Origin of the sequence: Streptomyces sp. NPDC058701, from assembly GCF_042715295.1 — a bacterium.
Classification (GTDB): Bacteria; Actinomycetota; Actinomycetes; order Streptomycetales; family Streptomycetaceae; genus Streptomyces.
The window spans coordinates 118401-175847 of record NZ_JBHXSY010000002.1 but is presented as its reverse complement, the minus strand read 5'-3'; the positions used below and the strand labels follow the sequence as shown (position 1 = coordinate 175847).

Below are 57447 nucleotides of genomic sequence, written 5' to 3'. Positions count from 1 at the left end.
CCGCGAAATACCGATCTCCAGCGAGTAACCTCGCCCTTGAGAAGACGATCACGAGGAGGACACACCCCATGCTTTCCCGCCTCTTCGCCCCCAAGGCGAAGGCCTCCGCCCACTGCGACCTGCCGTGCGGCGTGTACGACCCTGCCCAGGCCCGCATCGAGGCCGAGTCCGTCAAGGCCGTGCAGGAGAAGTACCAGGCCAACGACGACGCCGACTTCCGCGCGCGCGCCATCACCATCAAGGAGCAGCGCGCCGAGCTCGCCAAGCACCACGTCTCGGTGCTGTGGAGCGACTACTTCAAGCCGCCGCACTTCGAGAAGTACCCGCAGCTGCACGTCCTGGTCAACGACACCCTGAAGGCCCTCTCGGCCGCCAAGGCGTCGAACGACCCGGCCACCGGCCAGAAGGCGCTCGACCTCATCGCCGAGATCGACCGCATCTTCTGGGAGACCAAGGCCGCCTGACCGGCGCCCGGTCCCCTGCTCGCGCGGCCCCACCGGCCGCCCGCGACGACGAGAACGGCCCGACTGCTCCAGGCAGCCGGGCCGTTCTCGTGCGCCGGGGACCGCCCCGCGCGCCCGCTCACTCGTCGGGGTCGTCCTCGTCGTCGTCCAGCCGGGCCAGCCACGTGGCCAGGCGTTCCACCGGGACCTCGAAATCCGGGTTCAGGTCGACGAAGGTCCGCAGCTGCTCGGCGAGCCACTCGAAGGTGACCTCCTCCTCGCCGCGCCGCTTCTCCAGCTCCTCGATGCCGCGATCGGTGAAGTACAAGTCTGGCTCCGTGCCGTGGTGGGGGTGTTTTCCGCCAGGATAATCCGCGATGCGGCGACACCTCCCGCCGCATCGGCCCCCGGCGCTAGCCTGGACGTCTCTGGACGTCTCACGGGACGGGGGCGCGGATGACCGACGGGCGCACGGCCGGCTCCGCGCGCGCCTTCGAGCTCCTCGAACCCCTCGTCCAGGCGGCGACCGTACGCGTCCACGCCCCGCCGGGCGGGTATGAACCCCCCGGCAGTCCGTCCGGACCCACCTGGGGCAGCGGGTTCTTCATCGCCCCCGGCTGGGTTCTGACGTGCGCGCACGTGGTCGGCGAGGGGGGTGCTGCGGTGCGTCTGACGGGGCGCGAGGTCGGCATCACGTTCTCCTCCGGCGGCCCCGCCCGCCCCGGAGCGGCGACCGGGACCGTCGCCGGACGCGTGGAGTGCGTCCTGCCCGAGCGGCTCGACGAGCGGCGGCCCGGCCGGCGCGCCCTGTGGGACCTCCCCGACCTCGCGCTGATCCGGGTCCTGGCCCCCGTCTCGCACGCCTGCGTCTGGCTGACCGACCGCTCCCGGCCCCGCTTCGACGAGGTCGCGTACTTCGGCTGCACCGAGGACCTCGGCACCCCCGAGATCACCGGACGCACCACCCGGCTGCGCGGCACCGCGGGCAACGGCGCCGCCATCCGGCTCGGCGACGACGACGAGATCGACCCCGGCATGTCCGGCGGCCCCGTCGTGGACCTCGGCCGCGGCGAGGTCGTCGGCGTCGTCAAGGCCAGACGGCACACGGGCGGCGGCGGGCTCGCCGTGTCCGTCGTCCAGCTGCGCACCCTGCCGATGCCCCCGCGGGGCCGGACCGGGCTCTACCGGCGCGTCATGCAGGCACACGACCTGCACCACTACGACCAGCACGTCAGCGACCTCGACACCCGCCGGACCTGGACCGACGTCCACGACGAGCTGCCCGCCCCCGACGGCGGCGGCCCGCAGGGACGCGGCCGGCTCACCCCCGGCGAACGCACCACCCTGTGCGGGCTCCTCGCCGAACTGCCCCCGCCGGGCTCCTCCGAGGTCGTACGGGCGCTGGCCGAGGCGGCGCGCGGCGAGGAACCGGACCCGCAGCCGCCCGCCCCCCTGAGCTGGCGCGACGGGCTGGGCCTGCTCCACGACCCGCCGGGCGGTGCCGGGGAGGCCGCCGCGATGCTGCGGTACGCGACGGACGTGAGCGTGGCCGACTACCGCGAGCCGCCCGCGCCCGGCGCGGACGAGGAACTGTGGGACTGGGTGCGCGGCACCGCCGAACGGCTGTGGCGCCCGCTGCGCCGGGAGCTCGGCGAGCGCCACGAGCGCGGGCTGGCCGAGCGGGAGCAGCGCCGGCGGACCCGCGCCGAGCGCGGCACCCACGGCCCCGCCCGGCGCCCCGGCGGGGTCCCCACCGGGGCGTCGGTGCTGCTGGAGGCCTGGGCGCACGGCTGGGAGGACGTCTACGACTGGCGGGTGTCGGTGCTCGCCGGCCCGGCGCACCCCGGCCGGCTCACCCCGGTGGACTCGGGCGTACGGGCCACCCTGGCGGGCCTGCCGGAGGCGCTGCGGGCGCCGCTCGCCGAGGCCTTCCGGCGGTGCGACACCCACGAGGCGGCGGCCCTGCTCGAAGTGGCCGTCGAACCCGCCCTGTTCGGCCTGGCGGTGGACGAGTGGACGCTGGTCGGCGGCGCCCCGCTGGGGGTGCAGCGGCCGGTGGTGCTGCGCCACCCCGGCGGCCCCGCGCCCGCGCCCGCGCGCGCCGCCGAACGGTGGGCGCGGGTGCAGCCGGGCCCGCTGCTGGACGAGCGCATCGACTGCGCGCGGGGCCGCCCGCGCGCGGCCGATCCGGACCGGATCGCGGCGCAGCCGGACAACACCGTGGCCGTGCACTGCCGGGCCGCCGCGGAGGAACCCACGCTGGGCTCGCTGCACGCCGTACGGGAGTCCGGGTACGGGGTGGTCGCGGGCCGGAGGCCCCCTCCCGAGCCGGGGGTCTCCTGCGCGCCGTTCCACCGCGGGCTGCGGGAGGAACTGGCCGTGGCGGGCGGGGCGCAGGCCCTGCCGCTGCGCCTGCAGGCCCTGCGGGGGCGGGCGTACGGGGCGGACCCGGACGCGTACTGGGCGGCGGGAGCCGTCCTCGTATGGGACGACCCGGCCCGCGCCCTGCCCGAGGACGAGCCGCTCCAGGGGGACCTGTGACCGGCAGGAGGGAGCAGCTGCCATGAACGACGAATGGCTCATCTACCGCGGCGTCGGGGAACCCCACGACGGGATCGACGCCCTGCCCGACCCGCCGCCCTGGCGGGACTTCGACGGCGGGCCGGCCGCCGCGGCCGGCGGACCCGCGGCGGCGGCCGACGGGAACGTGGCCCGGCGGCTCGGCGCGCACCGGCAGGCCGCCGAGCTGCACCGGCCCGAGCCGGAGGAACTGGAGGCGATCAACGCCGCGCTCTACCTGAGGCGGCCGCTGCTCGTCACGGGCTTCCCGGGTACGGGGAAGTCCACCCTCGCGCACGCCGTGGCGCACGAGTTGAAGCTGGGACGGGTGCTGCGCTGGCCTGTGGTCTCGCGGACCGTGCTGCAGGACGGGCTGTACCGGTACGACGCGATCGCCCGGCTCCAGGACGTGCAGCTCGCGGCGGGCGGCCGGTTGGGCGGCGCCCCGGGAGGCGGGGATGCGGGCGGCGGGGGCGGCGGGCACGGCCGCGGGGCGGGCGGCGGGGTGCCCGGCATCGGGAAGTACATCCGGCTCGGGCCCCTCGGGACGGCGCTGCTGCCCACCGAACGGCCGCGGGTGCTGCTGATCGACGAGCTCGACAAGAGCGACATCGACCTGCCCAACGACCTGCTGAACGTGCTGGAGGAGGGGGAGTTCACGCTCCCCGAGCTGGAACGGGTGGCCGACACCGAGCCCGAGGTGCGGGTCCTCACGGACGACGGCACCAAGGCGGTGGTCCGCGACGGGCGGGTCCGCTGCCGGGCCTTCCCCTTCATCATCCTGACCAGCAACGGGGAACGGGACTTCCCCGCCGCCCTGTTGCGGCGCTGCATCCAGCTCAAGCTGGGGCAGCCGGGGGAGAAGCGGCTCGCCACGCTGGTCCGCGCGCACCTCGGCGAGGAGGCGGCGCGGCTCGGGGCGGACCTGATCCGGGAGTTCCTCACCCGCTCCCAGTCGGAGCTGGTCGCCGCCGACCAACTGCTCAACGCGATCTACCTGACCCACCACGCCGCCCCGCCGACGCGCGAGGACCTGGCGGACCTGCTGATCCAGCGGCTCGACCGCCCGAGGTGACGGGCCGTGTTCCCCGCCGAGCCGGCCGCCGAACCACCCGCTGAGTCCACTGCCGGGCAACCCGCCGGGCCGGGTGCCGACGGGCCCACGGCCGGGCCGGGTGCCGGGCCCGCCGCAGCCGAGCCCGGCATCCGGGTGCTGGCCGGGCTGTTGCGTGCCGCTGGGCTCGATCCGTCCGCCGAGGAGCTGGCCGACGCGCTCTGGCTCGCCGGCCGGACCCGGGAGGCCGCCGGAGCGCCGCCCGGTGGGGAACAGCCGGGGACGGCGCCGGCCGCGGGCCGCGCGGTGGGCGGGGCCGGCGCGGTGGGGGACGCCGGTCCGGTGGGCGGGCCGGACGGGTCGGCGCCGGGCGAGGAGGACCCCGTACCGGAGGAGGCGGAGGCCGAGGAGCCGGTGACGCTGTACGTGCCCGCGGTGCGTGGGGCCGCCGGAGCGGAACCGGAGGAAGCGGCCCCGGCCGGGGAGGCGGTGCCCGTACGGGTCCCCGGGGCGGCGGCGCTGCCCCGGATCCTGGACGTGCAGCGGGCCCTGCGCGCCCTCCAGCGGCACCGGCCGACCGCGCCGCCCGGCCGGATGGTGCTCGACGAGCCCGCCACCGCCGAGGCCGGCGCCCGGGCCCTCGGGCTGGTCGTCCCGGTGCTCCGGGCGGAGGACCGGCGCGAGGCGACCGTACGGCTGGTGATGGACGCGTCGCCGTCGATGGCGGTGTGGCAGGAGATGTTCGAGGAACTGCGGACGGTGTGCGAACGGCTCGGCGCCTTCCGGGACGTACAGGTGCACCACCTGCACCGGCTGCCGGACGGCACGCCCGCCCTCGGGCGCGACCCCGTGCCCGGCGGCGGCATGCGCTCGGGCGACCAGCTGCGCGACCCGACCGGCCGGGCCCTGACCATGGTGGTCTCCGACTGCACCGGGCCGCTGTGGCGGGAGGGTTCGGCGCAGCGGCTGCTGTACCGGTGGGCCGAGTGCACCCCGTGCGTGGTCGTGCAGCCGCTGCCGCAGCGGCTGTGGGGCCGCAGCTGGCTGCCGACCGAGCGGGGCACGCTCGCCCGGGCCGGGGGAGCGGGCCGGAAGCTGGTGTTCCGGCCGGACCGGCCCCCGCTGCCGGGGCGGCCCACGGGAGGCCTGCCCGTGCCGGTGCTGCCGCCGGGCGCCACGGCGCTCGGGGCGTGGGCCCGGCTGGTCGCCGGGCTGGGCACCGGGCCGGTGCCGGCCGAGGTCGGCCGGGTGCTGGCCGACCACCGGGCGGCGGCCGCGCCGCAGCCCCGGGCGGTGCGGCCGCCGCGCGAGCTGGTGGGGCGGTTCCGCTCGACGGCCGCACCGCGGGCCGTACAGCTGGCGGTGTACCTGTCGGCCGCGCCGCTGACGCTGCCCGTCATGCGGCTGGTGCAGCGCACCATGCTGCCGGACTCGGAGCCGTCCGACCTGGCGGAGGTGCTGCTGAGCGGGCTGCTGCGGCGCAGCGGACCGCCGCCGGTGCAGTGGTACGAGTTCGTGCCAGGGGTGCAGGACGTGCTGCTGGGGCCGCTGGGGCGGGACGAGGCGGCGCTGGTGCTCAAGCACTGCTCGGAGTACGTGCTCGCGCACTTCGGGCGGGGCGTACGGAACTTCCCCGCGCTGGCCGTCTCCCAGCTGACGGGGGCGCCGCCGCCGGTGCCCGGCCCCGGGCCGAGGGAGGCCGCCGACCGGGTGCCCGCGGGGCGGCTCCCACAGGCCTTCGCGCAGGTCTCGGCGAAGGTCGTACGGCGCTACCTGCCGGGGCCGCCGGGGACGGGCGGCCCCGGGAGCCCGCCCGACGACCCTGCGGTCCCCGCTGCGGCGGGGCGCGCCCGGGCGGTGCGGGCCGCGCGGGACCGGCTCGCGGACGGGGGCGGTGAAGCGCGGGCGCTGTACGAGGCGGTGGCGGTGCTCCGGCGCGCCGTGGCGGTCCCGGAGGGGCCCGGAGACCCGCCGGAGGAGGCGGAGACCGAGCTGGCGGGGGCGCTGCTGCGGCTCTGGGCCGACCAGCGGGACCCCGAATTCCTCGCCGAGGCGGAGCGGGCCGTGACCGGGCTGCGGACGGCCCCGGCGCGGGCGGTGCTGGGCCGGGTGCTGTACGAACGGGCCCTGGCGGGCGCGCGGCCCGACGCGGAGCTGCTGGCCGCGGCGGAACGGGAGTGGGCGGCGGCGGGTGCGGTGCCGGGCGCGGACCGGCGCCTGCGGCGGGACTGCGCCGTCCGGCGGGCGGAGGCCCTGATCCGGCTGAGCGGGGTCCGCGACGACCCGGTGCCCCTGTGGGAGGCCCGCGCCGCCCTTGAGCCCCTGACGGGCCCGCCGCCACCCCTGGCCGCGGACCTGGCGCCGGGCGGGATGCGGGGCGCGGCGCCGGACGGGGGCGGGCGCCCCGCGGGCGGTGGCGCCGGTACGGGCCGGGCGGTCCGGGGGACGGGCGGCGCGCCGGTTGCAGGCGCGGGCGGTGGCCGCCCTGGCCGGGGCGCCGGCGGCGGGGACGGGGGGCCGGCCCCCGGCCTCCCGGGCGGGAGTTCCGGCGGCGCCCGACCCGCCCCGGCTCCGGGCTCCGCCGACGGCCCGGACCACGGCGGGGCGGGCGATGGCGGCCCGGAGCGCGGAGGCCCGGACCACGGCGGGCCGGACCACGGAGGCCCGGACCGGGACTCCGGAGTGGGTTCCGACGGGGCTGCGGGGCAGGAGGCCGGGGTGGGAACCGGGGCCGGGGCGGGGCCCGACCCTGCTCCGCCCTCCGGTGACGACCCGGCGGGGGTGGACCGGCACCCCGCGCTGCAACTGGCCCTGGGGCGGGTCCTGCTGGCCCTGCTGCCCCGGACGCCGGATGCCGCCGAGCGCGGTGCCCTGGCCGAGGAGGCGGCCGCCCGGCTGGCCTCGGCGCTGGACACCCCGCCGCGCGGCGGGGTGTCCCGGAGCCCGCGGACCGCCCGGGTGCGGGTGGAGCTGGCCGGGGCGCTGCGGTACCTGCCCGCGCGGCTGGAGCAGGCCGCCGCCCAGCTCGGCGCCGGCCTCGCGGAGGCCGGCGGGGACGCCGAGTTGCGGGTGGCGGCCCTGGTGTGCCTGGGCCGCGTACACCGGGCCCGGTACGCCAGGGACGCCGACCCGGCGGCCCTGGAGGACGCGGCGGAGGCGTACGGCCGCGCCCGTCGGCTGGTCCCCCGGGACGCCGAGGCCTTCGCGGAGCTGCTGCCCGAGTGGGGCGACGTCCTCCTGGACCGGGCGCGGGCGGCCGACGGGCGGCGGTTCACCGGTACCGCCGTACGCGTGCTGCGGGAGAGCCGGGCGGCGGTCGCGCAGTCCGACCCGGGGTCGGCGCACCGGCTGGTGCGGCTGGCCACCGGGCTGCGGCTGCGGCACGCGTACGAGGGGGACCCGGTGGACCTGCGGGAGGCGGAGTACCTGCTGGAGCTGGCCGTGCGGCAGAGCCGCGGCCCGCTGGAGCAGGCCCGCGCCTGGCGGGACCACGGAGACGTGCAGCAGGAGATCCACGGTCACACCCGCGCCGCCGAACGCCTCGACCGGGCCGCGGACTCCTACCGGCGGGCCTGGCGGGCCGCCCTGGAGGCCGACCGTGCGGAGCGTGCGGACACCGCCGTGCGGCTGGCGGCGCGCGTACAGGAGCTGCGCGGGGCGGTGCTGGAGCGCCTGGCGCGGCCCCGGGCGGCCCTCGACGCGTACCGGGCCGCCCTGGACCTGTGGCAGCGCCTGGAGGACGCCGCCACCGGCGACGGAACCGAGGCCGAGGCCGACGACACCACCCGGCCGGAAGCGGTCCGCGCGCGGGTCCGCGCCCTGGAGGCCGGTCCGTGACCGACCCGGGCGCGCACCGCCCCGCGGGCGGGTACGGGCACTGCCCCCGGCGGAGCCGCTTCCCGCCCGCCCGGGCGCGTGCGCCGGGGTCCCGTGACGGGACGTTCCGCTCCGGGCCGGTACCGACGGGAGCCCACGTGACGGGACCTCGCGGGCGGCCGGGCCTGACACCGACGGCGCTGACCGGGCCGCGCCCCGCCGTACGGCCGGGTGCGTGCGCCGGAGGCGGGCCGGAGTCGGAGCGGCCCCGCGTTCGATCCCTCCGGCCCGGACCGCGGCCAGGACCGGGCACGCCGGCCGGCGCCCGCACGGGCGGGGTCCCGCACGGGCCGGCCCCCACCCCGGCCGGGTCCGGAACGCGAACGGGGCGCGGGTGGGTGCGCCGGGCGGCGGGGCCGGCCGGCGCCGCCCCGTCGGCCCCGGTCTCCCTTCGGGGCGGGCCCGGAGGGGAGACCGCCGGCGGGGTGGAGCCGTCGTGCGACCAGGGGCGTCCGTTTCCGTGGGCCGGGGGGAGGGGAAAAGGCAGTGGACCGCCGTACGTACCCGGCAGCAGGGGGAAAACCGGCCCATGGTGACTCAACATCAGGACGCTCCCGCCGCCCGCGCGTGCCCCGGCCGGCTCCCGGACCTCTCGGGGCTCGATCTGGCCGCACTGCGGGGCATCGACCACCCGGTGCTCGCCGCGGTCATCGAGGGCATGGTGGAGCGCGTCACCCACCCGGCCGAGGTCCTCAACGCCTTCGACTCGGGGGTCGTGTGACCGCTCGCGCCGCGCACACCGTCCCGTGCCGCCGCCACCCCGGACGCCCCCGCTTCCCCCCGGCCGCCACCCGGGCCACCGCCCCCAGCCCCCGCATGCGTCCCGTCACCGTCCGCCACCGCGACCGCAGTTGACCACTTTCCGCCGTTAGCCGGGACCGTCCGGAGGGCAGGGATGGACCGTGCACAGCGGGAGGTACAGGCGATGAGTCACACGATCACGAGCGACGGCCTGCCGCACCCCCACCGGAACCAAGCCCTCCACGCCCTCCAGGCCCAGCACGCGCGCCACACCCGCCACGCCCCCTGGCCCTACGCCCGGCTCGACGTCCCGGCCCTCCGCGCCGCGGGCCACCGCCCGCACCCGATCCGCCAGTTCGTGCTCAAGACCCGCAGTCGCTGCAACCTCGCCTGTACCTACTGCTACGTCTACGAGATGGCCGACCAGGGCTGGCGCGGCCAGCCCGCCGTCATGGCCCCGGCCACCGCGGCCCGCGCCGCCGAGCGGATCGCCGAGCACGCTGCCGCCCACGGCCTGACCCACGTCGACCTCGTCCTGCACGGCGGCGAACCGCTGCTCACCTCGCCCGCCCGGCTGGCCGAGCCCGTCGACGCCGTACGGGCCGCCGTGGCCCGCAGCTCCCCGTGCACCCTGGTCACCGCCACCGTCCAGACCAACGGCACGCTCCTCACCCGCGGCCGGCTCGCCGCCCTGGCCGCCGCGGGCATCCGGGTCGGCGTCAGCCTCGACGGGGGGCTGCCCGCCCACAACACCCGGCGCGTGGACCGCGGGGGCCGGCCCGGCTTCGCCGCCGCGACCCGCGGACTGCGGCTGCTGTCCCGGCACCCCGACAGCTACGCCGGGGTGCTCTGCGTCGTCGACCTCGGCCAGGACCCCGTGGAGACGTACGAGTCGCTGCTGGGCTACGCCCCGCCCTCCCTCGGACTGCTCCTGCCGCTCGCCCACCACAGCTCCCCGCCGCCGGGCCGGCGCCCCGGCCACACCCCGTACGCCGACTGGCTGCTCGCCGTCTTCGAGCGCTGGTGGCACGCCGGGACGCGGCGGACCCGGGTCAGGGTCTTCGAGGAGATCATCGCGCTCCTCCTCGGCCTGCCCGCCGCCACCGAGACCCTCGGGCTCGCACCCGCCACCACCGCCGTCATCGAGACCGACGGCTCCATCGAACAGGCCGACTCGCTGAAATCCGCCTACGAGGGCGCCGCCGCCACCGGGATGACCCTCGCCGCGCACAGTTTCGACCAGCTCCTCGACCACCCCGGGCTCGCAGCCCGCCAGCTCGGACGGGAGGCGCTGGCCGCCGGATGCCGGTCCTGCGAGCTGGTGGAGGTGTGCGGCGGCGGGCACTACCCGCACCGCTACCTGGCGGGGGAGGGCTTCCGGCAGCCGTCGGTGTACTGCGCCGACCTGAAGGTCCTGATCCGGCACGTCGCCGCCGCCCTCGACACGGCGACCGCGCGTGCGGCCGCCGCCCCCGGTGCCGCGACCGCGCGCCCGGGGCCGTTCCCCCCGCCGACGGCCCTTCCCGCCCGGCCGGCCGCCGGCGCCCCCCGGGAGGCGGCCGCGTCGTGAACGAGTCCCACGACCCCGGCGAGCCCCGGCGCCCCGCCGACCGCAGCGCGCCCCGACACCCCCGTGACCACAGCGGTCCCCGTGACCACAGCGGCCCCGGCGATCCCCGCGACCCCGCCGAACCCCGTGACAGCCGTGACACCCGTGACAGCCGTGACACCCGTGACACCCGTGATACCTGTGACCCCCGCACTGCCCGCGGCGCCCGCGACGGGGCCGGTTTCCGGGCGCCGTTCGACCCCTTCGAGGTGTCCTCCCCCGTCCTGCGCGCCCTCGCCTCGACCGAGCCCTCCGCGGAGGGCACCCGCCTGATCCGCGACATCCGCCGCTCCAAGCGCCTCGTCCTGCTGCGCGCCGTCCTCGACGCCGCCCCCGGCGGGCGGGCCGGCGAGGCCGCGGACCACTGGGCCCTGCTGGAGGAGGCCGAGCGCAAGGACCCCGGCGCCGTGCGCGACGTCGTGCACTACCCCGCCACCGGGGTGTGGGCCGAGGAGACCCTGCGCCGCCTGCACGACCCGTACGGTCCCGCCGCCGACCTCGGCCACCTCGGCGCCCTCGCCGCCGCGGCGGCCCTGCGCGCCGGGGTCACCTTCGCGACCACCCTGCGGCCCGTGCACGGCCGGCTCGTCCTGCCCACCCTCGGCCTGCTGCGGCCGCCCCGCCCCGGCCCGCTGGCCCTCACCGAGGGCTCCTGGGACCCCGCGGACCCCGCCACCCTGCCCCTGCACACCCTGCCCGGCGGCGGCACCGCCCTCGACGACCTCGACCCGTACCGGGCGCCCGGCCCCGGGCACCCGGTCCCCGTGCGCGCCGCCCGCCGCCTCACCCCCAAGGGGCACAAGCGCTGGGACACCCAGTGGTCCGGCGCCCTCACCCTGCTCCACCGGTACGACACCCTCCGCGCGGGGGAGACCGTCGCGCTGCTGCGCTCCGTCGTACCGCTGGCCGGCGGCTCCCGCTCCAGCGGCGCCACCCTCCCCGCGGCCGCGGGATCCGTACTGGCGCGGGCGCAGGCGCCGCCCGCGCTGGCCGCCACCCTGGTCCACGAGGTGCAGCACGGGAAGCTCACCGCCCTGGCCGACGTGCTGACCCTGCACACCGCCGACCGCACGCCCCGTCACTGGGCCCCCTGGCGGGCCGACCCGAGACCCCTGGAGGGGCTCCTGCACGGGGCGTACGCCCACCTGGCCCTGGCCGGCTACTGGCAGCGCGCCGCGCTCTACGGTGCCCGCGGGGCGTGGGCCCAGCACGCCCGTGTCCGGGCGCAGGTGGCGGCCGTCCTGCCCGTACTCCACGCCCATCCGCAACTGACCTCCGTGGGGCGGGAGTTCATCGAGGCGATGGCCGACGCCGAGCTGGCCATGGACGAACTGCCGCCGCCCGGGGACCAGCACGCCACCGCACGCCGGACCGTCGAGCGCGAGCGCCTGGCCTGGTGCGCGGAACACCCCGAACTCGCGCCGTTCGCACGAGGCTGACGGATCGTCCGCTGCGGTACCTTTTCAACCCCGTCCACTGCCCGGATTCCAGGGAGACGGCCGTATGACCACCGGTAGTCGGCAGGATCGCGACGCGGCAGCGCAGCAGCGGCAACACCCGCACCAGAATCCCCACCAGAACCCGCACCAGCACGCCCACCCGGGCCAGCAGCCGAACGCGCTCCCGGGCCAGCCGCAGCGCTTCGTCATCAGCTTCGCGGGCTTCAACCGCCCCTGGGCCGTGTGGATCGCCCACCGCCTGGAGGAGCACGGGCACCGCGTCGCCCTCCAGCGCTGGGACCCGCAGAACAGCCCCGGCCTCGCCCCCGCGCTCGACGACCTCGCCCGCTCCGGCAGCCGGGTCCTCCTCGTCCTCAGCGAACGCTACTTCTCCGCCGGCACCCACGCCGACGAGGAGTGGAACACCGCCCTGCGGACCGTCACCGACCGCCACCCCGAGCGGTTCGCCGCCGTCTGCCTCACCGACGCCCCGCTGCCCAGCGCCGTCGCCGTCCTGGAGAAGACCGACCTGTGGGGCCTCGACGCGTACGAGGCCGAGTACCGCGTCCTGCGCCGCCTGGAGCTGCCCACCGACCGCATCGGCACCGAGACCGGCCGCCGCGGCCCCCGCTTCCCCAACGACCCGCCCGAGATCTGGGGCCGGATCCCGCGCCGCAACCCGCGCTTCACCGGCCGCAACGACGTCATCGGCACCCTGCGCGCGGCCCTCACCGACGCCCCGCCCGGCGCCTCCACCGTCACCCTGCTGGGACTGTCCGGCGTCGGCAAGACACAGGTCGCCACCGAGTACGCCTACCGCTTCGCCTCCGAGTACGACGTCGTCTGGTGGGTCCCCGCCGAGGACCGGCCCACCCTGCGCGAGCGCCTCGCCGACCTGGCCCCGGCCCTCGGGCTGCCGCGCGGCGCCGGCAGCTACGGCGAGCAGATCCGGGCCGTCCTGGAAGCACTGCGCCGCGGCACCCCGTACCACCGCTGGCTGCTGGTCTTCGACGGCTGCGACAACCCCGACGACCTCACCGACCTGCTGCCCTCCGGCGGGGGCGACGTCATCATCACCTCCCGCAACCGGGAGTGGGCGACCCGGCACACCAGCCTCGTCGAAGTCCCGCTCTACGCCCGGCCCGAATCCCTCACCTTCATCCGGCGGCGGGCCCTGCGCCTCACCGCCCAGGAGGCCGACCAGCTCGCCGAGGCCCTGGAGGACTACCCCCTCGCCCTCGACCAGACCGCCGGGTGGCTCGCCGACTCGCCACTGACCGTGGGCGACTACCTGGACCTGCTCCAGCGCCGGCTGGACTCCCGCGAGGCCGTCCTCGTCTCCGACGACTACCCGCTGCCCTTCCCGACCGCCCTGGCGATACTCCTCAACAACGTCCGGGAGAACTTCCCCGACGCCCTCGCGCTGCTGCGGCTGTTCGTGTTCTTCGCCCCCGGCCCGGTACCGCTGCGGCTGCTGCGCGAGTTCCCCGTCGAGGACGCCCCGGAACAGCTCGCCGGGCTCATCAACGACCAGATCCGCTGGAACGCCGCCCTCAACAAGCTCGTCCAGTTCTCCGTCGTCCGCCTGGAGTACTCCGACCTGCCCGTGGAGGACGGCGGCGGCGGCCTGGAGACCGTCCAGCTGCACCGCATGGTCCACGGCATCGTCCGCGCCAACCTCTCCGAGGACGAGGCCGAACCCCTCGCCCGCGCCGTCCGCCAGGTCCTCGCCGCCGCCGACCCGGGCCGCCCCTCCGACTCCCGGCTCTGGCCCCGCTACGCCGAACTCGTCCCGCACCTGTCCACCTCCGGCGTGCTCGCCAGCAGCAACCCGCGCATCCAGACCTTCCTCCTGCACTGCCTGCGCTACCTGCTCCTCGCCGGGGAGTACCGCACCTGCCTGCGGCTGTCCGAGGAGACCGACCAGACCTGGCGGGCCATGCTCGGCGACGACCACCCCAAGGTCCGCGAGCTCAGCTACCAGTACGGCGGAGCCCTGCGCAACCTCGGCCTGTTCCGCCGCGCGGAGACCCTCACCAAGGCCGTCTCCGACCGGCTCACCGCGGAGCGCGGCGAACGCGACCTGGAGACCCTGCGCGCCGTCAGCGCGTACGGGGGCGTCCTGCTGTGCATCGCCAAGTTCGAACCGGCCCGCGAGATCTTCGAGCACTGCCTCGCCACCTACCGCGAACTGCTCGGCGAGGACGACGCCACCACCCTCGGCGCCCAGAACAACCTGGCCGCCACCTACCGGCTGCTGGGCCGCTATCAGGACGCGTACGACCTCGACCTGGACACCCTGCGCCGCCGCGAGCGGATCCTGCGGCCCCAGCACATCTCCACCCTGTCCTCCGGGATCGCCTGCGCCATGGGGCTGCGCCTGATGGGCCGCTACCGGGAAGCCCAGACCCGCCAGGAACAGGGGGTCAAGCTCAACACCCAGGTCCTCGGCCTCGGTCACCCGCAGACCCTGCGCGCCGAGCACAACCTCGGCATGTGCCTGCGCCGCTCCGGCGACATCACCGGCGCCGGGCTGCGGCTGCGGACGGTGTGGGAGCGGGCGACGCGCGTCTTCGGCGTCGACTACCCGTGGACCCTGATGGTGGCCTCCGACTACGCCACCTACCTCCGGGAGTACGGGGACATCGGCGAGGCCCGCCGGATCTCCGAGGACGTGGTCCGCGGCTACCAGACGCAGCTCGGCCTCGCCCACCCGTACAGCATCGGCACGGTCGGCAACCTCGGGCTCGTCCTGCGGGCCCAGGGCGAGCGCGCCGAAGCCCTGAACCTCGCCGAGCAGGCCCTCGCCGGCATGCGGGGGGCGCTCGGAGACCGCCACCCCTGGACCCTGGGCTGCGCCCTCAACGCCACCGGGCACCGCAACATCACCGGCCGCCTGGAGGACGCGCTCGACCTCAGCCGGGAGACCCTGCGGACGGCCGAGCGGGTCCTGGGCCCCGACCACCCCATGACGCTGAGCGCCCAGATCGCCCTGGCGGCGGACCTGCGGTCGGTACGGGAGGACGTGGAAGCCGGCAAGCACGAGGAGGCGGGGATCCGGTCGCTGACCCGCGTGCTCGGGCCGCAGCACGTCCACACGGTCTCGGCGAAGCAACAAACCCGCCCCTACTGGGACTTCGAACCCCAGCCGTGACCCCGGGGCTCCGCGCCCGCCCTGCCGGGGCACGTTCAGCCCGGCGAGGCCGGATGTGCCCCGGCTGAGCCGGAGGGGGCCCGGCGCGGGCGGAGGTGCGGGGTGGGATGGGGGGAAGGCCCGGTCCCCTGAGGGGGCCGGGCCTTCCGTACCGCTGAGCCGCGCAGGGGCTAGGCCTCGAAGACCTCGTTCAGCAGCAGCTGCTGCTCCGCCTGGTGCCGCTTGGCCGAACCCACCGCCGGAGACGACCCGTGCGGCCGCGAGATGCGCCGCAGGCGCTCGCCCGCCGGGACGTCCGCGCCGACCGCCAGGTCGAGGTGGTCGATCAGGTTCAGCGCGATGAACGGCCACGCACCCTGGTTCGCCGGCTCCTCCTGCGCCCAGATGTACTTCGCCGCGTTCGGGAACTTGGCGATCTCCGCCTGGAGCTCCGCGCCCGCCAGCGGGTACAGCCGCTCGATGCGGATGATCGCCGTGTCCGTGATGCCGCGCTTCTCCCGCTCGGCCTCCAGGTCGTAGTAGACCTTGCCGGCGCAGAAGACGACCTTGCGCACCGCGTTCGGGTCCACGGTGGCGTCACCGATGACCGGACGGAACGAACCGGTCGTGAACTCCTCCGCCTTCGACGCCGCCGCCTTCAGACGCAGCATCGACTTCGGGGTGAAGACGATGAGCGGCTTGTGGTGCGGGTTGTGGACCTGCCAGCGCAGCAGGTGGAAGTAGTTCGACGGCAGGGTCGGCATCGCGACCGTCATGTTGTCCTGCGCGCACATCTGGAGGAAGCGCTCGGGACGCGCGGACGAGTGGTCCGGGCCCTGGCCCTCGTAGCCGTGCGGCAGCAGGAGCGTGACGCCGGACGTCTGGCCCCACTTCTGCTCGGCCGAGGAGATGAACTCGTCGACGACGGTCTGCGCGCCGTTGACGAAGTCACCGAACTGGGCCTCCCAGAGGACCAGCGCCTCGGGGCGGGCCAGCGAGTAGCCGTACTCGAAGCCCATGGCCGCGTACTCGGAGAGCAGCGAGTCGTAGACGTTGTAGCGCGCCTGGTCGTCCGACAGGTACTGCAGCGGGGTGTAGTCCTCGCCGGTCTCCCGGTCGATCAGGACCGCGTGGCGCTGGCCGAACGTGCCGCGGCGGGAGTCCTGGCCGGACAGCCGGACCGGAGTGCCCTCCATCAGCAGCGAACCGAAGGCCAGGGTCTCGCCCATGCCCCAGTCGATGGTCCCCTCGTCGATCATCGACGCGCGCCGCTGCAGCTGCGGCAGCAGGCGCGGGTGCACGGTGACGTGCTCGGGGATGTTGACCTGCGACTCGGCGATCCGCTTGACCGCCTCCTGCGAGATCGCGGTGTTCACGACGACCGGGAACTGCGCCTGCGCCACCGGGGCCGGCACGCTGGCCGCGGGCTGCGTGGCGGCCTCGCGGACCTCCGCGAAGACCTTCTCCAGCTGGCCCTGGAAGTCCTGGAGCGCCTGCTCGGCCTCTTCCAGCGTGATGTCGCCGCGACCGATGAGGGACTCGGTGTACAGCTTGCGCACCGAGCGCTTCTTGTCGATCAGGTCGTACATCAGCGGCTGCGTGAACGCCGGGTTGTCGGACTCGTTGTGCCCGCGGCGGCGGTAGCAGATGAGGTCGATGACCACGTCCTTGTTGAACGCCTGACGGAACTCGAAGGCGAGCCGCGCGATGCGGACCACGGCCTCCGGGTCGTCGCCGTTCACGTGGAAGATCGGCGCCTCGATCATGCGGGCCACGTCGGTCGCGTACATCGAGGAACGCGAGGACTCCGGGGCGGCGGTGAAGCCGACCTGGTTGTTGATGACCACGTGCACGGTGCCGCCGGTGCGGTAGCCGCGCAGCTGCGACATGTTCAGCGTCTCGGCGACCACACCCTGGCCGGCGAAGGCCGCGTCTCCGTGCAGGGCGACGGGCAGGACCGTGAAGTCCGTGCCGCCCTTGTTGATGATGTCCTGCTTGGCGCGGACCACGCCCTCCAGGACCGGGTCCACCGCCTCCAGGTGCGAGGGGTTCGCGACGAGCGAGACCTTGATCTGCTCGCCGTCCAGACCCGTGAACGTGCCGTTCGCGCCCAGGTGGTACTTGACGTCGCCGGAGCCGTGCATCGACTTCGGGTCGAGGTTGCCCTCGAACTCGCGGAAGATCTGCGCGTACGACTTGCCGACGATGTTCGCCAGGACGTTCAGGCGGCCGCGGTGGGCCATGCCGATCGCGACCTCTTCGAGGCGGGCCTCGGCGGCCGAGTCGATGACGCCGTCGAGCAGCGGGATGACGGACTCGCCGCCCTCCAGGGAGAACCGCTTCTGGCCGACGTACTTCGTCTGCAGGAAGGTCTCGAAGGCCTCGGCGGCGTTCAGCCGGCGCAGGATGCGCAGCTGCTCCTCGCGCTCCGGCTTGGAGTGCGGACGCTCGATGCGGTCCTGGATCCAGCGGCGCTGCTTCGGGTCCTGGATGTGCATGAACTCGACGCCGGTGGTGCGGCAGTACGAGTCGCGCAGGACGCCGAGGATGTCGCGGAGCTTCATCATCGACTTGCCGGAGAAGCCGCCGACCGCGAACTCGCGCTCCAGGTCCCACAGGGTGAGGCCGTGCTCGGTGATGTCGAGGTCGGGGTGCTTGCGCTGCTTGTACTCCAGCGGGTCGGTGTCGGCCATGACGTGGCCGCGGACCCGGTAGGAGTGGATCAGCTCGAAGACGCGGGCGGCCTTCGTGACGTCGTCGTCGTGCGAGGCGTCGATGTCCCGGAGCCAGCGGACCGGCTCGTACGGGATGCGCAGCGCCTCGAAGACGTCGTCGTAGAAGCCGTTCTCGCCGAGCAGCAGGTTCGCGACGATCCGCAGGAACTCGCCGGAGGCCGCGCCCTGGATGACCCGGTGGTCGTAGGTCGAGGTCAGGGTCATGACCTTGGAGATGCCCAGCTTGTTCAGGGTGTCCTGCGAGGTGCCCTGGAACTCGGCGGGGTAGTCCATGGAGCCGACGCCCATGATGACCGACTGTCCGGGCATCAGGCGGGGCACGGAGTGCACGGTGCCCAGGCCGCCGGGGTTGGTCAGCGAGACGGTGACGCCGGTGAAGTCGTCCATCGTCAGCTTGCCGACGCGGGCGCGGCGGACGATGTCCTCGTACGCCTGCCAGAACTCGAAGAAGTTGAGCGTCTCGGCCTTCTTGATGCCGGCGACGACGAGCTGGCGGTCGCCGTTCGGCTTCACCAGGTCGATCGCGAGGCCGAAGTTGATGTGCTCCGGCTTGACCAGGGTCGGCTTGCCGTCCTTCTCCGTGAAGGAGTAGTTCATCGACGGCATGGCCTTGATGGCCTGCACCATCGCGTAGCCGATGAGGTGGGTGAAGGAGATCTTCCCGCCCCGGGCGCGCTTCAGGTGGTTGTTGATGACGATGCGGTTGTCGAAGAGCAGCTTCACCGGGACGGCGCGGACGGACGTGGCCGTCGGCACCTCCAGGGAGGCGTTCATGTTCTTGACGACGGCAGCGGACGGGCCGCGGAGCGTCACCAGCTCGGGGCCCGCGGGGGCCTCGGCGGTGGGCGCGGCCGCCTTGGGGGCTGCGGCGGAGGGAGCGGCCGCGGCCGGAGCCGGTGCCGGGGAGGAGGGCGCGGCCGCTGCGGCGGCCGGGGCCTGGGAGGTGACAGTCACAGCAGGGGCACCAGAAGGGGTGGCAGGAGCAGGGGCAGGGGCCGGCACGGCCGTGGGCGCGGAGGCTGAGGTCGGCGCGGCGGCGGCGGGCGCCGCCCCCGTGGCGGCGTCGGCGGTCTGCGGGGCCGCGGCGACGGCGGGGGCGGCCTGTGCGGAGGCGCCGTCCGTCGTCGGGGAAGTCTTCGGCTCTTCGGCCTTCATGGGCGCGACGGCGCCCCCGGGCTTGTAGTCCGCGAAGAAGTCCCACCAGGCCCGGTCGACCGAGTTCGGGTCCTGGAGGTACTGCTGATAGATCTCGTCGACGAGCCACTCGTTGGCGCCGAAGCTCGTGGCAGGGGTCTTCCCGCCCTCTGCTGCTTCGGTCGTGGTGCTCGGGTTACTGGGGGACTGTGGCGACACGGCGGCAACCGCCCTCTTCCGCTTCACAAGGTATGGACAGCGGGAATAAAGGCTACGCCTCCTGGGGGGCGACATGCAGACCGGGCGGGACATCCGTCACGTAGGTCACATCGAACGGCGGGTTTCGCCGCCCTGAATGGCGGGAAACAAGCGCGGTTCGGGTAGGGGGCACCCAGGTTGCGGCCCCCGTGGCTTCGCACCCCTGACGGACCCCGGCGGATGTGGCCGAGATCATGTCCTTCCCACTCGAACCCTACGTCAACACGGCGCTTGCGAGCTGCCCGGAAGCGTGACGAGGATGCGGCATCCCCGTGACGATTCGGCCACTCCGATGCGCCCGCCGTGGAGCTCCACGGCCCACCGGGCGATCGCCAGCCCCAGTCCGGTGCCGCCGTCCCCGCCCCGGGCACTGCCCCGGTTGAACCGCTCGAAGACCCGGTGGCGCTCCGCCTCCGGGATGCCCGGGCCCTCGTCCCGCACCTCCAGGGCCAGGCTCCCGGGCGCGTCACCGGCCCGGGCGCGGACCGTGACCCTGCCGTGGGCGGGGCTGTGCTTGACCGCGTTGTCGATCAGGTTCGCCACCACCTGGTGCAGCCGCTCGGCGTCCGCGTACGCCGCCAGCTCGGACGGGAAGACGTCCAGGTGCAGGTGCACGTCGTTGCGGGTGTGCCCGCCGGAACCGGAGGACAGCCCCGGCCGGCCGGCCGCCGCCAGCCCGGACTCCTTCAGCACCCCCGACAGGTACGGCCACACCTCGAAGCGGCGGGCCCGCAGCGGGACCACCCCGTTGTCCACCCGCGACAGGTCCAGCAGGGTCTCCACCAGCCGGCCCAGGCGCTCGGTCTGCTTCAGCGCGGTCCGCATGGTCTCCGGATCGGCGGCCGAGACCCCGTCCACCACGTTCTCCAGCACCGCACGCAGTGCCGCGATGGGCGTGCGCAGCTCGTGGGAGACGTTGGCGACGAGCTCCTTGCGGTGCCGGTCCACGGCCTCCAGGTCGTCGGCCATCAGGTTGATCGTGGAGGCCAGGTCGCCCAGCTCGTCGCGGCGGCCCGCCCCCCGCACCCGGCGCGTGTAGTCGCCGCGGGAGATCGCCCGGGCCACCGTCGTCATGTCGTCGAGCGGAGCCGTCAGGCTGTGCGCCACGAACTGGGTGATGAGCATCGAGGCGATCACCGAGAAGACCGTGATGAACCGCAGTTCGGTGTCGGTGCGCAGCGCGACCATCAGCAGGCCCGTGGTGATGAAGACCGAGACGACCACGAGGGTCCCCAGCTTGGTCTTGATCGAGAAGGGCGAGAAGGGCCGCAGCCCCCCGGCCGGCCGCGGCCGCGGCCGCTGGCGCGGCCTCGTGGGCGGGGCGCTCACGCCTGCGCCGGGGTCTCCAGGGCGTACCCGACGCCGTGGACCGTACGGATGCGCTCCGCGCCGATCTTGCGGCGCAGGGCCTTGATGTGGCTGTCGACCGTACGGGTCCCGGACGCGTCGGCCCAGTCCCAGACCTCCGCCAGCAGCTGCTCCCGCGAGAGCACCGCGCGCGGGGTCCCGGCCAGGCACACCAGCAGGTCGAACTCGGTCGGCGTCAGGTGGACGTCCTCGGCCTGCACCCGGACCCGGCGCTGTGCGTGGTCGATCTCCAGGTCGCCCAGGCGCAGGGTGGCCCCGCGCGGGGCGTGTGCGGCGAGCGTGGCGCGTTCCACACGGCGCAGCAGGACGTGGACGCGCGCGGCGAGCTCGCGCATGGAGAACGGTTTGGTCATGTAGTCGTCCGCGCCGACTCCGAGGCCGACCAGCAGGTCGGTCTCGTCGTCCCGGGCGGTGAGCATCAGCACCGGCACCGGCCGCTGGGCCTGGACCCGGCGGCAGACCTCCAGCCCGTCGAAGCCGGGCAGCATGATGTCCAGGACCAGCAGCTCGGGCAGCCAGCTCTCGGCCGCGGCGACGGCGGCCGGACCGTCCGCGGCCGTCTGCACCTGGAAGCCCTCGGCGCGCAGCCGGGCCGCGATGGCCTCGGCGATGGTGCGGTCGTCCTCGACGACGAGTACGCGCCGCTGGGCGCCGGGCGTCGCCGATGCGCCGTTGTGGGTGGTGTGCGTCTGTTCCATGTCCCGGTCCCGCCCCGTGAAGATCTGCGTGGTGGGGTGCAGCGTAGAGGAGCCACCGGCCTGCGGCTATGCGGGGTTCGGACAGGGCATTTGTACGGAAAACCCTGGTCGGAGGGGGAATGTGCCGGGTGGGGGCGCCCCTGCGGGACCGCCCGGCGGACGGTTGCGTTCCGCTCGCGCGGGCGGCCGGCGGGGTCCCGGCGGGACGGCCTACCCCGCCTCCTCCGCGGTGAACGGAGGCAGCGCGTCCAGCACGTCGGCGAGGGCCGGGGGCTCGGCGCCCTGTTCGGCGGCCACCTCGTGGCCGCCGTGCACGACGGCGTAAGTGAACCCGTCGTAGACCGTGGTCGCGTTCTTCGAGAACCTCGGCAGCCGGGCGAAGTCCGCCTCGCGCAGCGCCGTGGTCAGGGCGGCGAGCCGGTCCGGCGCCAGCCGCCCGGAGCCCTCGGGGTTCGCCCGGCCGTCCAGCCGGGTCCAGGACCCGTCGCCCTTGACGATCAGGGTGTGGCTCCGGCCGGCGAAACCGCCGGACCGGGTGGCCCGCACGAGGGTCTCGCCGGCGGGGTCGCCGCGGCCGGGGACCGGCGCGGTGCTCGGGCTCCCGGCCGGGTCGGGCGGGGCGCCGCCCGGGGAGGGGGTACCGGTCGGCGAACCGGGCGCGGCGGTCGGCGCACCGGGCGCGCCGGAGGGGGAGCCGGGCTGGGCCGGCCCGGAGGGGCCGCACCCGCCCAGGAGCACCGCGCCCAGCAGCGCGGCGGCCGTCACCGGCACCGTTCGTCGTGCTCGCACGCCCCACCTCCGCGGGTACTCGGGCCGAACCCCGAGTATGGAGTCCCCACACCCGATCCGACAGCTCCCGGAGGCCGCCATCCGCCGCATCGCGCCCTGGCGCGTCGTGCCCGCGCTGACCGCCCTGCTCCTCGGCCTCTGGGGCCTGGAGCGCGGCGGCAGCCTGTGGCGCGACGAGTCCGTCACCTGGCAGGTGACCCACCGGCCGCTGGGCGGGCTCTGGGAGCTGCTGGGCCGGGTGGACGCCGTGCATGGGCTGTACTACCTGATCGTGCACGGGATCTTCCAGGCCTGGGACGGCGGCCTGTGGGCCCTGCGGCTGCCCTCCGTCGCCGCCACCGCCCTCGCGGCCGCCGGAGTGGCCGCGCTCGCCCACCGGCTCGCGGGGGAGCGGGCCGCGCTGATCGCCGGGGCCGTGTACGCCGTGCTCCCGCCGGTGCAGATGTACGCGCAGGAGGGGCGCTCGTACGCCCTGGTCGCCGCCGCCGTGGTGTGGGCGACGTACCTGATGCTGCGCGAGCGGTGGACGGCCTACGCGGCGGTGCTGCTGCTCGGCTGCTGGCTGCACGAGTTCGCCGTACTGGCCCTGCCCGCCCACGCCTTCACCGCGTGGCGCTCGCGCGGCTGGCGGCTCGCGGCCGGGGCCGTCGCGGTCCTGCTGCTGCCGCTGGCGCTGGTCAGCGCGCGGCAGGCCGGGCAGCAGCTCGGCTGGCTCGGGCGGCCGGCCTGGCAGGACTGGACGGCGTACGGGGTGCTCGCGGGCGCGGTGCTGCTCCTCGCCCGGGGCGCAGCGGAGCGGGACCTCGTACGGGTGGCCGTGCCGCTGGCGCTGCTGCCGCCCGGGGTCCTGATGGCGGTGTCCCTGGTGGACCCCTGGTACGTGGACCGGTACGTGCTCTACTCCCTGGCGGGCCTCGCCCTGCTGGCCGGGGCCCGGCTGGCGGCGGCGGTCCGGCCGGGGGCGGTCGCGGCGGGGGCGGTCCGGCCGACGGCGGTCGGGCCCGGGGCCGTGCGGGGCCGGTGGACGGCGGTGGCGGGCCGGTGGCGCCGGTGGCCCCGGCCGGTGGTGGCGCTGCTCGCCGTGCTCCTGGTGCCCTGCGCGCTCTGGTCGGCGTGGCTGCGGACGCCCGAGAGCCGCAAGGACGACGCCCTCGCGGTGGCCGCGGCCGTCCGCGAGGCGGCCCGGCCGGGCGACGCGGTGGTGTTCCTCCCGTCGCGGCGGCGCGAGTGGCTGCTCTCCTCGCCGCGGACGTACGCCGCCCTGCGCGACGTGGCCCTGGACCGCTCCCCGGAGGCCTCGCGCAGCCTCCAGGGCACCGAACTGCCCTCGGCACAGCTGCGCGCGGCGCTCATCGCGTCGCCCCGGGTGATCGCGCTGCTGGACCCGGCCGACGAGCCGCTGGACCCGTACCCGCGGGAGGCGGTGAAGCGGCAGACCCTTGCGGCCTGGTTCGACCTGTGCTCGGTCACCGCGGTGCGGGGCGCCCGCGTCGCGGTGTACGCGGCCCCGGACACCTGCGGACCGTGACGGGGCGGGGCGGCCGCGGCGCGTTGCTCGGGCGGCGCGTTGCGGGGGTGGCGCGGGCGGGGGTTAACCCCACCCGGGGTCCGGGTACCGGCACCATCGGCCCGGGGCGCCGCGCCGCCGACGATGGGCACATGACCCTTCACGCCGCGTCAGTTCGCCCCGCCCCCGCCGCAGTCGCCGTCCTCGGCGCGGCGCTCCTGCTCGCCGGATGCACCTTCGGAGGGGCGGTCCGCACGTCGGTCGCCGCCGACGCCACCGTCACCGAGGCCGTCACGGCGGTCCGGCTGACGGGGGTCCGGTCCGGCTCGGTCGAGGTCACCACCGGAACGGGGCCGGGGGTCGCCGTGCGGCGCACCGTCCACTACCGCGGGGCCACCGCTCCGGAGGTCGGCCAGCGGGTGACCGGCGGCGTGCTGACCTTCACCTCCGGCTGTGCGCGCGACTGCTCCGTCGACTACCGCCTGCACGTCCCGGCCTCGGCCGCGGTCACGATCGAGGGCAGCAGCGGCCGCGTCACGGTGACGGGCGTGGCCGCCGCCGACGTCGAGTCCGACTCGGGCGACGTGCGGGCCGACGCGATCACCGGCCCGCTGAGGGTCCGTACGTCCTCGGGCACGATCACCGCCACCGGACTGGCCGGCCCGAGCGCCGAGGTCCGCTCGGACTCGGGGGACGCCCGCCTCGACTTCACCCGCGCCCCCGCCTCGGTCAGCGCCGAGAGCACCTCGGGCGACGTCACCCTGAAGGTCCCCTCCGGCCCCTACCGGGTCGCCGTGTCCACCACCTCGGGCGACCGCGACGTCACCGTCCCCACCGATCCCGCGGCGGCCTCCCGCCTCGCGGCGAAGACCACCTCGGGCGACGTCCGGGTCGGGGCGCTCGGCTAGGGCGTGTGGGAGAAGTCCCGCCTGGCTCGCGACGCCTGGCACCGCACCCTGGCCGCGTTGTCGGATCGCCCGCCTACGCCCGGTAGGCGGGCGATCCTCCGCCGTGCGATGCACGGCACCAGACGCCGCGAGCCGCGCCCTTCGGGCGCCCGCCGCTACTTCTCAAACACGCCCTGTCCGGTCCCGCCGCAGGGACTCGGACGCCTTACGGCCCGGACGCCTTACGGCCCGGACGCCTCACGGCCCCGGCGGGGCCACGGGCAGGAGCAGCGGGCGCTTCGCCGACCGGCCGTCGCCGCTGGAGCGGCCGCGCAGGCGGCGGACGGCCCAGGGGCCCAGGAACCCGGCCGCCCAGCGCAGTTCGGCCGCCACGGCCGACGCTGCTCCGGGGAGCGGCCGGGCGGGCAGCGGGTGCGTCCAGGCGTCGCTGCTGCCGGGCACGCCCAGCGCGTGCGCGGCGGCCGCGGCGATCCGCTCGTGCCCCAGAGGACCGGCGTGCAGCCGGTCGGCCGTCCACAGCCGCGGGTCGGTGCTGACGGCGTGCCCGCCGGTCTCGACGACCGTCACCCCGTGCCGGGCCGCAGCGGCGCGGAGGCGGGCGTTGAGGTCGGCCACGCGGGGCGCGAGGGGGCGGGCCATCGGGGCGATCCGGCCGATGTCGGGGAAGGCGAGCGTGGCCACGCGGGCCCCGGAGGCCGTGAGCGCGGCGAACACCGCCTCCAGCTCCCCGGCCACCTCCGCCGGGTCGAACCGAGGCCGGAGCAGGTCGTTGAACCCGGCGACGACGGTGGCCAGGTCGGGCCGCAGGGCCAGGGCGGGCCCCAGCTGCTCGGCGCGGACCTGGCGGGCGAGGCGGCCGCGCACGGCGAGGTTCGCGTACCGCAGTCCGGGGTCGGCGGCGGCGAGGTGCTCCGCGAGCCGGTCGGCCCAGCCGCGCAGGCCGACTGCGTCGTCGCCGTCGCCGACCCCCTCGGTCTGGCTGTCGCCGAGGGCCACGTACCGCCCGTACCCGGGGTACTCAGTGCCCGGCACGGGGCACCTGCCTCTCCCGCAGGACCGCGGCGGTGTCCCGGCACCAGTCCCGGTGCTCCTCCTCGAAGGCCAGGCCGCGCCGGCAGGTGAGGTACGGGCCGATCGGCCGGCCGTGGCGCAGGAACGCCTCCTCGTCCGCGTCGCCGCGCAGGCGGACCAGCAGCTTGGAGAGCAGTTCGATCTTGGCCTCGGCGGCGGCTGCGCGCGCGTCCAGCTGCTCGATCACCGGACCCGTGCCGAGCCGGTCCACGGCCTGGACCTTGACCAGCAGGTCGTCGCGGATGAAGGAGGGCTTCGAGGGCGCCGCCGCGAACCGCTCCAGCTCCGCGATGCCCGTGTCGGTGACGCGGAACAGCCGCTTGTTGGGCCGGGACTCCTGGACCACCTGCCGGCCGACGACCATCCCCTCGGCCTCCAGCTTGGCCAGCTCGGCGTACAGCTGCTGGGGCTGGGCGTGCCAGAAGTTCGCGACGCCGAGGCCGAACTCCTTGGCCAGCTCGTACCCGCTGAAATCGCCACCCAGCAGAGCCGCCAGCACGGCATGTCTCAAAGCCACCGCGGCGCCCCCTTCCGTTCGCTCGTCCGGACCCGCATCCTACTCATGAAAAAGACTAGTCATGCTTTTGAGTATTCGGAGGATCCATGGAAACCGCCGCACGCTTCCGCGCAGCCGTCGAGTCGCGCGACCCCGCCGCGCTGACGGAGCTGTTCACCGAGGACGTCCGCCTGTACAGCCCGGTGAAGTTCACCCCCTTCGAAGGCCGGCCCGCGGTGCTCGGCCTCCTCGGCGTGCTGCTGCGCACCTTCGAGGACTTCCGCTACGTCGGCCGCCTCGACGGCGCAGCCGAGACGAGCTCCGACGGCGAGGAGGCGCCCTCGCAGATCCTGATCTTCCGGGCCACGGTCGAGGGCAAGGAGATCCACGGCATGGACCTGTTCCAGCTCGACGGGGCCGGCCTGATCAAGGAGATGACGGTGATGGTCCGGCCCATGTCGGCCGTCCAGACCCTCGGCGCGGCGGTCCTCCGGGGCCTCCAGGCCGACGGCCTGGCCCCCCGCCCCACCCCCTGATCAGGCCGCCGGCGCCCGGCCCCCGCCGATCCCACCCGGCGGGGGCCGCTCCGGCGCGGCGCCCGCCCGCCCGCCCGGTTGGGCCGATACCGCCCGTCACCCGAGGTCACTGTCCCGTCCCGATGGGTGCAGCGTCGAAACCCGGTTGCGTCAGACGTGTGTGGCCTCGAAGCGCGAGATGACCTCCGTTCCCTCATGGACGCGGAGCGTCACGGAAGCCCCGGCTGTGAGGGCGTCTTCAAGGCGCGGTCGATACAGGGGGTGCAGTCGCGTGAGAGCATCCTCCACGTCCGCCCACTCGGCGGCGCTGGATTCCGCTGTCGGGCGAGGTTCTCCCCCCACGGCTGTCGCGATGAAGATGCCCGCGAGGATGCCCCGGCTCGGATGCTGGTAGACGCCCACAAGGCCGTGGACCTTGACGTGGACCCCGGTCTCCTCGTACGTCTCGCGAGTGGCGGCGTCATGGAATGCCTCGCCCGGGTCCACCAAGCCGCCGGGCAGCTCCCAGCGTTCCGGGGAGCGGCGGCGTGCGATAAGGACACGTCCCGCGTCGTTGAACGCAACGCAGGTGGCCCCAAGGGCGTATCGTCCCGGCGGCTGAGACATCACGTGCGTCCGGCGGCTACTCACTTCCCGACCCTTCCTTCAGGTTGTGAAACACCAGAAGATATCTCCAGAAGAGAAGGCGTCGAATCCGCCTCCCGGGAAGATGTGTCGCGCTTTCTTCCCGGATCTCCGCAAGCGACATCGAAGGGGGCGTCACAGGCGCTGAGGGGGACTGAGTGCCCTGGTCGGCGCGGCTTCCCGGCCTGTTCTCTCGGAAGAGCACCGCGGCACGCCACATGGCGTTCACAGGGACGGCCAGAAGGCTTACGGTGTGGTCCCAGAGCGTTGCTTCCCGGTAGCAGCCGAGGATCACCAGGACGCCGTTCGCGGTGAGCGATGCGCGCAGTTTCTGCACCGTCTCAAAGGGGACGTGGTGGATGCTGGCCAAGCATGCGATGTAGTCGTACGTGTCCGGTGCCAAGGTCAGACGGGTGATGTCCGCCCGCTCGAAGCGGATCTGCCCGGGGAGATCGAGAGCGGAATTCTGCTTTCGTGCGGCGGTGACGACGTGGCTGTCTACGTCAATGGCATCCACTTCGATTCCTCGAAGCGCCAGTTTCCGTGCAAACCTCCCTGTGCCACAGCCCACCTCGAGGGCCGTTCGGCATGATGCGGGGAGTTCACGAAGTAACAGGTCATGGTAATGATCGTTGTGGTTGAACGGCACGGCGTCATGATGACACGCGCTCACCCGAGGAGTTCGACCTCGCTCGACGGGCCTCGCGTCGCAGGCGGCGGACTGACCGGCGGTGCAGCACGAGGGCGGCGACGGCCAGCCAACCGGCGCCCAAGAGTTGACCGGCGAGCACATCGACGCTGAAGTGCGCACCGAGAAGGACCCTGCTCCACGCGACGAGTTCGGCACTGAGCCCAGCAAGGAACAGCATCGGTGCGGAGACGGCCCGTGGCGTCTGGGAGCTGACATAGAGCGCGGCCAGCAGGAATCCGGTCGTCACGCCGACCGCGTGCCCGCTGGGGAAACTGAAGCCGTCGGCCTGGATCGAGGCACAATCCAAGGACGGACGTGGTCGTTCCGCCCATCCCTTGGCCAGGTTGCAGCTCACTGTGGCCGCGTACGGAATGACCAGGAGGACCGCGGCAGCTGTGACGTTCCGCCGGATCAGCGCGAAGCACGCGGATCCGGCGGCAATGATGGTCACGGGCCACGGGTTGCCCCACGAGGTCAGTGTTTCGAGGAGTCGGGCACTGGACGTGCTGCTGCTCGTCCAGGCGCAGAGCGTCTCGCTCAGCCGTTCGTCCCACCGGAAGGTGACGAGGACGAGCAGCAGACCGGCGTGGGCCGCTGCCCACCACGCGAACCACGCCAGTGACCGGGGCCGGTCGCCGGGTTGGTTTCGGATCACGCAGGGCTGGTGGAGTTCGAAATGTGGTCCAGCAGTCCGCGGGGGGTACGGATCGTCCGCAGGGTGCTGTCCTCTATCTGGCAGTCGAACTCGTCCTCGATACGGCTGATGATCTCGATCTGGTTGAGGGAGTCGATGTCCAGATCGCCGAAGGTGACGTCAAGTTGGTCCTGGGAGAAGGCGTTCCCGGTGATGTCCTCGATCAGAGGGGTGAGGACGGCGAGGAACTGTTGCTCGGTCATGGATGTTTCCCTTCGTGATGGGTGATCGATGATTGCGTCACGGGGCGCGGCGCCCGTAGCGGGCACGCCAGTGCATCCGTGTGCTGGTCAGGCCCCACACCGCCCCGGCGAAGAGGGCGAGGAACGCCATGTCGGCGAGGGCCCGGGAGGCGTCGGGTGTCGTCAGGGAGTGACGCAGGCCGTCGGCCGCGTAGACCGCGGGGTTGAGGTGGCCGATCCAGATCAGTGCGTCGGGCAGCAGATCCGGCGGGACTGCCACCGGGCCCGCGGCCATCATGAGGAGCGTGGTGGCCAGGCTGAGGGAGGACGCCTGTTCGATGGTTCCGGATCTGCTGCCGATGAAGGCCCCCAATCCGGCTGAAGGAATCAGGGCGAGCAGGAGGCACAACGGGGCGAGTGGCGAGAACGTGAGCGGGACGGCGAGCAGGGCCGAGCCGAGCAGCAGGGTGACGGAGATGGCCGGCAGCGACAGGATGGAGAAGGCCGCGAGCGTGGCCAGGATGAGAGCCTCGCGACGGACAGGCAGGGCGGCGTAGTACTCGAAGGCGCCGTTCCCGCGCATGAACGCGAAGTTGCTGGCGATCTTGTTTTGAGTCTCGAACAGGATCGCCATGGTGACACTTCCGGTCAGGACATATTCGGTCGCGACGTGGCCGGAGTTCCGGGCGAAGAGCCCCAAGGCGGCGATGCTGACCAAGGGGGCGAGCACACCGGTGAGTACCATCTGGGGCCAGGACCAACGCCAGTTAGTGAGTTGAATTCTGAACAGGTCCCAGACCTGTCCAAGGAAGCTCAGTCCGAGTTTCTTGTCATGCGTAGCTGACATACACGTCTTCCAGGGTCGCTGTGTGCATCGAGAACTCGGGGAACCGGGTGAGATCCACGTCCTTGGTCAGATGGGGCAGGTCGGCGGAGTCGACGAGGGCCACGACCTTGCCGCGGCGCTCGGACTGCACGCGGACATAGTCGGGCAGCCTGTGCCCGTGCGTATCGCCCAGGGTGATCGACAGGCGTACCTGGGAGCGGAGCGAGGACTTCAGCTCGGCGGGAGCCCCCAGCGCGACGAGCCGGCCTTCCTTGAGGATTCCGACGCGCTCGATCACCTGTTCCGCCTCGATGGCGTTGTGGGTGATGAGGATGATCGTGTGACCGTCGCGTTGGTTCAGTTCCCTGAAAAGCTGCCAGATCTGACGTCGCCGCGACGGATCCAGCTCGTTGGTGGGCTCGTCCAGGATCAGCACAGGTGGTGATCCGATCAGGGTCACCGCGATCTGCAGCAGCCGGCGTTCTCCGCCGGAGAGCTGCCGGGCGACCTTGCCGGCCAGGTGGGTCAGACCGAGCAGCTCCAGCAGGGCGTCACGCTCCCGTCGGGCCGTCTTGGCGGCGACACCGCGTAAGTGAGCACTGAAGTAGACAGCCTCTTTGACGGTCAGGCTGTTGAGGGCGAAGGCGGTCTGCGGCATGTAGCCCACCGTGGCCGCCGTGAAGCGAGGATGGGTGAAGACATCGCGCCCCAGGAGCCTCACCGTCCCCCCATCCGGTCGCACCAGACCGATCATCTGCTTGATCAGGGTTGTCTTTCCCGCACCGTTGCTGCCCAGAAGCCCGAAGAATTCACCCTGCTTGATCTGGAAGGAGATCTCGCCATTGGCCGGCCGGGGGGCTCCGTCGAACTGCTTGTGCAGGCCCTCGACCTCATACGCGTACGGAGGGTTTTCTGGCATGCTCACATCTCCCGCGCCGCGTGGCGCCAGATGCTGCGGACCACGGTTGCGGCCCCCGTGATGTCGCCGGGGGGAGCCAGCCCCGCTGCCACCCGGCCGAAGCAGCGGAAGAAGCCGCTCATGGCCGGGTCGCTGGGCAGATGACCGTGTGATGCGGAGGCCACGCTCTCCCTCGGTGTCGCGCCGCTGTACTGGAATTCGGTGTGTGGGCCGCAGGTCACCGTGAGACGGCCCAGCCGCAGGCTGCCCACCGGCAACTTCAACCGGTCCTGCTCGGCTGGGGTGAGCACGCCGATGGAAGGGTCGAGTGCGCGCAGGGCCCGGCCGAGGCGCTTCTTCTCGGCCGGCGCCAGAGGCGCGTCGGCGTACAGGTAGGCGCAGTTGCTGTCTCCCTGGAACACCATGCGGTCGCTGAGGCCGAGGTCCTCCAGCACTGCGGGCTGTTCGGTCGGCCAGGTTGTTCGGTTCGGTCATCGCAAGGTCACGCCGACCCGTGCACGGTCACGGGCAGCCTCAATCGACCGGTGCGAGGCCGACCAGTGGCGGACAGTCACGGCGCGTTCGCCCGGGGCGAACGGGGTGGGGGGAACATTGGGAGGCTCACGTGCATTGAGTCGGCATAGCTCAACTTCACTGCCGGAGGGAAGATCATGGCTTCGACGTCCGAAACGCTCGTCCTGCCCGTGCTGCCGCTCGATGACGAGGTCGTGCTCCCGGGGATGGTCGTGCCGCTCGACCTGTCCGACGCCGAGGTGCGGGGAGCCGTGGAAGCGGCCCAGGCCGCGGCGGGCGACGGGAAGCCCCGGGTGCTGCTCGTGCCGCGGGTCGACGGGACGTACGCCGCGACCGGCGTGCTCGGGACCGTCGAGCAGGTGGGACGGCTCTCCGACGGCGACCCCGGGGCGCTCATCCGCGGCCGCGGGCGCGTCCGCATCGGGGCCGGCACCACCGGGCCCGGGGCCGCGCTCTGGGTCGAGGGCGAGAGCGCCGACGAGGACGTGGCCGAGCCGCTGCCCGGCGCCGTCGCCGAGCTCGTCAAGGAGTACAAGGCGCTCGCCACCAGCTGGCTCAGGAAGCGCGGGGCCTGGCAGGTCGTGGACAGGGTCCAGCAGATCGAGGGCGTCTCCGCCCTCGCCGACAACTCCGGCTACTCGCCCTTCCTGACGCTCGCCCAGAAGGTGGAGCTGCTGGAGACGGCCGACCCCGTCGCCCGCCTCCGGATCGCCGTCAAGGCCCTCAGCGACCACCTCGCCGAGCAGGACGTCGCCGAATCCATCGCCAAGGACGTCCAGGACGGGGTCGACAAGCAGCAGCGCGAGTTCCTGCTCCGCCGTCAGCTGGAGGCCGTCCGCAAGGAGCTGCGGGAGATCAACGGCGAGGAGTCCGGCGAGGAGTCCGACGACTACCGCGCCCGCGTCGAGGCCGCCGACCTCCCCGAGAAGGTCCGCGAGGCCGCGCTCAAGGAGGTCGAGAAGCTGGAGCGGGCCAGCGACCAGAGCCCCGAGGGCTCCTGGATCCGCACCTGGCTGGACACCGTCCTCGAACTACCCTGGAACGAGCGGACCGAGGACCGGTACGACATCCGGGGCGCCCGGGCCGTGCTGGACGCCGAGCACGCCGGGCTCGGCGACGTGAAGGACCGCATCACCGAGTACCTGGCCGTCCGCAAGCGGCGCGGGGAGCGCGGCATGGGCGTCATCGGCGGCCGGCGCGGGGGCGCCGTGCTGGCACTGGTCGGTCCGCCCGGCGTCGGCAAGACCTCCCTCGGGGAGTCGGTCGCGCACGCGATGGGCCGCAAGTTCGTCCGGGTGGCGCTCGGCGGCGTACGGGACGAGGCCGAGGTGCGCGGCCACCGCCGGACCTACGTCGGCGCCCTGCCGGGCCGGATCGTACGGGCCGTCAAGGAGGCCGGCTCGATGAACCCGGTGGTCCTCCTCGACGAGATCGACAAGGTCGGGTCCGACTTCCGGGGCGACCCCGCGGCCGCCCTGCTGGAGGTCCTGGACCCCGCCCAGAACCACACGTTCCGCGACCACTACCTGGAGGTCGAACTCGACCTCAGCGACGTGGTCTTCCTCGCCACCGCCAACGTCCTGGAGTCCATCCCGGAGGCCCTGGCCGACCGGATGGAGCTCGTACGGCTCGACGGGTACACCGAGGACGAGAAGGTCGTCATCGCCCGCGACCACCTCCTGCCGCGCCAGCTGGAGCGGGCCGGGCTCGCCGCCGACGAGGTGGTCCTGGAGGAGGACGCGCTGCGCAGGCTCGCCGGGGAGTACACCCGCGAGGCGGGCGTGCGCACCCTGGAGCGGTCCCTCGCCCGGCTGCTGCGCAAGGTGGCCTCCCAGCACGAGCTGGGGGAGCGCGAGCTGCCGCTGCGCATCGGCGCCGGCGATCTGCGCGGGCTGATCGGGCGCCCGCACCACGTACCGGAGTCCGCCCAGGACCCGGCCGAGCGGCGCACCGCCGTCCCCGGCGTGGCCACCGGCCTGGCGGTCACCGGAGCCGGCGGGGACGTGCTGTTCGTCGAGGCCTCGCTCGCCGACCCGGAGACGGGCGCCGCCGGGCTCACGCTCACCGGCCAGCTCGGCGACGTCATGAAGGAGTCGGCGCAGATCGCGCTCAGCTTCCTGCGCTCGCACGGCGCGGAGCTGGAACTGCCGGTGGCCGACCTGAAGGACCGGGGCGTGCACATCCACTTCCCGGCGGGCGCGGTGCCCAAGGACGGGCCGAGCGCGGGCATCACCATGACGGCCGCGCTCGCCTCGCTCCTCTCCGGACGGCAGGTGCGCACGGACGTGGCGATGACCGGCGAGGTATCGCTGACCGGGCGGGTGCTGCCGATCGGCGGGGTCAAGCAGAAGCTGCTGGCCGCGCACCGGGCCGGGCTGACCACGGTGATCATCCCGAAGCGGAACGAGGCGGATCTGGACGACGTCCCGGCGGAGGTGCTGGAGGGGCTGGAGGTGCACCCGGTGACCGACGTACGGCAGGTCCTGGAGATCGCCCTGGCCGAGGCGGCGGCGGCCGTGCCGCCGGCGGCACCCGTGACCGCGGCCGCCTGACCGCCGCCGCGTGAGCGCGGCCGCCTGACCAGGCCGCTTCACCCGGGCGGCCCGGCCGCCGTCCGGACGGCCCGGGGTCCCGCTGCGGCGGGGCCCCGGGCCGCCGGCGTGTCCCCTGCGAAATACTGGGCGCTCACCCACCACCGAAGGAGCGGTCCGTGCACGGGAGCGAAGACCAGGAGTTCCTTGCCCTGGAGCGGGAGCTGTCCGTCTTCCTCCGGCGGGCCCGGGCCTCCTCCGGGGAGATGGCCCGCGAACTCCACCCGGAACTGGAACCCGCCGCGTACGGGCTCCTGACCCGCCTGGAGGCCGCCGGCCGCCAGCGGGCCACCGAGCTCGCCGCGTACTTCGGCGTCGGCAAGGCCACCATGAGCCGGCAGCTGCGGGCCCTGGAGGTGCTGGGCCTGGTGGCGCGCGAACCGGACCCGGCCGACGGGCGGGCCTTCCTGGTCGGCCTCACCGACGAGGGCCGCGAACGCTTCCTGCGGGTACGGGACGCGCGGCGCGAGCAGTACATGCGCAAGCTCGCCGACTGGGACCGCGGCGAGGTCGCGGAACTGGCCCGCCTGCTGAACCAGTTGAACGCCGGAGCCGAATGAGGGGCGGGGCTCCGGGGACGGAGCCCCGCCTACAGTTCCGCGTACGCCGCCGAGGCGTCGTCGTGGCGCTTGTGGCGGGCCCGCGGCCTGGCCGGGTCGGACTCGACGGCGCGGACCCGGGCGATCAGGCCCTCCGCGCCCTCCTTCCGCAGGACCGCCAGGCACTGCGCCCAGTCGCCCTCCCCGAACGTGTCCGTCCACCGGCTCGCCCCGTCCGTCAGCGCGGCCACCGCCCGGACCCCGCCGCGCGGGGTGCGCCCCGTCACCGCGCGGGCCGCCACCGCCGGATCCGCGGCCGCGGTGAAGAAGCCGCCCTCCGCGTTCCGCAGCGCGTCCGTCGCGGCCACCGAACGCAGCACCTCCCGCGGGACCCGGTCCAGCCGGTCGTCGAGCACCGCCGTCACCGCGCCGTCGGGCGCCTGGAGGAGCAGGACGGAGTCCGAGAGCACCAGGTGCTCCACGTACGCCGCGTCCCACCGGACGACGACCACCGTCGCCTGGGGGGTCCGTACGTGAGAAAGGTCACAGGTGTCTTCGTGGGCCCCGGCCGTGGCGCGGACGGCCTCCGCCAGGATCCGGTCCAGGGGCAGGTCCGGCCGCGACCCGGACAGTTCGGTCAACCGGCCGCCGAGCCGCGCCGCGAACCACGGCACCCCGTGCACGCACCCGTCCCCGTCCCGCGGCGGGGTGACCCCGTCCAGGGCCACCAGGACACCCCCGCCCGCGGCGGGCGTCGCGGCCGACAGCCAGTCCTCATTGGGGCGTTCCGGGTCACCGGGGGCCGAGGCGAGGTCGATGCGCATACGGACATCCTGCCCCTCGGCGACCCGGGGCGCCCAGGCAGGTCCGTACCGATTTCCGGGCCCGTCCGGCCCTCCCGCCGGGCGCCGACGCGGCCCCGTCCGGCCCGGGGGAGCGGCGGCGGCGGAGCTGTGGGCGGGCATACTGCCAAAGCCCCCGTCGATCTTTCAACCGCCTGTCCACGGAGGCGCTCTGACACCGGGTGCCCGAGTTGGCCGCCAACTCATCCGTGATGTTCACTCGTTCGAGTGGCCGGGTGGGCGATGGGCGGCTCTCTTCCCCGCACACTGCAAAGGTCTGTGGCGGTACGAGGAGGCAGGGGGCGTTTACTTGTTGACCGGCCGTTACCTCGGCCACACGAGTAGACGAGCAAGAGCACACGTACAGGATTGCGAGCACCGGTGCAGAAGAAGCGGTCTCGGAAGAACGGCACCGCCATCGACGGCCCGGCACCCGCAGGACGCCGCGTCCGCGTGCGCCGCAGGCTGGTCGTAGGCGTAGCCGTCGCCGGCCTCACCGTCCTCGTGGCCGGCGCGCCAGCCGTCGTCTCCGCCACGAGAGAACTCAACGACTCCCAGAACCTGGTCGTCCTCGCGGAACAGACCCGGCAGAGCCTCACCCTCGCGCACCTGCTCGGTGACGAGCGCGACGCGGTCGTCGAGTACGCCGCCAAGGGCCGCCCCGGGTCCGCCAAGGCGCCCGTGGACGAGCGGACCGCCCGCACCGACCGGCAGATCGCCGAGGTCCAGGCCGACGCCGACGAGCAGACCGCCCGCGCCCTCGGCCGGCTCCGGACCGTCCGCACCGAGGCCGTCGACGGCAAGGGCGGTGCCCTCGCCGCGCACCAGGCGTACGCCGGCCTCATCGCCGAACTCCTCGCCCCCGGCGACCGGCTCACCGAGCTCACCCCGCCGCGCGCCGTCGGCGCCCTCGCCACCACGCGGCCCATGGCCCCCCTCGGCCAGGCCGTGGAGCAGGCCTCCGCCACCCGCGGACTGCTGCTGGCCGCACTGGCCGTCCCGAAGGGCGAGCAGTCCCCCAACTCCGCGGTCGTGGACGAGCTCACCGCCGCCGCCCAGCGGGCCCGGGTACGCGAACAGGCCGCCCTGGAGGACTTCGCCCGGGCCGCCCGCCCCGACGTGCGGCAGACGCTCGCCGCCACCGTCACCGGCCCCGAGGTCAAGGCCGCCGACGACCACCTCAAGCGGCTCACCGACCGGCCCACCCTGACGACGGCCGACCGCAGGACCGACGGCGCCGCCGTCGGTTCCGCGCTCACCTCCCGCCTCGACCGCATGAGGTCCGTGGAGTCGACGCTCGCGGGCCAGCGGGCCACCGCGCTCGCCTCCCTGCGCGACGACGACGTCACCCGGCTGGAAACCGTGGTCGCCCTGCTGGGCGTGCTGTTCCTCTTCACCGTCGGCTTCTCCACCGCCATCGCGCGCTCGCTGACCCGGCCGCTGTCCGTCCTGCGCCGCGGCGCGGAGCGGCTGGCGACGCCGGAGGGGTCGGTGGAGCCGGTCCGGTTCACCGGCCGCAACGACGAGTTCGCCGAGGTCGTCCGCCACCTCAACGCCGTACGGGACCAGACGGTCTCCCTGCACACGCGGATCGCCGGGCTCGACGCCGACCGCCGCCGCCTGATCGGCCGCAACGAGGCGCTGACCGGCGGCCGCGACGTGCTGGAGGAGGAGCTGACGAAGCTCCGGGCGGGCCTGGAGGAACACCGCCGCGTCATGTCGACGACCTCGGTCTCCCTGTCGCTGCGGACCCTGGGCCTGGTGGAACGCCAGCTCGCGGTCATCGAGGAGCTGGAGTCCAAGGAGCAGGACCCGGACCGGCTGGCGACCCTGTTCAAGCTCGACCACCTGGCGACCGTGATGCGCCGCCACAACGAGAACCTGCTGGTCCTCGCGGGCCAGGAGCACGGCCACGGTCAGGCGGCACCGGTGCCGCTGGTCGACGTCATGCGGGCCGCCGTCAGCGAGATCGAGCGCTACGACCGCGTCGACCTCGCCGCGCTGCCCTCCTTCACCCAGGTCGCCGGGCACGCGGCCGACGACATCTCGCACGTGGTCGCCGAACTGCTGGAGAACGCCACCACGTTCTCGCCGCCGGACGCCAAGGTGAAGGTGTCCGGCCGGCTGCTGGAGTCCGGCGACGCGGTGCTCTCCGTGGTCGACGAGGGCATCGGGATCACCGCGGACCGGCTGGAGGCGCTGAACTCCCGGCTGTCCACCCCCGAGGCGTACGACGAGGAGCCGGAGTCCGAACACGGCCTCGGCCTCGGCCTGTACGTGGCCGGGCGGCTGGCCGCGCGGCACGGGGTCACCGCCGAACTGCGGGCCCCCCGGCACGGCGGCACCGAGGCACTGGTGGTCGTACCGGCCGCGCTGCTGCCCGCGACCCCGCCCGCCTCGGCGGTCCACGCGCTGGGCACGCCCGGAGCGTCCGCGCTGCACCTGCCCGGTGTGGTCGCGGAGGCGAACGAGAACACACTGCCGCACCGCCGGCGCGGCGAGGCTCCGGCCGAGGAGGCCCGGGCGGCCGCCCCGGCGGACCCCGCGGGGCCGGGGACGCCCGGCCGGGCCGCCGGGCCGGCCGGGTACGCCGAGCGGGCCGGGACCGAGCACGCCGACACGGCGGCGCCGGCCGGGTACGCCGGGCCGGCCGGGTACGCCGTGCCCGGCGCGGACGCCGAGCCCGCCGACCGAGCCGGGTCCGGAACGGAGTCCGAGGCCGCCACCGCCGCCCCGGTCCCCGCCCCGGACGCGGGCGGAACCGTCGCCGAGCCGGAGGAAGGGCCCTTCCCGGCCGCCGCCCGGCCCGAGGCCACCGCGGCCGTGCTGCCGCTGTCCGCGATGCCCGCCGCGGAGGCGCCGGACACCGTTCCGGTCCCGGACGCCGACGGCCCGGCGGAGCAGCTGCCCCCGGCCGACCAGGTGTTCACCGTTCCGGCCGGGCCCGAGCCCGCGGAGCAGCTCCTCGCCCGGCTCGTTCCCGACGCGGAACCCACGGCTCCGGTACCCGCGGCTCCGGAAGCCGCCGCCCCGGAGCGCGCCCCCGAACCCGTACGGGACCCCGTACCGGAGTCCGCGCCCGCCCCCGAGCCCGTAGCCGACCCCGTGCCGGAGCCGGCAGCGGAGCCCGACCCCGCGCCGGAGGCGGACCCGCACACCCACGCCGCCGCCGAGGGCGGCTGGCTGCCCCGCCAGGGCAGCCACCCGGCCGACGACCCCGCCGAGGCCGTCACCGACAAGGGCCTGCCGAAGCGGACCCCGCGCGCGGTGGCCGGCGCCCCCACCGAGGAGGTGCGGCCCGAGCCGCCGCGCCGGGTCGACGCCGACGAGCTGCGCCGCCGCCTCGGCGGCTTCTACCGGGGGGCCCAGGACGGACGCCGCGTCGTCGCGGCCGAACTCGCGGGCGACCAGGACCACACGCAGGACCGGGGGCAGGGGCAGACCGACCAGGGGGACACCGCACAGGAGGCACGCACATGACCGCGCCCAGTACGTACGGACTGAGCACCCAGGCCCGCAACCTGCAGTGGCTGCTGACCGACCTGGTCGAGGAGGTGCCCGGCGTCAACTCCGTCGCCGTCGTCTCCTCGGACGGGCTCCTGCTGCTCTCCTCCGAACCAGGAGCGGAGCCCCCGCAGGGCAGGCCCAGGGGCCCGCGCGGAGCCTCGGCCGACCTGGCGACCATCGTCTCCGGCCTGGGCAGCCTCACCACCGGCGCCGCCGCCCTCATGGACGGCGGCTCCGTCAAGCAGACCATGGTGGCGATGGAGCACGGCTCCGTCTTCGTCATGGCCATCAGTGACGGCTCCCTGCTGGGCGTGCACGCCACGCCCGACTGCGACATGAGCGTCGTCGCCTACCACATGGCCCTGTTCGTCGGCCGCGCCGGCCACGTCCTGACCCCCGAAGTCCGCAGCGAGCTGCGCCAGTCGATGGAGAAGACCCCGTGAGGAGCCCGGCCTCCGACCTGTTGCCCATACCCGGCCTGCCGGTACGCGGCGCCGACCGCCGCCCCGCCCGCGTCCGCCCGTACTCCCTCACGGGCGGTCGCACCCGGTTCACGCACGTCCTGCTCGTCGAGACCTTCGTCGCGGCCCTGGACCCCAAGGCGTCGGAGCCGCAGAAGCCCGACCGGATGCCCGAGATGCCGGCCATAGTCGAGGTGTGCCGCCGCATGCGCACGATCGCCGAGATCGCAGCCCTGCTGAAGCTGCCCCTCGGCGTCGTTCGCGTCCTGGTCAGCGACCTCGCCGACCAGGGAAGGCTCCGCGTCTACGGCACCGGCCACGGTACCGGCCGACCCGAACGCGCGCTGCTCGAAAGGGTGCTCAGTGGGCTCCGCCGTCTCTGACCGTCCGGCGCCGGCCGAGGAGCCCGTACAGGCCTGGCAGTACGACCGCTCCCGTGCCCCCGTCGCCGTCAAGGTGCTCGTCGCCGGCGGCTTCGGCGTCGGCAAGACGACGTTCGTCTCCTCCGTCTCGGAGATCGCCCCGCTGCGCACCGAGGCGGTGATGACCGAGGCCAGCGTTCCGACGGACGACCTCTCCGCGACCCCGGAGAAGAACACCACCACCGTCGCGATGGACTTCGGCCGCGTCACCCTGGACGACGACCTCGTGCTGTACGTGTACGGGACCCCGGGCCAGGAGCGGTTCTGGTTCATGTGGGACGACCTGGTGCGCGGCGCCGTCGGGGGGATCGTCCTGGCAGACACCCGCCGGCTGCGCGACTCCTTCCCCGCGCTCGACTACTTCGAGAGCTGCGGCCTGCCGTACGCCGTCGCGGTCAACCACTTCGAGGGCACCCGCGCGTACGAGCCGGACGACGTGCGCGAGGCACTCACCGTCCCGCCCCACGTCCCCGTGGTGATCATGGATGCCCGACGTCGCACGACGGTCGTCGAGACCCTGCTGACGCTGGTGTCGCACGCACTCGACAGCACTCCCGCCTAGCACCGATCAGACGCGAATCGAGAACGACATGCGCAAGATACTCGTCGTGGGAGCCGGTCAGTCCGGCCTCCAGCTCGCCCTCGGACTCCAGTCGAAGGGCTACGACGTCACCCTCATGTCCGCCCGGACGGCGGACGAGATCCGCACCGGCCGGGTCATGTCCACGCAATGCATGTTCGACACGGCGCTGCAGCACGAGCGGGACCTCGGGATCAACTTCTGGGAGCAGCAGGCCCCCCGGATCGAGGGCGTGGGCGTCTCCGTCGGCGCCCCTGACGCCAGCCGGCCCGTCGACTGGCTCGGCCGCCTCAAGGGGTACGCGCAGTCCGTCGACCAGCGCCTGAAGATGGCGGGCTGGCTCGACGCCTTCGTCCAGCGCGGCGGACAGCTGGTCGTCCACGGCGCCTCCGTCGCCGACCTGGACTACTTCTCCCGTACGTACGACCTGGTGCTGGTCGCGGCCGGCAAGGGCGAGCTGGTCTCCATGTTCGGCCGGAACGCCGCCCGCTCCCCGTACGACGCCCCGCAGCGCGCCCTCGCGGTCAGCTACGTGCACGGGCTCGGGCCGCGCCCGGAGCACCCGGAGACGGAGGCCGTGCGCTGCAACCTGGTCCCGGGCGTCGGCGAACTGTTCGTCATGCCGACCCTCACCCTCTCGGGCCGGGCGGACATCCTGTTCTGGGAGGGCGTGCCGGGCGGTCCGGTGGACGCGTTCAACGGCGTCAAGGACCCGGCGGCGCACCTGGCGCTCACGCTGGAGCTGATGCGGACGTTCACGCCGTGGGAGCACGCCCGGGCGGCGGACGTGGAGCTCACGGACGCGGGCGCCACCCTCGCCGGGCGCTACGCACCGGTGGTCCGCAACCCGATCGGCCGGCTGCCGGGCGGAGGCCTGGTGCTGGGCGTCGCCGACGTGGTCGTGGCCAACGACCCGATCACCGGGCAGGGCTCCAACTCCGCCTCGAAGTGCGCGGCCTCGTACCTGTCGTCGATCCTGATGCACGGGGACCAGCCGTTCGACGAGGCGTGGATGAAGGCCACCTTCGACAAGTTCTGGTTCACCACCGGCAAGCCGGTCACCCAGTGGACGAACGCGATGCTGGGCGTCCCGCCGGAGCACGTGCTGAACCTGATCGGCGCGGCCGGGCAGCTCCAGCCGGTGGCGGACCGCTTCGCCAACGGCTTCGACAACCCGGCCGACTTCGACGGGTACTTCTACGACCCCGAGGACGCGGCGGACTATCTGGCCGACGTCACGGCGGCGGTGTCCGGCCCGGGCGCGGCACCGGGTTCCGCCGCGGCGGCCGCGGGTTCGGCCCCGGCCTCCGACGGCTCGGGCGCCCCGGCCCCCTCGGGACCCTCCTCGGCCGAGTAGCCGGTGTCGTCGCCCCCCGCCGCCTCCGCCCCGGGCAGCGGCGGCGGGACGAACCGGTCGAGCGGCGCCCCGTCCGGGTCCGGCCGCACCGCGCCCAGCAGCGGGTTCGCCGCAATCGGGGACACCTTGACGCGTGCTCCGGGGCGCGGGGCCTGGATGACCTTGCCGTCACCGACGTACAGCCCCACGTGCGTCGCCTTGGGGAAGTACACGACGAGGTCACCCGGTCGCAGCCGGTCCAGCGGCACCCTGGGCAGCCGGGCCCACTGCTCCTGGCTGGTACGGGGGATCGCGCGGCCGGCGTGCGCCCAGGCCTGCGAGGTCAGTCCGGAGCAGTCGAAGGACGCGGGCCCCTCGGCACCCCACACGTACGGCTTCCCGATCTGGGCCGCCGCATAGGTGAGCGCCGCGCCGCCGGCGGCGGTGGGCGTACCGGTACGGGCCGGAAGGCGACCGGAGTCCACCAGCGCGCGCTGCGCGCCGGCGGTGTCCGCGGCCTCGCGCGCGCCGAGCTGCGCGAGCTGCTCGGCGGTGAGCGAGGCGAGCAGCCGCTCGACCTCCTTGAGCTGCGCCGCGACCTCCTCCTTCTGGCGTTTCTGCCGCGCGGCCAGGGCCCGCTGGTCGTCCAGGGCCTTGCGGGCCCGGGCGGCCAGCGAGCCGGCCCGCTGCTCGCCGCGGGCGAGGCGCTCCAGCACGCCCGCGCGGCGGTTGCCCTCCCGGGTGGCGAGCCGGTGCTGGTCGAGGGCGGCCCGCGGGTCCCGGGCGAGCAGCATGCGGGCGTACGGGGCGAAGCCGCGGGCGGCCTGGTACTGCTCGCGGGCCAGCCGCCCGGCGAGCGCCTTCTCCGCGCCGAGCGCGCCGCGGGCCCTGCCGAGCTCACTGCGGAGCCGGTGCTCCTCGTCGAGCCGGGCGTCGAGCGCGCTCTCGGTGGCGTTGTACGCCTCCGTGGCCTCCTCGGCCTTCTGGTAGAGACCCTGGAGCCGGGTGAGCAGGACGCCGACGGGCTCGGCGGAGGGGAGCGGTTCGGCGGTGGCGGCGGGGGCCGGGCAGGCGGCGAGGAGCAGCGCGGCGATACAGGCGGCGCGGAGCGGCCGTTGTGACATGGGATCACCTCCGAGGCGCCCGATGCTGCCACGCCCGGTATGACAAATCCCCCAACCGTGGCGGCGGGCCCGGCCGGGGTCACTCGGGTGGCGGGGGCGGGGGCGTTCGCGCCACCCCCGGCCGCACGACCGCCGGACCGTCGCCCCGCAGGGGCGAGGGGGGATCGGCGCCAGGGGCCCGCCGGGCTCCGCCGCCGATTCCGACCGCTTGTGACGACTCTTCGGCACCCTATGACATAAACGGACATACCCTCCGTCCGCTTGCTACGTTTCCCCCATGACCGCTCTGACGGCGAAGGTGGCGGAGCCCGCGCCGCCGCCCCCCGACGCCCGCGCCCCCCGGCGTCGCGGCGTCGAGCTGACCCTTCTCACCGGGGCCGTCCTGATCGCCGCCCTCGGTCACGTCCACGTCGGCCTCGCGACCACCGGCCACGTCCCCCGCTCCGCCGCCCGCTACGCAGGCGGGCTGGCCGCCGCCGCGCTGCTCGCGCACCTCGCCGTCCGCCGCTGGGCGCCGTACGCCGACCCCGTCGTGCTCCCGATCGCCTTCCTGCTCAACGGCCTCGGCCTCGTCCTCATCCAGCGCCTCGACGTGACCACCCCCGCCCACCTCACCGCCGACGACCAACTCCTCTGGTCCGCCCTCGGGGTGGCGCTGTTCGTCCTCGTCGTCGCCCGGCTCCGCGACCACCGCGTGCTCCAGCGCTACGCGTACCTCTCGGTGACGGCCGCCCTCGCGCTGATGCTCGTCCCCGTCTTCTTCCCGGCGGTCAACGGCGCGCACATCTGGATCCGGTTCGCCGGATTCTCCTTCCAGCCGGGGGAGTTCGCCAAAATCCTGCTCGCCGTCTTCTTCGCGTCCTACCTCGCCGCGAACCGCACCGCGCTCGCCCTCACCGGCCGCACGCTGTTCTGGAAGCTCCGCCTTCTGCCCGGCCGGGTGCTCGGCCCGATCCTCGCGATCTGGCTGCTCAGCGTCGGCGTACTCGTCTTGGAGCGGGACCTCGGCACCTCGCTGCTGTTCTTCGGACTCTTCGTGATCATGCTGTTCACGGCCACCGGAAGGATCGGCTGGATCGCGATCGGGCTGGTCCTGGCCGGGGTCGGCGCCTACGCCGTCGGCACCTTCGAGCCGCACGTGAACAGCCGCGTGGAAGACTGGCTGAATCCTTTCGCCTCCATCGAACGCGGCGAGGGCCCCGGCCAGCTCGCCCAGTCCCTCTTCTCCTTCGGCGCCGGCGGACTCCTGGGCGCCGGGCTCGGCCACGGACAGTCCTTCCTCATCGGCTTCGCCGCCAAGTCGGACTTCATCCTGGCCACCGCCGGGGAGGAGCTCGGCCTCGTGGGCCTCACCGCGATCCTCCTGCTCTACGGGCTCCTCGTCGCCCGCGGCTTCCGCGCCGGGCTCGCGCTGCGCGACCCCTTCGGCCGGCTGCTCGCCACCGGACTCGCCTCGATCGTCGCCCTCCAGGTCTTCGTCATCGCCGGCGGCGTCACCGGCCTGATCCCGCTCACCGGCATGGCCATGCCCTTCCTGGCCCAGGGCGGCTCCTCCGTCGTCACCAACTGGATCATCGTCGCCCTGCTGGTCCGGCTCGGCGACAGCGCCCGCAGCCCCGAACCGCGGGAGGCCGCCGCGTGATCCGCTACATCCGCTGGTGCGCGTACTTCTGCGCCCTGCTGCTGGTGGCCCTGCTCGTCAACATCGCCCGGGTCCAGGTCTGGGAGTCCGCCGCCTACGGCGCGAACCCCGCCAACAAGCGCCCCGTCATCGAGCGGTACGCCGAACCGCGCGGTGACGTCCTGGTCGACGGCCGGCCGGTCACCGGCTCGCGCGACAGCGGCCAGCTGCTGCGCTTCGAGCGGACGTACCTCAACGGCCCGCTCTACGCGCCCGTCACCGGCTACTCCTCCCAGACCTACGGGACCAGCTTCGTCGAGCGCGCCGAGGACGCGGTCCTGTCGGGCACCGACCCGGGGCTCTCGGCCTTCCCCCTCTGGTACGACCTCACCCGCGGCCGCCCGGGCGGCGGGAACGCCGCCACCACCATCCGCGCCGGGATGCAGGAGGCGGCGTACGCGGGCCTCGCCGGCAAGCGCGGCGCGGTCGCGGCGGTGGAGCCGGCCACCGGGAAGATCCTGGCGCTGGTCAGCAGCCCCTCCTACGACCCGGCCGTGCTGTCGGGGACGGGCAGCGGGGTCAAGGCGGCCTGGGAGCGGCTGAACGCGGACCCGGCCAAGCCGATGCTGAACCGGGCGCTGCGCGAGACGTACCCGCCGGGCTCCACCTTCAAGATCGTGACGGCGGCGGCCGCGCTGGACTCGGGCGCGGTCACCGACGTGGACGCGCCGACCGAGACCCCCGACCCCTACCCGCTGCCCGGCACCAGCACCCTGCTGCCCAACGCGGGCACGGGCTGCCAGGACGCCTCCATGGCGGACGCGGTGCAGTGGTCCTGCAACACGGTGATGGCGAAGATCGGGGTGCGCGTCGGGCTGCGGGGCATGGTGGAGGCGGCGCGGCGGTTCGGGTTCAACGACGAGGGGCTGCGGGTGCCGTCGTGGGTGTCCCGGTCGAACTTCGACACCGACATGAGCCAGGACCAGCTGGCCCTGTCCTCGATCGGGCAGTTCAACACCAAGGCGACGCCGCTGCAGATGGCGATGGTGGCGGCGGCGGTCGCCAACGGCGGCGACCTCAAGGCCCCCTACCTGGTGGACCGCACCACCCGGGACGACGGTTCCCAGGTCCGGTACGGGGACCAGCGCACCCTGGGCCGCGCCATGACCCCGGCCACCGCCCTGCGGATGCAGGAGCTGATGGTGAAGGTGGTAGAGGGCGGTACGGGCCGCAACGCGGCCATCCCCGGGGTGGTGGTCGGCGGCAAGACCGGCACCGCGCAGCACGGCGTCGGCAACGCGGGCACCCCGTACGCCTGGTTCATCTCCTGGGCGAAGGCGGAGGACGGCGGCGCCCTGCCGGCGGTCGCGGTCGCGGTCGTCGTCGAGGACGCGTCGGCGGTGCGCGGCGACATCAGCGGCAACGGCGCGGCCGCGCCCATCGCCCGCGCGGTGATGCAGGCAGCCCTGTCGGCACCGTCCGCGTCCGCTCCGCCGATCGGGGGCCGCGCCGCACCATGACGCGCGGCGGCGCGACCGGGTGGCGGGTGGCGGGTGTCAGGTGTCAGGTGTCGGGTGTCAGGTGTCGGCGCCCGAGGCGATCGCCGCCCCAACCTCCGCCACGCGCTCGGCCTCCTCCGCCGCGAACCGCTCGCGGTCCAGCGCCTCCGCGATCTCCTCGTCCTGGCTCATCAGCAGGTCCAGGTTGGAGTTGCCCATATCGAAGACGCCCATGTCCAGGTAGGCCTTCTGCAGCCGCTCGCCCCACAGCCCGATGTCCTTGACGCACGGCACGATCCGGCTGAACAGAAGCTTCCGGAACAGGTGCAGGAACTCCGACTGCTCGCTGAACTCCTCCGCCTCCTTCCGGGAGATCCCGAAGTTCTCCAGCACCTCGACCCCGCGCAGCCGGTCCCGCATCAGGTAGCAGCCCTCGATCACGAACTCCTCGCGCTCGCGCCGCTCGGCGTCCGTCAGCTGCCGGTAGTAGTCCCGCAGCGCCATCCGCCCGAAGGCCACGTGCCGGGCCTCGTCCTGCATCACGTACGCCAGGATCTGCTTCGGCAGCGGCTTGTCGGTCGTGTCGCGGATCATGCCGAAGGCCGCCAGGGCCAGACCCTCGATCAGCACCTGCATCCCGAGGTACGGCATGTCCCACCGGGAGTCGCGCAGGGTGTCGCCGAGCAGCCCCTGGAGGCTGTCGTTGATCGGGTACAGCATCCCGACCTTCTCGTGCAGGAACCGCCCGAAGATCTCCGCGTGCCGGGCCTCGTCCATGGTCTGCGTGGCGGAGTAGAACTTCGCGTCCAGGTCCGGCACCGACTCCACGATCCGGGCCGCGCACACCATCGCGCCCTGCTCGCCGTGCAGGAACTGGCTGAAGTTCCACGATGCGTAGTGCCGGCGCAGCTCGCCCTTGTCCTGCTCCGTGAGCTTGGCCCAGTGCCGGGTCCCGTACAGGGTCAGGACGTCGTCCGGGGTGCCCAGCGGGTCGTACGGGTCGACCTCGATGTCCCAGTCGATGCGCTTGGCACCGTCCCACTGCTTGTCCTTGCCCTTCTGGTAGAGCGCGAGGAGCCGCTCGCGGCCCCCGTCGTACTCCCAGCTGAAACGGGCCGAACCGGAGGCGGGGACTTGCCAGACTCCCGCGCCCGGGTCGCTGGTGTAGAGCTCGTGCGTCGACACTGGCACCACCTCGTGTCACGTACTTGCGTACAGGACTGGACAGTTGGCAGCGTCACACGTTGGTAGACGCGGGGTCAACAAGTCGTGCGCAGGGGATTGACGACCTTGCTGACAAGCAGTCTCATAAGAAGTGACCGCCGGTAACCCAACGAACGAGGTGTCCGAAGTCATGACGACGGTGACCGATCGAGCCGCCCTGAGGGACGCTCTCGGCCTGCTCAAGGACCGCGAGCAGATCGCCGAGCGGCTCCTCGAATCCTCGGCCAAGCACTCCTTCGACCCCGACAAGGAACTGGACTGGGACGCCCCGCCCATCGAGGGCAAGTACTACTGGCCCCCGGAGCTGCTCTCCCTCTACGACACCCCGCTCTGGAAGAAGATGGGGGAGGAGCAGCGCATCGAGCTCTCCCGCCACGAGGCGGCGGCGCTCGGCTCGCTGGGCATCTGGTTCGAGATCATCCTCATGCAGCTCCTGGTCCGGCACATCTACGACAAGTCGCTGACCAGCAACCACGTCCGCTACGCCCTCACCGAGATAGCCGACGAGTGCCGCCACTCGATGATGTTCGCCCGCATGATCCAGAAGGGCGGCGCCCCCGAGTACCCGGTCTCCCGCACCAACCACAACCTCGCGCGCATCCTCAAGACGGTCTCCACCACCCCCGGTTCCTTCGCCTGCACCCTCCTCGGCGAGGAGATCCTCGACTGGATGCAGCGCCTGACCTTCCCGGACGAGCGCATTCAGCCGCTGGTCCGCGGCGTGACCCGCATCCACGTCATCGAGGAGGCCCGGCACGTCCGCTACGCCCGCGAGGAACTGCGCCGCCAGATGCTCACCGCCCCGCGCTGGGAGCAGGAACTCACCCGCATCAGCTGCGGCGAGGCCGCCCGCGTCTTCTCGCTGGCCTTCGTGAACCCGGCCGTGTACGAGAACATCGGGCTGGACCGCAACGAAGCGGTCGCCCAGGTCAAGGCCAGCGGCCACCGGCGGGAGGTCATGCAGGCCGGCTCCAAGCGGCTCACCGACTTCCTCGACGACATCGGCATCCTGCGCGGCGTCGGCCGCAGGCTGTGGAAGAGCTCCGGACTCCTGGCCTGAGGCCGCCGCCGGGCTACCCTGCGGACATGACCGTACGCGCCTACCGCAGACTGGGCGTCGAGGAGCGGCGAGCCCAACTCCTCGACGCCGCCCTCTCGCTGTTCGCGCACCGGGCGCCGGAGGACGTCTCGCTGGACGACGTCGCGGAAGCCGCCGGGGTGTCCCGCCCGCTCGTGTACCGCTACTTTCCCGGCGGCAAGCAGCAGCTCTACGAAGCCGCCCTGCGCTCCGCGGCGGACATCCTCGAACTGTGCTTCGCCGAGCCCCAGGAAGGACCCCTGACCCAGCGCCTCTCCCGGGCCCTGGACCGCTACCTGGCCTTCGTCGACGAGCACCACGCGGGCTTCTCCGCGCTCCTCCAGGGCGGCAGCGTCGTCGAGACCTCCCGCACGACGGCCACGGTGGACGGCATCCGCCGGGCCGCCGCCGGACAGATCCTCTACCACCTGGGCACCCCGGCCCCGGGGCCGCGGCTGCGGATGATGGTCCGTACGTGGATCACCGCGGTCGAGGCCGCCTCGCTCATCTGGATCGACGAGGGCAAGCAGCCGGAGGTCGACTCGCTCCGGGACTGGCTGGTCGACCAGTTCATCGCCCTGCTCACCGCCACCGCCGCCACCGACCCCGAAACCGCGGACGCGGCCCGCGCCGCCCTCGCCCTGGAGTCGGCGGACGGCCCGGTCGGGGTCCTGGCCCGCCGCGTGATCCCCGTGGTCTCCGAGGCCGCCCACCTGCTGTGACACTGGTGGGGTGAGAAGCCAACCGACCCCCTTCGAAGGCGGCCCGATGGACGGCAGGGTGCTGCCGGTCATCCTGGGCATGACCGGGCACCCGCCGAAGTGGTACGAGATCCCGGTCCCCGCTCCCGACGCCCCGCCCACGGTGCTGCTCTACGAGCGGGTCCCGTCGGGGTACTCCAAGCGGCTCGGGCTCCAGAAGGGGTGGAAGTACGCGTTCCGCCCAGGCGGGGAGAAACCGAAGCTGAAGCCGCGCTGGCCGTGGACGAAGCCCCCGCGCCCGTAGGGGCCGGGGGCGGGGCCGGGAACCCGCCCGGTCAGGGTCCGCCCGGGCCTCCGCCCCGCCCAGGGCCCGCTTACGGGGGCGTTGCCGGGAGGGTCGTCGGGAGGGTCAGGGTCGCCGCCGCGCCGCCGCCCTCCGCCGGGCGGAACGCCAGCCGTGCCCCGATCGCCTCCGCCTGACCCACTGCGATCGTCAGGCCCAGGCCGTGCCCCTTCCCCCCGCTGCGGAACCGCTGCGGGCCGTGCGCCGCCAGGTAGTCCGGGAAGCCGTCCCCGTGGTCCCGTACGGTCACCACCGGCCCGTCCACCGTCACCACCACCGGGGCCCGCCCGTGCTTGTGGGCGTTCGCCACCAGGTTCCCCAGGACCCGCTCCAGCCGCCGCCGGTCCGTCTCCACGTGCGCGTCCCGGGCCACGACCACCTCCGTGTCCGTACCGGACGCCCGCACCACCCGCCGTACCAGCCGCTCCAGCTGGTGCAGGTCCGTGTCCACCGCCTCGCTGCCCGAGTCCAGGCGGGAGATCTCCAGCAGGTCCTCGGTCAGCTGCCGCATCGTCCGCACCCGCTCCCGCACCAGCTCCGTCGGCCGCCCCTCCGGCAGCAGCTCCGACGCCGCCTGCAAACCGGTCAGCGGCGTGCGCAGCTCGTGCGCCACGTCCGCCGTGAACCGCTGCTCGCTCTCCAGCTTCGCCTGCAGGCTTCCCGCCATCGTGTCCAGCGCCCCGGCGACCGTCGCCACCTCGTCCTGGCGCCGCGAGGGGTCCTTCGTGCGCGGGTCGCCCACCCGCGCGTCGAGGTCGCCCTGCGTGATCCGCCGCGCCACCGTCGCGGTCTGGTGCAGCCGCCGCGTCACCCGCGTCACCGCGAATGCGCCCACCAGCAGCGTTCCGCCGATCGCCAGCACCGAGGACCCGATGATCGCGTTGTCGAGCCCGCTGATCGTCCGCGCGCTCTGCCCGTAGTCGACGGCGGTGGCCAGCACCCGTCCGTCCGCCGGCGCGGCCGCCCACATCGTCGGTCGGCCCCGGTAATCGCCCACGACCGTCCCTCGGCGGCCGCCGAGGGCCAGCGCCCGCAGTTCCGGCGGGAGCGCCTCCGGATCGAGCCCGGACTCGGGCGGGAGGGGCTCGCCCGCCTCGTAGGCGTGGGAGACGTCGTGCAGTTTGGCGAGCGCCTTCTCCCGCGCCGTGGACACCGTCTGCCGGGTCACCTCCACGTGCACGAGCGCGCCGAGTACGGCCGCCAGCGAGCAGCACATCACGACGATGAAGCACGCGGACTTCCAGGTCAGCGTGGCCGTCCACGCGGGCAGCCGCAGCCTCACGGCGTGCCGGACCCGGGCGCTGTGCCGGCCGTCGTGCTCACCGTGGGAGCCGCGGACGCGATGGACGGTGCGGGTGTCGTGGGCGTCGTGGCCGTCGTCCGCGGAGCCGAGGGCACCCGTACGATCTGCTCGCGCGTGGGCAGCATGGTGCGCTGCTTCTCGTCGTAGGACCAGGCGGTGATCAGCTCGTACCCGTTGTTCCCGCTGGGCACCCGCAGCACCACGTCCCGCCCGGCCAGCTCCACGCCGATGACCGTGTCCGTGGTCGCCATGATCCGGTTGAGCCGGCCGTCGGGGTCCGCCGTGTACACGCGTACGGACATCATCCGGTCCGGCAGCTCGATGCCGACGATCAGCTCGTCCCTGTCGTTGCCGGTCAGGTCGCGGTAGTACGGCTCCAGGACCGGGCACTTCGCACCCGCACCCCCATCTCCGCCGCCGCCTCCCTCGTCACCGCACGCCGCGATCGCCGTCGCCGTCTGCGCGGGCATCCCGTCGGCGCCGACGTCGGCGTTCGCGTGGGCGCGCACCTCCGCCCGGACGATGGCCACCGGATCCACCTCGCGCACGTTCTGGTTCCGGACGGGCGTGATCCCCCGGACGTACTCGGGCGGCGCGCCACCGGGGTCGGCGGGTGGTACGGCCGCCCCCTGGCGCCCGGGCCACAGGTCGACGGGGCCGCTCGCCGTGGGCGTGGAACCCGCCGCGGCCAGCCCGCCGCCGTCGCCGCAGCCCGCCAGTGCGGGCAACAGGCAGCACACCAGCAGCACGGCACCCGCGGCCCTGCGCCGGAACGCCCCGGACGGCCGGGCGGGCGCGGCGGGGGCGGCGCGGACGGCGGCCGCGGGGGACGCGGCGGGCGCGGGGATCGACGGGTACGGCGCGTACGGGTACGGCGCGTACGGGTGCGGCTTCACGGGGCCCTGCATCCTCCTGTCCGCGGTACGGGCGATGGGGAGCCGGAGGGACACGGCACCCGCGGCATCAACCTTATGCGGAGGTACGTCCTTTTTGCCCACCGCCCCCGGTCGGGGGGGACGGAGGTGCCCGTGACCTGCGCGTCAGCCCTCGGTACGCCCCCGCCGCAGCATGGCGAAGCCCAGCCCGGCCGCGCCCACGGCCGCGATCCCGCCGCCCGCGGCAAGCAGCAGCACGCCCTCGCCGGGCTCGTCGGCCAGCGTGTCCAGGCGCAGCGCGTCGGCCGGCCCGGTGGCGACGACGCGGTTGCCGCCGACCTCTCCCGTACGCGGCGAAGAGCCCGGCCCGGACGCGGAGCCCGACGCGGAGCCGGAGCCAACCGCGGACCCGGCTGCCGGGAGCGAGGCCGGGACGACCTGCCCGTTCCGGGTCCCGGTCTTGTGTCCGTCGCCCGCGACGGCGTGCCCGGCGCCCCGCGCGGGGGTGTCGCCGACCCAGGAGGTCAGCCGCCCGTCCGCGTCCAGCGCAGCGCGCAGCTCCCCGGCGCCGCCGGTGCCGGGGACTCCGTCGCGGCTGGTCAGGGTGGCGGCCTTGTGGCCGTCCGCGGTGAGGATGTCGGCCTCGTACGCGCCCTTGCCGACGCGGTACACCTTCGCCGTGGACACGCCGTCCGCCAGCGAGAGGCTCTTGAGCAGCGTCCGCTGGGGGCCCGCGGAGTGCGCCGACGCGGCCGCCGGCACCCCCTCGGCCAGCGCCGCGGCCGCGGGCAGGGCCAGCAGGCCTCCGGCGCAGACGGTCACGGCGGCGGCGCGAACGAGAGTGCGGCGGCTGACGGTGCTCACGGGAAGTCCTTCGGTGCGGGCCGGGGCCTGGCGGGTCCAGGTGGGACCAACGTAGGCGGCGGCCGTTGCGGCAGGGCCCCGTTCGTGTAACAGCGGCGTCGCAGGGTTCCGTCGGAGTCGTTACACCGCCGGGGGATTGCCCCCGGGCAGCCCGGCTGCTCCCATGGACGGCGGGGGTGAGGGCGATGGGGCAACTCAAGGTCGTACCGAGCGGGAGGCCCGGCCGCGGGCGGCTGTACGTCACCCTGCCCGACGGGCGGGCGGTCGCCTGGTACGACCGGCGGGCCAACCGGATCAGCGTCCTCGCCGACGACCAACGCGACGCGGTGGTGGAGGTGTTGCGGCCGTTCCTGACGGGCGGCGCCTCCATCGGTCCGCCTCCGGTGCCCACGGCGGCGGAGCTTCGGGGCCTCGCGCTCCCGCCCGACGCGGACCTGGCGCCCAACCGCCCCGGCGAGAGCCTGCTGGGCGAGCTGGACCACGGAACGGCGGGCACCCGGGCGCGCCACCGGCTCCGCCAGGACCTGGCGGCCCAGCAGCGGTCGGGGGACGCCTTCGACGCCCTGGAGGCGTACGGCTGGCGGATCCTGCACTGCGTCCCGCTGCCCGGACTCGGCCGCATCGACCACCTGCTCATCGGCCCGGCGGGCATCTTCTGCGTCCGTACGGTCCCGGGCCGGCGCCAGCGCGCCGCGGTCGGTGACCTCCTCGTCGCCGTCGGCCGGGCGGAACCCCGCCCCGACCCCTGCTGGGCCCGCCGCGCCGCCGCCCGCGCCGAACGGGCCCTGACGTCCCGCGCCACCGCGGACCGCGCGGGGCGTACGGAGAAGGCCCGTGCCGAGCGGGCCCTGAGCGGCCGGGCCACCGCGCACCGTACGCAGGACGGGCTGCCGTTGCCCCGGCCCGCGGGTCACCGTACGGACGGGCTGCCGTTGCCCCGGCCGGCCCGGGACCGCACGGCGGTGCCGTCGGACGTCCGGGCCGCCGGGGCCCGCACCGGGCGGGTCCTGCCGGCACGCGTCACCGGGGCCCTGGCGGTGGCCGACGCCTCCCGCGTCGAGGTCGCGCCCACCGTCCGGGACCTCCGCGTCCTCCAGCCCGGGACGGCCGCCCCGGAGCTCGGCAGCCTGCCCGTCGTCCTCCAACCCCAGGAGGTGGAGGCCCTGTTCGCCCTGGCCCGCGACTCCAGAACCTGGCTCTAAGGGCTGTCCCGTCATCCCTGGTGGATCAGCGCGCGGCGTCAGATGCGGTGCGTCGCAAGGCGGAGGGGCGCCGTCATACGGGGCGTATGAGGGCGCTCCGACAACGCGGCGAGGCGCCGTAGCCGGCGTCGCGCGCCCGCCGGGGATCGCGGGACAGCTCTTAGGCCCCCGTGCGTTCCCCCGGGGTCCGCTGCGCCCGACGGGACGGGCACCACCGCTCCCACCTGCCCCCGCCCGCCCACCGACGGGCTCCTCCCGCCCCGGACGCCGGTCCCGGTACCCGGCCCGCAACGGGCCCCGCCTTCGGGAGCGGCAGTCGCTCCGCGACCCCTGCCCCCGGCCGTACGGGGCCCGCACTCACGGCCCCGTCAGGCAGCGGCACCCGCCGGTCGCCGGCCCCGTCAGGCGGAGGCTCGTTTCCGGGCCGCCGGGGTGGCCTTCTTCGCCGTGGTGGCCTTCTTCGTGGTCCCCGCCGACTTCGCCGAAGTGGACTTGGACGCGGTGGACTTGGCCGCGGTGGACTTGACCGTGCCCGCCTTCGCAGAAGCCGGCGACGACGCCGACTTGGCGGACGACTTCGTCGCCTTGGCCGCCGTCGTCGCGGTGGTCTTCTTCGTCGACGCCGACGCCGTCTTCTTCGCGGACGCCGCCGTCGACTTCTTCCCGCCGACCGCCTTCGGCGACGCGGCCGCCGCCTTGCGCCGGATCGGCGTCACCTCGGCGCCCGACCCCGACCCCGACCCCGTCTCGGACCCGGACCCCGCGTCCGCCGGCCCGTCCGCCTCCGCGCCGGAACCCGGTTCGCCGCGGGAGGCCTTGGCCGCCCGTACGCTCTTCTCCAGCGCGGCCATCAGGTCGATCACCTGCCCGCCCGCCGGTGCCGCCGCCACCTCCGACGGCTCGAACGCCCCGCCCGCCTTCGCCGTGACCATCGCCTCCACGGCCTCCCGGTAGTCGTCGCGCAGCGAGGCCATCTCCACCTCCCCGAGCGTCGCCATCAGCGCGTCCGCCAAGTCGAGTTCGGCGTCCCGTACCGACACCGAACCCTCCGGCGCCACGCCTTCGGGCGCCCGGATCTCGTCCGGCCACAGCAGGCCGTGCATCGCGATCACGTCGTCGACCACCCGCAGCATGCCCAGCCGCTCCCGCCCCCGCAGCGCGTACTTGGCGATCGCGACCTTCCGGCTCCGCTTCAGCGCCTCCCGCAACAGCGTGTACGGCTTCGCCGCCGTCGGCCCGTTCGCCGCGAGGTAGTACGCCGCGTCCATCTGCAGCGGATCGATCTCCTCCGCGGGCACGAACGACATGATCTCGATCGTCTTGGCGGTGGCCAGCGGCAGCTGGGCCAGGTCGTCGTCGGTGATCGGGATGATCGACCCGTCGGCCTCCTCGTACCCCTTGCCGATCTCGGCGCCCGAGACCTCCTCGCCGTCCAGTTCGCACACCTTGCGGTAGCGGACCCGCCCGCCGTCGGCGAGGTGGATCTGACGGAAGGAGATCGAGTGGCTCTCGGTGGCGTTCACGAGCTTGATCGGAATGCTGACCAGGCCGAAGGAGATCGCCCCGTTCCAAATGGATCGCACGGTTCCTCCTGATTCGTGGCAATCTCATCGTATGACGCCGATCACTTTGGTGGAGGGCCGTCGCATCGCGCTCAGCAATCTCGACAAGGTCCTCTACCCGGAGACCGGCTTCACCAAGGGCGAGGTGCTCCACTACTACGCCACGGTCGCGGGCTCCCTCCTGGCCCACATCCACGACCGGCCCGTGTCCTTCCTGCGCTATCCCGACGGTCCGGACGGCCAGCTCTTCTTCACCAAGAACCCGCCGCCCGGTACGCCCGCCTGGGTGAAGACCACTCCCGTGCCCCGCTCCGAGGACGCGTCCGCCGCCCAGGTCGTCGTCGCCGACATGGCCACCCTCATGTGGTCCGCCAACCTCGTCGTGGAGTTCCACACCCCCCAGTGGACCGCCGGCAATCCCGCCGTCGCCGACCGGATGGTCCTCGACCTCGACCCCGGCCCGCCCGCCGGCGTCGTCGAGTGCTGCGCCGCCGCGCTCTGGCTGCGCGAGCGCCTCGCCGCCGACGGACTGCCCGCCTACGCCAAGACCTCCGGCTCCAAAGGCCTCCACCTGGCCGTGCCCCTGGAGCCGACCCCCTCCGAGCAGGTGTCGGCGTACGCCAAACAGCTCGCGCAGGAAGCCGAGCGCGAGCTCCCCGACCTGGTCGTGCACCGCATGGCCAAGGCCCTGCGCCCCGGCAAGGTGTTCGTCGACCACAGCCAGAACGCCGCCGCGAAGACGACCGCAGCCCCCTACACGCTGCGTGCGCGGCCCCGGCCCACCGTCTCCGCGCCCGTGTCCTGGGACGAGGTCGCGGACTGCCGCGCCGCCTCCGACCTGGTGTTCCTCGCCGACGACATCGCGCCGCGGCTGGCCCTCGACGGAGACCTCTTCGGGCCCCTGACCAACCCCGACCTCGCCGGCCGGCTCCCCGGCCGGCCCCGGCCGTGATCCGCGTCGCGCTGGCCGCCGCCGTACGGACCCTGCCCCGCGGGGCGGGCCTCGCGTACGAGCCGAAGTTCGACGGCCACCGCCTCGTCGTCCTGCGGTCGGAGGCGGACGTCGTGCTCCAGGCGCGGTCCGGCCGGATCGTCACCGCGGCCTTCCCCGACCTGGCCGCCGCCGCCCGGCAGCTGCCGGCCGGGACGGTCCTGGACGGGGAGGTGGTGGTCTGGCACGCGGGCCGCACCGACTTCGCGCTCGTCCAGCGCCGGGCGGCCGCCACGCCGGCGCGCGCCGCCGTCCTGGCGCGGAGCCTGCCGGCCTCGTACGCCGCCTTCGACGTCCTGGAACTGGCCGGGCTGGATCTGCGCGGACGCCCGTACGAGCGCCGCCGGGCGCTGCTGGTGGAGCTGCTGCTGCCGCTGGGCCCGCCGCTGCAGCCCGTCCCGATGACCACCGACCCGGAGCTGGCGGCCACCTGGTACGAGACCCTGCCCGCCAGCGGCATCGAGGGCCTGGTCGTCAAACGGCTGGACCAGTCCTACCCGGCCGGGCGGCGCGGCTGGAGCAAGCTCCGGCACACGAACGTGCGTGACGCGGCGGTCGTCGGCTACACGGGCACCCCGCGCCGCCCGCTCGCCCTGGTCCTCGCGCTGCCGGGCGGGGACGAGACCCCGCTCGTGTCGAGCCCGCTGACGGCGGCCCTGCGGGCGGAGGTGGCACGGGCCGTGGCGGGGCGGGAGGCGAAGGCCGGGGCCCAGGCGCGGGCGCGGGCGGAGGGGCGTACGGAGACGGAAACGGATCCGGGAACGGAAACGGCCCCGGCGACGGTCACGGCCATCGGCCTCGGCGAGATCCCCTTCCGGCCGCTGGACCCTCCCCTCGCGGCGGAGGTCCGCCACACGTCGGCCCGCCACCCGCCACCGGAGGTCCTCCGCCTCCGGACGGACCTCTGACCCGCGCGGGGGCGGGTCAGAGGTCGGATCAGAGTGTCGTCCGTCCGGGAGGCAGGCCCGGCCCTGCTCTATTCGTGGGCGCCGCGCCCCGAGTTCGGAGGAGAGCCCGGCTGCGGGTGCGGTCCCGGCCCCTCCACGTGCCCGTAACCGGACTCCCGCTCCGCGCGGGCCTCCTCCTGGTGGCTGTGGGTGGTCGAGCCGAAGTTCCCGTAGCCCTGCATGTCGTGCGGGCGCAGGCCGCTCTCCGGGAACTCCACGTGCTCCCGCTCCTCGCGCACCTCGTACACCGCCCCTCCCTCCGGAAGATGGGGCTGGCTCTCCGCCGACGGCGGGGCGGGCTCCTGCGCCCGGACCTTCTTGCCCAGCCAGAAGGCGCCGAGCAGAAAGCCCACCACGATGAGCCCGACCACCAGGAACCATGCGATGTCGGTCAGGGTCGAGTCCACGCTCAGGGTCGAGTCCATGTGAGTATTTTCTCCCACTTTGACGAGTTATGCGCCGCTCGGGAGCGGATGGCTTGCTGCATCCGGGGTAAGCGCCGAAGCACCGAACGGACGGCGACGGCGCCGCGAGAACGCCGAGCGCCAGAGGAGGACGGCCATGCCCCGCGGATCTTCCCCCAAGCGTGAACGCCAGTACGAGGACATCAAGGAGAGCGTCGAGCGGCGCGGCGAGTCCGAGAAGAAGGCCGAGGAGATCGCGGCCCGGACCGTCAACAAGGAACGCGCCCGCGCCGGCGAGTCCAAGACCGCCAGCAAGGAGTCCCTCGACGACATGTCCTCGTCGCGGCGCGGCGGCCTGCACTCCCACTCCGGGGCGCAGGGGCCCACGTACGACCAGCTCTACGCGGAGGCCAAGCGCCGTAACCTGCACGGCCGCTCGGACATGAACAAGGCCCAGCTGGCGCGCGCCCTCGGCGACACCTGAGCCGCACCGCACCCGTCGCACGGAGCGGAGCAGACCTGCCCCCGGACCGGCGTGGAGCCGCCCACGGACACGGACCGGCGCGGACCTGGCCCCGGACCGGCGTGGAGCCGCCCACGGACACGGACCGGCGCGGACCTGGCCCCG

General features: G+C 74.3%; 48 protein-coding genes and 1 pseudogene. 27 read left to right on the top strand and 22 right to left on the bottom strand.

The window, feature by feature from the left end:
- Positions 1–68: 68 nt before the first annotated feature.
- Positions 69–464 (top strand): superoxide dismutase, Ni, encoded by a 396-nt coding sequence (sodN, locus tag ACFWW8_RS02595; RefSeq protein WP_351271465.1) that lies wholly within the window; start codon positions 69–71, stop codon positions 462–464.
- 118 nt (positions 465–582) lie between these two features.
- Here sodN and ACFWW8_RS02590 read toward each other — a convergent pair whose 3' ends face one another.
- Positions 583–771 carry a DUF6104 family protein gene (locus ACFWW8_RS02590; RefSeq protein WP_383917510.1) on the bottom strand — a complete coding sequence of 63 codons (189 nt, stop codon included), beginning with the start codon at positions 769–771 and terminating at the stop codon, positions 583–585.
- Positions 772–899: 128 nt separating this feature from the next.
- Between ACFWW8_RS02590 and ACFWW8_RS02585 the strand changes: the two genes are divergently transcribed.
- From ACFWW8_RS02585 to fxsT, 7 genes are all read left to right on the top strand, one after another.
- Positions 900–2984, top strand: coding sequence for a trypsin-like peptidase domain-containing protein (locus tag ACFWW8_RS02585; protein WP_386522576.1), 2085 nt, complete (start codon positions 900–902; stop codon positions 2982–2984).
- 22 nt (positions 2985–3006) lie between these two features.
- Complete coding sequence (locus ACFWW8_RS02580; protein WP_386522574.1) at positions 3007–4077, top strand: AAA family ATPase; 1071 nt, start codon at positions 3007–3009, stop codon at positions 4075–4077.
- 6 nt (positions 4078–4083) lie between these two features.
- Positions 4084–7893 (top strand): SAV_2336 N-terminal domain-related protein, encoded by a 3810-nt coding sequence (locus tag ACFWW8_RS02575; protein WP_386522571.1) that lies wholly within the window; start codon positions 4084–4086, stop codon positions 7891–7893.
- Positions 7894–8461: 568 nt separating this feature from the next.
- Positions 8462–8653 carry an FxSxx-COOH cyclophane-containing RiPP peptide gene (gene fxsA / locus ACFWW8_RS02570; protein ID WP_386522568.1) on the top strand — a complete coding sequence of 64 codons (192 nt, stop codon included), beginning with the start codon at positions 8462–8464 and terminating at the stop codon, positions 8651–8653.
- Between the two features lie 204 nt (positions 8654–8857).
- Complete coding sequence (locus ACFWW8_RS02565; protein WP_386522566.1) at positions 8858–10243, top strand: FxsB family cyclophane-forming radical SAM/SPASM peptide maturase; 1386 nt, start codon at positions 8858–8860, stop codon at positions 10241–10243.
- Complete coding sequence (locus tag ACFWW8_RS02560) at positions 10240–11721, top strand: HEXXH motif domain-containing protein (protein WP_386522564.1); 1482 nt, start codon at positions 10240–10242, stop codon at positions 11719–11721. Before ACFWW8_RS02565 ends, ACFWW8_RS02560 begins: the two co-directional genes overlap by 4 nt.
- Positions 11722–11785: 64 nt before the next feature.
- A complete protein-coding gene (gene fxsT, locus ACFWW8_RS02555) occupies positions 11786–14875 on the top strand; it encodes an FxSxx-COOH system tetratricopeptide repeat protein (protein WP_386522562.1) in 3090 nt (1029 codons plus the stop codon).
- Positions 14876–15045: 170 nt separating this feature from the next.
- Here the strand turns inward: fxsT and ACFWW8_RS02550 are convergent, their stop codons facing one another.
- The 4 genes from ACFWW8_RS02550 to ACFWW8_RS02535 all read right to left on the bottom strand — a co-directional run bounded on the left by ACFWW8_RS02550 (position 15046) and on the right by ACFWW8_RS02535 (position 21836).
- Positions 15046–18942 carry a multifunctional oxoglutarate decarboxylase/oxoglutarate dehydrogenase thiamine pyrophosphate-binding subunit/dihydrolipoyllysine-residue succinyltransferase subunit gene (locus ACFWW8_RS02550; protein ID WP_386522560.1) on the bottom strand — a complete coding sequence of 1299 codons (3897 nt, stop codon included), beginning with the start codon at positions 18940–18942 and terminating at the stop codon, positions 15046–15048.
- Between the two features lie 258 nt (positions 18943–19200).
- Positions 19201–20310 carry an ATP-binding protein gene (locus ACFWW8_RS02545; RefSeq protein WP_386522558.1) on the bottom strand — a complete coding sequence of 370 codons (1110 nt, stop codon included), beginning with the start codon at positions 20308–20310 and terminating at the stop codon, positions 19201–19203.
- On the bottom strand, positions 20307–21047 hold the full coding sequence (locus ACFWW8_RS02540) for a response regulator transcription factor (RefSeq protein WP_351271439.1): 741 nt from the start codon (positions 21045–21047) through the stop codon (positions 20307–20309). The genes ACFWW8_RS02545 and ACFWW8_RS02540 overlap by 4 nt, the downstream gene beginning before the upstream one ends.
- Positions 21048–21257: 210 nt before the next feature.
- A complete protein-coding gene (locus ACFWW8_RS02535) occupies positions 21258–21836 on the bottom strand; it encodes a hypothetical protein (protein WP_386522555.1) in 579 nt (192 codons plus the stop codon).
- A 37-nt stretch (positions 21837–21873) separates the two neighbouring features.
- On the opposite strand from ACFWW8_RS02535, the gene ACFWW8_RS02530 reads away from it, so the two are divergent.
- Entirely contained in the window at positions 21874–23364 is a 1491-nt protein-coding gene (locus ACFWW8_RS02530) for a hypothetical protein (RefSeq protein WP_386522552.1), read from the top strand.
- 131 nt (positions 23365–23495) lie between these two features.
- The gene (locus ACFWW8_RS02525) at positions 23496–24251 is read left to right on the top strand and encodes a DUF4097 domain-containing protein (protein ID WP_386522550.1); all 756 of its coding nucleotides are present in this window, start codon (positions 23496–23498) and stop codon (positions 24249–24251) included.
- Between the two features lie 237 nt (positions 24252–24488).
- On the opposite strand, the gene ACFWW8_RS02520 is transcribed toward ACFWW8_RS02525, so the two are convergent.
- Complete coding sequence (locus tag ACFWW8_RS02520) at positions 24489–25283, bottom strand: SGNH/GDSL hydrolase family protein (protein WP_386522548.1); 795 nt, start codon at positions 25281–25283, stop codon at positions 24489–24491.
- Positions 25270–25839, bottom strand: coding sequence for a PadR family transcriptional regulator (locus tag ACFWW8_RS02515; RefSeq protein WP_386522546.1), 570 nt, complete (start codon positions 25837–25839; stop codon positions 25270–25272). The genes ACFWW8_RS02520 and ACFWW8_RS02515 overlap by 14 nt, the downstream gene beginning before the upstream one ends.
- Before the next feature lie 86 nt (positions 25840–25925).
- Between ACFWW8_RS02515 and ACFWW8_RS02510 the strand changes: the two genes are divergently transcribed.
- On the top strand, positions 25926–26354 hold the full coding sequence (locus ACFWW8_RS02510; protein WP_386522544.1) for a nuclear transport factor 2 family protein: 429 nt from the start codon (positions 25926–25928) through the stop codon (positions 26352–26354).
- 150 nt (positions 26355–26504) lie between these two features.
- Here ACFWW8_RS02510 and ACFWW8_RS02505 read toward each other — a convergent pair whose 3' ends face one another.
- From ACFWW8_RS02505 to ACFWW8_RS02475, 7 genes are all read right to left on the bottom strand, one after another.
- On the bottom strand, positions 26505–26960 hold the full coding sequence (locus ACFWW8_RS02505; protein WP_386522543.1) for an NUDIX hydrolase: 456 nt from the start codon (positions 26958–26960) through the stop codon (positions 26505–26507).
- Positions 26961–26976: 16 nt separating this feature from the next.
- The gene (locus ACFWW8_RS02500; RefSeq protein WP_386522540.1) at positions 26977–27627 is read right to left on the bottom strand and encodes a class I SAM-dependent methyltransferase; all 651 of its coding nucleotides are present in this window, start codon (positions 27625–27627) and stop codon (positions 26977–26979) included.
- Positions 27628–27631: 4 nt separating this feature from the next.
- Complete coding sequence (locus tag ACFWW8_RS02495) at positions 27632–28120, bottom strand: phosphatase PAP2 family protein (RefSeq protein WP_386522538.1); 489 nt, start codon at positions 28118–28120, stop codon at positions 27632–27634.
- Between the two features lie 200 nt (positions 28121–28320).
- Positions 28321–28566 carry an acyl carrier protein gene (locus ACFWW8_RS02490; RefSeq protein ID WP_386522536.1) on the bottom strand — a complete coding sequence of 82 codons (246 nt, stop codon included), beginning with the start codon at positions 28564–28566 and terminating at the stop codon, positions 28321–28323.
- A 37-nt stretch (positions 28567–28603) separates the two neighbouring features.
- Positions 28604–29392, bottom strand: coding sequence for an ABC transporter permease (locus ACFWW8_RS02485; RefSeq protein WP_386522533.1), 789 nt, complete (start codon positions 29390–29392; stop codon positions 28604–28606).
- Positions 29376–30290 carry an ABC transporter ATP-binding protein gene (locus tag ACFWW8_RS02480; RefSeq protein WP_386522531.1) on the bottom strand — a complete coding sequence of 305 codons (915 nt, stop codon included), beginning with the start codon at positions 30288–30290 and terminating at the stop codon, positions 29376–29378. The genes ACFWW8_RS02485 and ACFWW8_RS02480 overlap by 17 nt, the downstream gene beginning before the upstream one ends.
- 2 nt (positions 30291–30292) lie before the next feature.
- Positions 30293–30724, bottom strand: a complete 432-nt coding sequence (locus tag ACFWW8_RS02475) for a hypothetical protein (RefSeq protein WP_386522529.1) — start codon at positions 30722–30724, stop codon at positions 30293–30295.
- A gap of 216 nt (positions 30725–30940) precedes the next feature.
- Between ACFWW8_RS02475 and lon the strand changes: the two genes are divergently transcribed.
- Positions 30941–33355 carry an endopeptidase La gene (lon, locus tag ACFWW8_RS02470; protein ID WP_386522527.1) on the top strand — a complete coding sequence of 805 codons (2415 nt, stop codon included), beginning with the start codon at positions 30941–30943 and terminating at the stop codon, positions 33353–33355.
- Between the two features lie 158 nt (positions 33356–33513).
- Entirely contained in the window at positions 33514–33954 is a 441-nt protein-coding gene (locus ACFWW8_RS02465; protein ID WP_267717866.1) for a MarR family winged helix-turn-helix transcriptional regulator, read from the top strand.
- 29 nt (positions 33955–33983) lie between these two features.
- Here ACFWW8_RS02465 and ACFWW8_RS02460 read toward each other — a convergent pair whose 3' ends face one another.
- A complete protein-coding gene (locus tag ACFWW8_RS02460; RefSeq protein ID WP_386522524.1) occupies positions 33984–34757 on the bottom strand; it encodes a hypothetical protein in 774 nt (257 codons plus the stop codon).
- Between the two features lie 399 nt (positions 34758–35156).
- On the opposite strand from ACFWW8_RS02460, the gene ACFWW8_RS02455 reads away from it, so the two are divergent.
- Genes ACFWW8_RS02455 through ACFWW8_RS02435 form a run of 5 tightly spaced genes read left to right on the top strand, consistent with a single transcriptional unit; the run spans position 35157 to position 41102 of the window.
- Positions 35157–38255, top strand: a complete 3099-nt coding sequence (locus ACFWW8_RS02455) for a nitrate- and nitrite sensing domain-containing protein (protein WP_386522522.1) — start codon at positions 35157–35159, stop codon at positions 38253–38255.
- Positions 38252–38725, top strand: coding sequence for a roadblock/LC7 domain-containing protein (locus ACFWW8_RS02450; protein ID WP_386522519.1), 474 nt, complete (start codon positions 38252–38254; stop codon positions 38723–38725). The genes ACFWW8_RS02455 and ACFWW8_RS02450 overlap by 4 nt, the downstream gene beginning before the upstream one ends.
- Entirely contained in the window at positions 38722–39126 is a 405-nt protein-coding gene (locus ACFWW8_RS02445; RefSeq protein ID WP_386522516.1) for a DUF742 domain-containing protein, read from the top strand. Before ACFWW8_RS02450 ends, ACFWW8_RS02445 begins: the two co-directional genes overlap by 4 nt.
- The gene (locus tag ACFWW8_RS02440) at positions 39107–39727 is read left to right on the top strand and encodes an ATP/GTP-binding protein (protein WP_386522514.1); all 621 of its coding nucleotides are present in this window, start codon (positions 39107–39109) and stop codon (positions 39725–39727) included. Before ACFWW8_RS02445 ends, ACFWW8_RS02440 begins: the two co-directional genes overlap by 20 nt.
- A 28-nt stretch (positions 39728–39755) precedes the next feature.
- Positions 39756–41102, top strand: a complete 1347-nt coding sequence (locus ACFWW8_RS02435) for a styrene monooxygenase/indole monooxygenase family protein (RefSeq protein WP_386522511.1) — start codon at positions 39756–39758, stop codon at positions 41100–41102.
- Here ACFWW8_RS02435 and ACFWW8_RS02430 read toward each other — a convergent pair.
- A pseudogene (locus ACFWW8_RS02430) lies at positions 41072–42205 on the bottom strand (NlpC/P60 family protein); the annotation flags it as partial. The gene ACFWW8_RS02435 and the pseudogene ACFWW8_RS02430 sit on opposite strands and share 31 nt — an antisense overlap.
- Before the next feature lie 277 nt (positions 42206–42482).
- Between ACFWW8_RS02430 and ACFWW8_RS02425 the strand changes: the two are divergent.
- Complete coding sequence (locus tag ACFWW8_RS02425) at positions 42483–43847, top strand: FtsW/RodA/SpoVE family cell cycle protein (RefSeq protein ID WP_386522509.1); 1365 nt, start codon at positions 42483–42485, stop codon at positions 43845–43847.
- The gene (locus ACFWW8_RS02420; protein WP_386522506.1) at positions 43844–45346 is read left to right on the top strand and encodes a penicillin-binding transpeptidase domain-containing protein; all 1503 of its coding nucleotides are present in this window, start codon (positions 43844–43846) and stop codon (positions 45344–45346) included. Before ACFWW8_RS02425 ends, ACFWW8_RS02420 begins: the two co-directional genes overlap by 4 nt.
- 57 nt (positions 45347–45403) lie before the next feature.
- On the opposite strand, the gene ACFWW8_RS02415 is transcribed toward ACFWW8_RS02420, so the two are convergent.
- On the bottom strand, positions 45404–46510 hold the full coding sequence (locus tag ACFWW8_RS02415) for a ferritin-like domain-containing protein (protein ID WP_386522502.1): 1107 nt from the start codon (positions 46508–46510) through the stop codon (positions 45404–45406).
- Positions 46511–46679: 169 nt separating this feature from the next.
- Here ACFWW8_RS02415 and ACFWW8_RS02410 point away from each other — a divergent pair, with 169 nt between their 5' ends.
- The 3 genes from ACFWW8_RS02410 to ACFWW8_RS02400 are packed head-to-tail and all read left to right on the top strand — an operon-like array spanning position 46680 to position 48632.
- Positions 46680–47609: a diiron oxygenase gene (locus ACFWW8_RS02410; RefSeq protein WP_386522500.1), complete on the top strand. Its 930-nt coding sequence runs from the start codon at positions 46680–46682 to the stop codon at positions 47607–47609.
- Positions 47610–47635: 26 nt separating this feature from the next.
- On the top strand, positions 47636–48349 hold the full coding sequence (locus ACFWW8_RS02405; RefSeq protein WP_386522498.1) for a TetR/AcrR family transcriptional regulator: 714 nt from the start codon (positions 47636–47638) through the stop codon (positions 48347–48349).
- 10 nt (positions 48350–48359) lie between these two features.
- A complete protein-coding gene (locus ACFWW8_RS02400) occupies positions 48360–48632 on the top strand; it encodes a hypothetical protein (RefSeq protein ID WP_386522496.1) in 273 nt (90 codons plus the stop codon).
- Positions 48633–48702: 70 nt separating this feature from the next.
- On the opposite strand, the gene ACFWW8_RS02395 is transcribed toward ACFWW8_RS02400, so the two are convergent.
- The 3 genes from ACFWW8_RS02395 to ACFWW8_RS02385 all read right to left on the bottom strand — a co-directional run bounded on the left by ACFWW8_RS02395 (position 48703) and on the right by ACFWW8_RS02385 (position 51713).
- Complete coding sequence (locus tag ACFWW8_RS02395) at positions 48703–49953, bottom strand: ATP-binding protein (protein ID WP_386522494.1); 1251 nt, start codon at positions 49951–49953, stop codon at positions 48703–48705.
- Positions 49950–50870 (bottom strand): hypothetical protein, encoded by a 921-nt coding sequence (locus tag ACFWW8_RS02390; protein ID WP_386522492.1) that lies wholly within the window; start codon positions 50868–50870, stop codon positions 49950–49952. The genes ACFWW8_RS02395 and ACFWW8_RS02390 overlap by 4 nt, the downstream gene beginning before the upstream one ends.
- 144 nt (positions 50871–51014) lie before the next feature.
- Positions 51015–51713 (bottom strand): hypothetical protein, encoded by a 699-nt coding sequence (locus ACFWW8_RS02385; RefSeq protein WP_386522489.1) that lies wholly within the window; start codon positions 51711–51713, stop codon positions 51015–51017.
- A 185-nt stretch (positions 51714–51898) separates the two neighbouring features.
- On the opposite strand from ACFWW8_RS02385, the gene ACFWW8_RS02380 reads away from it, so the two are divergent.
- Complete coding sequence (locus ACFWW8_RS02380; protein WP_386522487.1) at positions 51899–52915, top strand: nuclease-related domain-containing protein; 1017 nt, start codon at positions 51899–51901, stop codon at positions 52913–52915.
- 401 nt (positions 52916–53316) lie between these two features.
- Here the strand turns inward: ACFWW8_RS02380 and ACFWW8_RS02375 are convergent, their stop codons facing one another.
- On the bottom strand, positions 53317–54498 hold the full coding sequence (locus ACFWW8_RS02375; protein ID WP_386522485.1) for a Ku protein: 1182 nt from the start codon (positions 54496–54498) through the stop codon (positions 53317–53319).
- Positions 54499–54529: 31 nt separating this feature from the next.
- On the opposite strand from ACFWW8_RS02375, the gene ligD reads away from it, so the two are divergent.
- Together ligD and ACFWW8_RS02365 are read left to right on the top strand one after the other, a co-directional pair.
- Positions 54530–55429: a non-homologous end-joining DNA ligase gene (gene ligD / locus ACFWW8_RS02370; protein ID WP_386522483.1), complete on the top strand. Its 900-nt coding sequence runs from the start codon at positions 54530–54532 to the stop codon at positions 55427–55429.
- Positions 55429–56376, top strand: coding sequence for an ATP-dependent DNA ligase (locus ACFWW8_RS02365; RefSeq protein ID WP_386522987.1), 948 nt, complete (start codon positions 55429–55431; stop codon positions 56374–56376). The genes ligD and ACFWW8_RS02365 overlap by 1 nt, the downstream gene beginning before the upstream one ends.
- Positions 56377–56444: 68 nt before the next feature.
- On the opposite strand, the gene ACFWW8_RS02360 is transcribed toward ACFWW8_RS02365, so the two are convergent.
- Complete coding sequence (locus ACFWW8_RS02360; protein WP_386522480.1) at positions 56445–56840, bottom strand: DUF6479 family protein; 396 nt, start codon at positions 56838–56840, stop codon at positions 56445–56447.
- A 136-nt stretch (positions 56841–56976) separates the two neighbouring features.
- On the opposite strand from ACFWW8_RS02360, the gene ACFWW8_RS02355 reads away from it, so the two are divergent.
- On the top strand, positions 56977–57303 hold the full coding sequence (locus tag ACFWW8_RS02355; protein ID WP_386522479.1) for a plasmid stabilization protein: 327 nt from the start codon (positions 56977–56979) through the stop codon (positions 57301–57303).
- The last annotated feature ends 144 nt before the right edge of the window (positions 57304–57447 follow it).

What these genes read in the sequence shown, in the direction of transcription:
- sodN (WP_351271465.1), top strand. Translation starts at nt 69, where the DNA reads ATGCTTTCCCGCCTCTTCGCCCCCAAGGCGAAGGCCTCCGCCCACTGC.
- ACFWW8_RS02585 (WP_386522576.1), top strand. Translation starts at nt 900, where the DNA reads ATGACCGACGGGCGCACGGCCGGCTCCGCGCGCGCCTTCGAGCTCCTC.
- ACFWW8_RS02580 (WP_386522574.1), top strand. Translation starts at nt 3,007, where the DNA reads ATGAACGACGAATGGCTCATCTACCGCGGCGTCGGGGAACCCCACGAC.
- fxsA (WP_386522568.1), top strand. Translation starts at nt 8,462, where the DNA reads ATGGTGACTCAACATCAGGACGCTCCCGCCGCCCGCGCGTGCCCCGGC.
- ACFWW8_RS02565 (WP_386522566.1), top strand. Translation starts at nt 8,858, where the DNA reads ATGAGTCACACGATCACGAGCGACGGCCTGCCGCACCCCCACCGGAAC.
- fxsT (WP_386522562.1), top strand. Translation starts at nt 11,786, where the DNA reads ATGACCACCGGTAGTCGGCAGGATCGCGACGCGGCAGCGCAGCAGCGG.
- ACFWW8_RS02540 (WP_351271439.1), bottom strand. Translation starts at nt 21,047, where the DNA reads ATGGAACAGACGCACACCACCCACAACGGCGCATCGGCGACGCCCGGC.
- ACFWW8_RS02530 (WP_386522552.1), top strand. Translation starts at nt 21,874, where the DNA reads ATGGAGTCCCCACACCCGATCCGACAGCTCCCGGAGGCCGCCATCCGC.
- ACFWW8_RS02525 (WP_386522550.1), top strand. Translation starts at nt 23,496, where the DNA reads ATGACCCTTCACGCCGCGTCAGTTCGCCCCGCCCCCGCCGCAGTCGCC.
- ACFWW8_RS02510 (WP_386522544.1), top strand. Translation starts at nt 25,926, where the DNA reads ATGGAAACCGCCGCACGCTTCCGCGCAGCCGTCGAGTCGCGCGACCCC.
- ACFWW8_RS02505 (WP_386522543.1), bottom strand. Translation starts at nt 26,960, where the DNA reads ATGTCTCAGCCGCCGGGACGATACGCCCTTGGGGCCACCTGCGTTGCG.
- ACFWW8_RS02490 (WP_386522536.1), bottom strand. Translation starts at nt 28,566, where the DNA reads ATGACCGAGCAACAGTTCCTCGCCGTCCTCACCCCTCTGATCGAGGAC.
- ACFWW8_RS02485 (WP_386522533.1), bottom strand. Translation starts at nt 29,392, where the DNA reads ATGTCAGCTACGCATGACAAGAAACTCGGACTGAGCTTCCTTGGACAG.
- ACFWW8_RS02480 (WP_386522531.1), bottom strand. Translation starts at nt 30,290, where the DNA reads ATGCCAGAAAACCCTCCGTACGCGTATGAGGTCGAGGGCCTGCACAAG.
- lon (WP_386522527.1), top strand. Translation starts at nt 30,941, where the DNA reads ATGGCTTCGACGTCCGAAACGCTCGTCCTGCCCGTGCTGCCGCTCGAT.
- ACFWW8_RS02460 (WP_386522524.1), bottom strand. Translation starts at nt 34,757, where the DNA reads ATGCGCATCGACCTCGCCTCGGCCCCCGGTGACCCGGAACGCCCCAAT.
- ACFWW8_RS02450 (WP_386522519.1), top strand. Translation starts at nt 38,252, where the DNA reads ATGACCGCGCCCAGTACGTACGGACTGAGCACCCAGGCCCGCAACCTG.
- ACFWW8_RS02435 (WP_386522511.1), top strand. Translation starts at nt 39,756, where the DNA reads ATGCGCAAGATACTCGTCGTGGGAGCCGGTCAGTCCGGCCTCCAGCTC.
- ACFWW8_RS02425 (WP_386522509.1), top strand. Translation starts at nt 42,483, where the DNA reads ATGACCGCTCTGACGGCGAAGGTGGCGGAGCCCGCGCCGCCGCCCCCC.
- ACFWW8_RS02410 (WP_386522500.1), top strand. Translation starts at nt 46,680, where the DNA reads ATGACGACGGTGACCGATCGAGCCGCCCTGAGGGACGCTCTCGGCCTG.
- ACFWW8_RS02405 (WP_386522498.1), top strand. Translation starts at nt 47,636, where the DNA reads ATGACCGTACGCGCCTACCGCAGACTGGGCGTCGAGGAGCGGCGAGCC.
- ACFWW8_RS02380 (WP_386522487.1), top strand. Translation starts at nt 51,899, where the DNA reads ATGGGGCAACTCAAGGTCGTACCGAGCGGGAGGCCCGGCCGCGGGCGG.
- ligD (WP_386522483.1), top strand. Translation starts at nt 54,530, where the DNA reads ATGACGCCGATCACTTTGGTGGAGGGCCGTCGCATCGCGCTCAGCAAT.
- ACFWW8_RS02360 (WP_386522480.1), bottom strand. Translation starts at nt 56,840, where the DNA reads ATGGACTCGACCCTGAGCGTGGACTCGACCCTGACCGACATCGCATGG.
- ACFWW8_RS02355 (WP_386522479.1), top strand. Translation starts at nt 56,977, where the DNA reads ATGCCCCGCGGATCTTCCCCCAAGCGTGAACGCCAGTACGAGGACATC.